Source organism: Janthinobacterium sp. BCJ23 (assembly GCF_059617945.1).
This window is the reverse complement of sequence record NZ_JCAQAW010000006.1, coordinates 1-57,671: the sequence shown is the minus strand read 5'-3', so window position 1 is coordinate 57,671 and position 57,671 is coordinate 1. Positions and strand designations below refer to the sequence as shown.

Annotated in this window: 25 protein-coding genes (1 of these 25 running past the window's edge); 8 read left to right on the top strand and 17 right to left on the bottom strand. The window is 60.6% G+C overall.

Annotated features, from left to right (window positions below; all coding sequences use genetic code 11):
* Positions 1-1,060: the 5' portion of an efflux RND transporter periplasmic adaptor subunit gene (locus tag AC54AG_RS19095; protein ID WP_496631294.1), read on the bottom strand. 98 nt of this gene lie to the left of the window's left edge; the window shows 1,060 of its 1,158 coding nt (coding positions 1-1,060); the start codon lies at positions 1,058-1,060; its stop codon lies beyond the left edge, outside the window.
* 133 nt (positions 1,061-1,193) lie between these two features.
* On the opposite strand from AC54AG_RS19095, the gene AC54AG_RS19090 reads away from it, so the two are divergent.
* Together AC54AG_RS19090 and AC54AG_RS19085 are read left to right on the top strand one after the other, a co-directional pair.
* The gene (locus AC54AG_RS19090; RefSeq protein ID WP_070306005.1) at positions 1,194-1,949 is read left to right on the top strand and encodes a response regulator; all 756 of its coding nucleotides are present in this window, start codon (positions 1,194-1,196) and stop codon (positions 1,947-1,949) included.
* Positions 1,949-3,034: an ATP-binding protein gene (locus tag AC54AG_RS19085; protein ID WP_496631293.1), complete on the top strand. Its 1,086-nt coding sequence runs from the start codon at positions 1,949-1,951 to the stop codon at positions 3,032-3,034. The genes AC54AG_RS19090 and AC54AG_RS19085 overlap by 1 nt, the downstream gene beginning before the upstream one ends.
* A gap of 4 nt (positions 3,035-3,038) precedes the next feature.
* On the opposite strand, the gene AC54AG_RS19080 is transcribed toward AC54AG_RS19085, so the two are convergent.
* Positions 3,039-3,929 (bottom strand): LysR family transcriptional regulator, encoded by an 891-nt coding sequence (locus AC54AG_RS19080; RefSeq protein WP_496631292.1) that lies wholly within the window; start codon positions 3,927-3,929, stop codon positions 3,039-3,041.
* A gap of 98 nt (positions 3,930-4,027) precedes the next feature.
* Between AC54AG_RS19080 and AC54AG_RS19075 the strand changes: the two genes are divergently transcribed.
* Both AC54AG_RS19075 and AC54AG_RS19070 read left to right on the top strand, forming a co-directional pair.
* A complete protein-coding gene (locus AC54AG_RS19075) occupies positions 4,028-5,029 on the top strand; it encodes an aldo/keto reductase (RefSeq protein ID WP_496631291.1) in 1,002 nt (333 codons plus the stop codon).
* Positions 5,030-5,149: 120 nt separating this feature from the next.
* On the top strand, positions 5,150-5,788 hold the full coding sequence (locus AC54AG_RS19070) for an NAD(P)H-dependent oxidoreductase (protein WP_496631290.1): 639 nt from the start codon (positions 5,150-5,152) through the stop codon (positions 5,786-5,788).
* Between the two features lie 55 nt (positions 5,789-5,843).
* Here AC54AG_RS19070 and AC54AG_RS19065 read toward each other — a convergent pair whose 3' ends face one another.
* A complete protein-coding gene (locus AC54AG_RS19065) occupies positions 5,844-7,154 on the bottom strand; it encodes an ATP-binding protein (RefSeq protein WP_496631289.1) in 1,311 nt (436 codons plus the stop codon).
* Positions 7,148-7,813: a response regulator transcription factor gene (locus AC54AG_RS19060; RefSeq protein WP_034754799.1), complete on the bottom strand. Its 666-nt coding sequence runs from the start codon at positions 7,811-7,813 to the stop codon at positions 7,148-7,150. The genes AC54AG_RS19065 and AC54AG_RS19060 overlap by 7 nt, the downstream gene beginning before the upstream one ends.
* Positions 7,814-7,999: 186 nt before the next feature.
* Here AC54AG_RS19060 and AC54AG_RS19055 point away from each other — a divergent pair, with 186 nt between their 5' ends.
* From AC54AG_RS19055 to AC54AG_RS19045, 3 genes are all read left to right on the top strand, one after another.
* The gene (locus tag AC54AG_RS19055) at positions 8,000-9,865 is read left to right on the top strand and encodes a LodA/GoxA family CTQ-dependent oxidase (RefSeq protein WP_496631288.1); all 1,866 of its coding nucleotides are present in this window, start codon (positions 8,000-8,002) and stop codon (positions 9,863-9,865) included.
* A complete protein-coding gene (locus tag AC54AG_RS19050) occupies positions 9,862-10,956 on the top strand; it encodes a tryptophan 7-halogenase (protein WP_496631287.1) in 1,095 nt (364 codons plus the stop codon). The genes AC54AG_RS19055 and AC54AG_RS19050 overlap by 4 nt, the downstream gene beginning before the upstream one ends.
* 220 nt (positions 10,957-11,176) lie before the next feature.
* Positions 11,177-12,376 carry a YbfB/YjiJ family MFS transporter gene (locus AC54AG_RS19045; RefSeq protein ID WP_319993090.1) on the top strand — a complete coding sequence of 400 codons (1,200 nt, stop codon included), beginning with the start codon at positions 11,177-11,179 and terminating at the stop codon, positions 12,374-12,376.
* Between the two features lie 23 nt (positions 12,377-12,399).
* Here the strand turns inward: AC54AG_RS19045 and AC54AG_RS19040 are convergent, their stop codons facing one another.
* A complete protein-coding gene (locus AC54AG_RS19040; protein ID WP_319993089.1) occupies positions 12,400-12,759 on the bottom strand; it encodes a cupin domain-containing protein in 360 nt (119 codons plus the stop codon).
* Between the two features lie 229 nt (positions 12,760-12,988).
* Between AC54AG_RS19040 and AC54AG_RS19035 the strand changes: the two genes are divergently transcribed.
* Positions 12,989-13,522, top strand: a complete 534-nt coding sequence (locus tag AC54AG_RS19035; RefSeq protein WP_331778757.1) for an ankyrin repeat domain-containing protein — start codon at positions 12,989-12,991, stop codon at positions 13,520-13,522.
* A 698-nt stretch (positions 13,523-14,220) separates the two neighbouring features.
* Here the strand turns inward: AC54AG_RS19035 and AC54AG_RS19030 are convergent.
* The 12 genes from AC54AG_RS19030 to AC54AG_RS18975 all read right to left on the bottom strand — a co-directional run.
* Complete coding sequence (locus AC54AG_RS19030) at positions 14,221-14,667, bottom strand: hypothetical protein (protein ID WP_331778756.1); 447 nt, start codon at positions 14,665-14,667, stop codon at positions 14,221-14,223.
* A 6-nt stretch (positions 14,668-14,673) separates the two neighbouring features.
* Positions 14,674-39,360, bottom strand: a complete 24,687-nt coding sequence (locus tag AC54AG_RS19025) for a filamentous hemagglutinin N-terminal domain-containing protein (protein ID WP_496631286.1) — start codon at positions 39,358-39,360, stop codon at positions 14,674-14,676.
* Positions 39,361-39,425: 65 nt separating this feature from the next.
* Positions 39,426-41,198, bottom strand: a complete 1,773-nt coding sequence (locus tag AC54AG_RS19020; protein WP_331778754.1) for a ShlB/FhaC/HecB family hemolysin secretion/activation protein — start codon at positions 41,196-41,198, stop codon at positions 39,426-39,428.
* Positions 41,199-41,496: 298 nt separating this feature from the next.
* Positions 41,497-42,288, bottom strand: coding sequence for a hypothetical protein (locus AC54AG_RS19015; RefSeq protein WP_070306025.1), 792 nt, complete (start codon positions 42,286-42,288; stop codon positions 41,497-41,499).
* Positions 42,289-42,772: 484 nt separating this feature from the next.
* Complete coding sequence (locus AC54AG_RS19010) at positions 42,773-43,564, bottom strand: hypothetical protein (protein WP_496631285.1); 792 nt, start codon at positions 43,562-43,564, stop codon at positions 42,773-42,775.
* A gap of 124 nt (positions 43,565-43,688) precedes the next feature.
* Positions 43,689-44,480 (bottom strand): S24/S26 family peptidase, encoded by a 792-nt coding sequence (locus AC54AG_RS19005; protein ID WP_139143530.1) that lies wholly within the window; start codon positions 44,478-44,480, stop codon positions 43,689-43,691.
* Positions 44,481-44,494: 14 nt separating this feature from the next.
* Positions 44,495-47,389 (bottom strand): T6SS effector BTH_I2691 family protein, encoded by a 2,895-nt coding sequence (locus tag AC54AG_RS19000; RefSeq protein WP_496631284.1) that lies wholly within the window; start codon positions 47,387-47,389, stop codon positions 44,495-44,497.
* 45 nt (positions 47,390-47,434) lie between these two features.
* Entirely contained in the window at positions 47,435-48,358 is a 924-nt protein-coding gene (locus AC54AG_RS18995; protein ID WP_496631283.1) for a DUF4123 domain-containing protein, read from the bottom strand.
* Entirely contained in the window at positions 48,345-51,149 is a 2,805-nt protein-coding gene (locus AC54AG_RS18990) for a type VI secretion system Vgr family protein (protein ID WP_496631282.1), read from the bottom strand. Before AC54AG_RS18990 ends, AC54AG_RS18995 begins: the two co-directional genes overlap by 14 nt.
* A 122-nt stretch (positions 51,150-51,271) precedes the next feature.
* A complete protein-coding gene (locus tag AC54AG_RS18985; RefSeq protein WP_139143531.1) occupies positions 51,272-52,627 on the bottom strand; it encodes a T6SS immunity protein Tli4 family protein in 1,356 nt (451 codons plus the stop codon).
* A 28-nt stretch (positions 52,628-52,655) separates the two neighbouring features.
* Complete coding sequence (locus AC54AG_RS18980; protein WP_496631281.1) at positions 52,656-55,709, bottom strand: phospholipase D-like domain-containing protein; 3,054 nt, start codon at positions 55,707-55,709, stop codon at positions 52,656-52,658.
* Between the two features lie 55 nt (positions 55,710-55,764).
* Positions 55,765-57,671, bottom strand: a 1,907-nt coding sequence (locus AC54AG_RS18975) for a DUF2345 domain-containing protein (protein ID WP_496631280.1), incomplete at its 5' end; no start/stop codon positions are given.

Here is a 57,671-nt window from a genome sequence, read left to right as displayed (position 1 = left end):
TGACGACGGTTTCTCCCGCTTTCAGGCCGCCGTTGACCACGTACTGGTGGTCGACGACGTCGCCCACGGCGATCGTCTTCAGGCTCGCTTTGTTCGTGCCATCGAGGACCCAGGCCTGCGCCTGGCCGCCGCTGCTGCGCAAGACGGCTTGCTGCGGCAGCAGCACGCCATTTGCCTGCACGGCGCGGGCGATGCGGGCGCGCACGAACATCCCCGGCAGCAGCTGGCGCTGCGGATTGTCGACCAGCACGCGGACGACGGCGTCGCCCGTGCCCGCATCGACGCTGATGCCCGAGAACAGAATGCGGCCCGTGACGGGATGCGGCTGGCCATCGGCGCCTAAAATGGTCACGGGCAGCTTGTCCGCTCCCCCGTTGCCCGAGGCTTGCAAGGCTGCCAGCGCGGCGGCCGGCTGGCGCACGTCGACGTACACCTTGTCGATCTGCTGAATGCGCGCCATCGGCGTCGCATCGGCCAGGCCCACGAGCGCGCCTTCCGTCACCAGTTCGGAGCCGATGCGCCCGGCAATCGGCGCCTCGATGCTGGCAAAAGCCAGGTCCAGGCGGCGGCGCGCCAGGGCGGCACGCGCCTGCGCCACGGTGGCCACGGCCTGCTCGCGCTGGGCCACGGCGTCGTCATACGCCTGGCGGCTGATGGCGTCCGCCTCGACCAGCGGTTTTAACCTGTCGGCCTGGCTGCTGGCGCGCTTCGCCGTGGCCACCGCATGCTGCAAGGAGGCGGCGGCCGAATCGACGTCCGCCTGGAATGGCGCCGGGTTCAGCTGGAACAGCTTCTGCCCCGCTTTCACTTCGGCGCCCTGCTCGAACTGGCGGCGCAGCACGATGCCGCCCACCTGCGGGCGGATATCGGCCGTGCGGAAGGCGGCCACCCTGCCCGGCAATTCATCGCTGAGGACGACGGGCGCCGCTTGCAGCTTGAGCACAGTGACGGCGGCGGGCGGCGCGGCGCCTTCTTCCGGCGCGGGTTTGGAACAGGCGGCAAGGCTGAGCAGTGCCGCGGCGATCAACATGTTTTTCTTGGTGAGGTGGCTCGGATGCATGGTCTTTCTCTATGGCAGATCCCAACCGGCGGTCCGGTCGACAGATAACAAGAGCATAGAAGGCCTACATGGATGTTCCGTCAAAGAAATGTGGAGATTCGATGGAGACAGCGAAGAATGCTAGACTAATTGCATGAACTATCATCACAGCGCCAGCCAGCCCTCCTTCCTTGCCACCACGCCGCCTTCCGCCCTCGTCCTGATCGCCGAAGATGAACCGCAAATCGCCCGCATCCTCGCCGGCTACCTCGAGCGCGACGGCTACCGCACGGCCTTCGCGCACGATGGCCAGGAAGCGCTGAACCAGCACCTGGCGCTGGCGCCGGACCTGCTGCTGCTCGACGTGCAAATGCCCAGGGTCGATGGCTGGGGCGTGCTGGCCGAAGTGCGCCGGCGCGGCGAAACGCCCGTCATCATGCTGACGGCCCGCGACCAGGATGCCGATAAACTGGCCGCCCTGCGCGTGGGCGCCGACGACTACATCATCAAGCCCTTCAATCCGGCCGAAGTGGTGGCGCGCGTGGCCGCCGTGCTGCGCCGCTCGCGCGTGCGCCATCACCCGGTGGGCGGCCAGCGCCTGCGCTGCGGCCCCATCGAAATCGACCAGGAAACGTATGTGGCCAGCGTGCTGCACGATGGCATGGCCCAGCCTCTCATGCTCAGCCTGACGTTGACGGAGTTCCGCCTGCTGGCGCACCTGGCGCGCACGCCGCGGCGCGTTTGCAGCCGCCTGGAATTGCTCGAGTCGTGCATGCCCGAGAGCAATTCAATGGAACGCACGGTGGACAGCCACGTCAGCAAGCTGCGCAAGAAGCTGGAAGAAGCGGGCGTGATGAACATGCCGGCCAGCCTGCGCGGCGTGGGCTACCGTCTCGAAAGCGAGCTCTGATGCGCTTCACAGGCTTGAACCGGCAGATCATCCTGTCGATGTCCGTGCTGATGGTGTGCAGCATCCTGATCATCTGGATCGGTTCCTGGACCTTCTTCGCCATCGCCTTCAAGATCGATCCCGGCATGCTGTCCGAGCCGGACGACTGGTCGCCCAGCACCGTCGAGTGGCTGTGGATCTTCGCCATCACCATCTTCGGCCTGGGCCTGGCCGCGTTTTTCGCCCTCAAGCTGGCCGCGCGCATTCTCAAACCGATCAATTCCGTGATGGACAGCGTGCGCCGCGTGGCCCATGGCGACCTGTCCGCGCGCGCGTTCGCCGGCGACCGCAGCCTGGGCGAGACAGCCATGCTGGTCGACAACTTCAACAGCATGGCCGAGCGCCTGCAGCGGGGAGCACAGGAAAGCGAAACGTGGAATGCGGCCATCGCGCACGAACTGCGCACGCCCGTGACCATCCTGCGCGGCACCTTGCAAGGCGTCGTCGATGGGGTCTTCAAGCCCGAGGAAGTGCCGTTTTCCAGCCTGCTGGCGCAAGTGGAAGACCTGGGCCGCCTGATCGAGGACTTGCGCACCCTGAGCCTGGCCGACAGCGGCCACATGCAACTGCGCATGGCGTGGACGGACCTGACCTTGGAAATCGAGGAAGTGGGCCGGTTGCTGGCGCAGGAAATGGAAGCGGCCGGTTTTACCTTGCAACTGCACCTGTCCGACCATCCCGTCTGCTGCGACGCGGCGCGCATCCGGCAAATCGTGCTGGCCCTGCTCGACAATGCGCGCCGCTATGCGCATCCGGGCCTGCTGCGCGTGCGCACCCGCGTGCAGGCCGGCCAGTATTACCTGAGCGTCGAGGATGCGGGCCCTGGCATTGCCGAGGAACTGGCGCCGCACGTGTTCGAAGCCTTCCGCCGCGGCGACAGCGCCAGGGTCGACCTGAACGCGGGCAGCGGCCTGGGCCTGGCCGTGGTCGAAGCCATCGCGCGCGCGCATGGCGGCAGCGCCGTCTGCACGCGTGGCAAGGCGGGCGGCAGTCTGTTCACCGTCAAGTGGCCGGTCGAACATGCCGCACCGTCGCCCGCCGGCTGATTGACTACGCCGTCGGCGCGCGCAGCATGTCGACAAAGGCGCGCAAGACGGCCGGCATCTGGCGCCGGCTCGGGTAATACAGGAAGTAACGGGGCGGCGGCGGCAGGCAACTCTCCAGCACGCACGCCAGGCGCCCCGCCGCGATATCGGCGCGCGCATCGGCCTCGTACACATAGGCCAGTCCCGCGCCATCGCGGGCCGCGCGCAGCATCAGTTCATCGTCATCGAACACCAGCGGGCCGCCGACGGCGATGCTGAAGCCCTCGCCTGCCTGCTCGAACTCCCACGCATACTGGCGCCCGCTGGGAAAGCGCCGGCCTATGCAGGCGTGGCTCAGCAGCGCGCGCGGCGTGCTTGGTGCGCCATGCACGGCCAGGTAGGCGGGCGACGCCACCACCACGAACGGCTGCGGCGCGCCGACAGGCACGGCGATCATGTCGGCCGCCACCTGCTCGCCGAAGCGGATGCCCGCGTCAAAACCATCGCGCACGATATCGATCATGCCGTCGTCGGTCACCACTTCCACCTGCACGCGCGGATTACGGGCGACAAAACTGGCCAGCATGGGCGCGAGCAGCAAGCGCGCGGCCGGACGGGGCACGTTCAGGCGCAGCTTGCCTGCCGGCACATCCTGCAAGGTGCTCAGGTCCAGCAAGGCATCATCGATTTCGCGCATGGCCGGCGCCAGCCGCGTCAGCAGCAGCTGCCCCGCCTCCGTCGGCGTGACGCTGCGCGTGGTGCGGTTCAGCAGGCGCACGCCCAGCCGCTCTTCCAGCGCGCGCAGCGCATGGCTGAGGGCGGAGGCGGATACGCCCCGTTCCAGGGCCGCCTTGCGGAAGCTGCGCAGGCGGGCGACAGCGGCAAAGGCCGTCAATTCGTTCAGGTCAGCCATCATTCATGAGTTTCATTCAGTAATACATGCAGGATAAGCTATCTTATCGCATGCTGTGCGCCCGCCCATACTCTGTGTTCCAACTATTAACGAGGAATGCAATGGACAATCACCGAACACTGGGCAACTCCGGCTTGCGCGTCGCCCCCATCGGCCTGGGCTGCATGGGCATGAGCTTTGCCTACGGCGGCGCGGACGAGGCCACCTCGCTGCGCGTGCTGCACCGCGCCGTGGAACTGGGCGTGACCCTGATCGACACGGCGGAAGTCTACGGCCCCTATGCCAACGAGGACTTGGTAGGCCGCGCCCTGAAGGAACTGCGCGGCAAGGTCAGCATCGCCACCAAGTTCGGCTTCAAGATCTTGCCCCACGGCCAGGGCGTGGAACGCATGGCGGGTGTCGACAGCCGCCCCGAGCACATCGTCCAGGCCGTGGAAGCGTCGCTGTCGAGGCTCGGCATCGAGTGCATCGACTTGCTGTACCAGCACCGCGTGGACCCCGCCGTGCCCATCGAAGACGTGGTGGGCGCCATGGCCGGTCTGGTGCAGGCAGGCAAGGTGCGCCACCTGGGCCTGTCGGAAGTGTCGGCCGCCACCCTGCGCCGCGCCCATGCCGTGCACCCGATCGCCGCCGTCCAGTCCGAATATTCGCTGTGGAGCCGCGACGTGGAAGCCGAGGTGCTGCCCGCCTGCCGGGAGCTGGGCATCGGCTTCGTACCCTACAGCCCGCTGGGCCGGGGTTTCCTGACGGGCCAGCTGAACTCCAGCGCCGCGCTGGCGCCAGACGACTACCGCCACAGCCTGCCACGCTTCCAGCCGTCCGCGATGGCGGCCAACGCCCACCACGTTGCCGAGCTGCAGCGCCTGGCCGCCGCACGCGGCGCCACGGCGGCGCAACTGGCGCTGGCCTGGCTGCTGGCGCAAGGTACTGACATCGTACCGATACCGGGCGCCCGCAGCCTGGTGCACCTGGAAGAGAATGTGGCCGCCGGCCAAATCACATTGAGCGAAAGCGAGCTGGCCGCCATCGGCGCCGCCATCGCGCCCGCCAGCGTGCAGGGTGCGCGCTACCCGGACGTGGAGCTTGCCATGGTTGGCCTGTAGACAACCATGCTGGAGTGCGCTAACTTGAGTACGGTAAGCAATTCTTTGCCCCTTTACACTTGAAATGCCCGAATCCGCTATCATTTCCAGTCTGAACTATTCATTATGAAAGGGATTTACATGTCCGATTTGCTCGAAACACTGCAATGGCGCTACGCCACCAAGAAAATGGACCCGACGAAAACGGTGCCGCAAGACAAGGTCGAGCGCATTCTGGAAGCCGTGCGCCTGACGGCCAGCTCCAGCGGACTGCATCCTTACGAAGTCTTCGTCGTGACGAATCCGGCCCTGCGCGAGAAGATCAAGCCGCATGCGTGGAACCAGTCGCAAGTGACGGACGCCTCGCATCTGCTGGTGTTTGCCGCCTGGGATAATTACACGGTCGAGCGCATCAACAAGATGTTTGACCTGGTCAACACCGTGCGCGGCTTCAAGAATGAAGGCTGGGAAGCGTACCGCCAGCAAATCCTGGCCACCTACCCGCAGCGTGATGCCGAGACCAACTACCAGCACGCGGCGCGCCAGGCCTACATCGGCGTGGGCACGGCCCTGATCGCCGCGGCGCAGGAAAAAGTCGATTCGACGCCGATGGAAGGTTTTGATCCGGCCAAGGTCGACGAGATCCTGGGCTTGCGCGAAAAAGACCTGCGTTCCGTCGTCATGCTGCCGCTCGGCTACCGCGCCGACGAAGGCGACTGGCTGGTGGACCTGAAAAAAGTGCGCCCTGCGCGCGAGCAATTCATCACCGAGCTGGCCTAAGCGCTTCGCCCGTAATTGAAAAGCGGATGCCTTCACCGGCATCCGCTTTTTTCATTCAGGCCGCCTGCGGAAAACGCACCGTCACCTGCAGTCCCCGTCCCGCCTCCCCTTCGGCCAGCGCGATATCGGCCTGGTGGTGCTCGGCGATGTGGCGCACGATGGACAGGCCCAGGCCGCAGCCCCAGGCGTCGTTGCCGTCGGGACGGAAGAAGCGGTCGAACAGGCGCGCATGGTGCTGTTGCGGCACGCCGGGGCCGTTGTCGGACACGCGCAGCAGCGGTCTGCCCTCTTCCAGCACCGCCTGCAAATCGACCCTGCCGCCCTGCTGCGTGTAGCGCAAGGCGTTGTCGATCAGGTTATTCAGCAACACTTGCAAGCCGTCGGGATCGGCTTGCACCAGTACTCTTGCCGGCGGGGCTTCCACCACGCCCAGATCGATGTCGCGGCTATCGGCCAGCGCGCTGTGGTCGGCCACGGCCGCTTCCAGCAATTGTCCCAGATCCACTGTGTGCAGCTGGCTGGCCGTCAGCGCCGTTTCATGCCGCGCCAGGCTGAGCAGTTGCCGCACGAGGTGCGTGCTGCGGTCCAGCCGTTCGTGCAGCCGCGCCAGCGCCACGCGGCGTTCGTCCTCGCTGCCGGCCCGCTCGGCCACCTGCAGCTGCAGTTTCAGCGCCGTCAGCGGCGAGCGCAATTCATGCGCGGCATCGGCAACAAAGGTGCGCTGCGCCGTCAGCGCCGCTTCGAACTGCCCCATCAAACTATTCAACGCCAGCGCCACGGGCCGCAGTTCGGGCGGCATGTCGTCGGCCGCCAGCGGCGTCAAGGTATCCGGTGAGCGACCCGCCACGGATTCGGCCAGCCGGTGCAGCGGCGCCAGCGCGCGCCCCACGACGACGACGATCAGCAGCGCCAGGATCAGCGCGAACACCAGCAGCGGTGCGCCGGCGCGCATGGTCATCTGCCAGGCCAACTGGTCGCGCACGGCCTGCGCCTGCGCCACCTGCACGTAGCGGCCGCGTCGCGTTTCGCCGTACAGGCGCCAGTCCTCGCCGTGCAGCACGACATCGGCAAAGCCGGCCAGCGCATAGCGCGGCAATGCCGGCTGGCCCTGCAGGACGGGCAAGGGCTGGCCGTCCTCGTCCCACGCCTGCAGCACGAACGCTTCTTCTGGATCCTGCGCGGCGGCCAGGCCCGCCTGCGGCTCGAACTCGTCGGGCAAGGCCACGGCCAGCTGGCGCAGCTGCAGGTCGGCCAGTTCATTGGTTTCTTCCAGCAGCGAGCGGAACAGCGAAACGCCGGCGCCGAGCACGCACAGCAAGGTGGCGGCCAGCAAGCCGAGCAGCAACTGGCGGCGGATGGTCAGCATGCCGCCACCCGCATCTTGTAGCCCACGCCGCGCACGGTCTGGATGCAGTCCGCGCCGAATTTCTTGCGCAGCTGGTACACGTACACGTCGACGGTATTGCTTTCCACTTCGCAATCCCATCCATACAGTTTTTCGCTCAGCTGGCGCTTCGACACCACCTTGCCCGGATGGTCGAGCAAGGCGCGCAGCACGGAAAACTCGCGCGGCGGCAATTTGATCAGTTCCCCCTCGAACGTGACATCGTGGCTGGCCAAATCGAGTATCAGCGCGCCATGCTCGATGACGGAGCGCGAACGGCTGACCCGGCGCCGCAGCAGCGCGCGGATGCGCGCCAGCAGCTCGTCGAGATCGAAGGGCTTGACCAGGTAATCGTCGGCGCCGCTGTCGAGCCCGTCGACGCGGGCCGGCGTGCCGTCGCGCGCCGTGATGATCAGCACGGGCAACTCAGCGCCCCGCGCACGCATGCTGCGCAGCACGTCCATGCCCTGCTTGCCGGGCAAGCCCAGGTCCAGCAGCATCAAATCGTAGGCGAAACCGGCCAGCGCCAGCTCCGCATCGTGGCCGTCGCGCACCCAGTCCACGGCATAGCACTCGCCGCGCAAGCCCTCAACCAAGCTTTCCCCGATCATCGGATCGTCTTCCACCAGCAACACGCGCACCTGGGCCTCTCGCAGTCTTGAAAATACCGCTATCTTAACGTGGCTGGAAAAAGCTGGCCTGGCCGCCGCCGCAGCATGTGTCCGGCGCCCGTCGCAGGAATTCACGATGCGGTGACTATGTGCGCATTTGGCACGTTTTTTATGCGGTATATTTTCCTTCCCTCCACGCATCTGGAAAGGCACGCCATGTCCAGTTCCACCCAAGATACCGTCATCGTCAAGGCCGCGATTTATCCGCCCATCGGCATTGCCCGCGTGGGCAACAGCCCCAGCGAATATTTTCTGGGACCGGAAGTGCCGGAACCGGCGGCGCGGCCGGCCGGCTACTACCGCGATGCGTCCGGGGCCATCAAGCGCCAGGCGGCAAGCTTTCGCCTCTACGGCCTGAATGCCGCCGGCGTGGCGGTGGCCGAATTGAACGCCGGCAATGCCGACATCTCATGGTCCGTCACCCTGGCCAACACCAAGGCGGCGTGGTACCAGTTCCAGATCGCGCTCGATATTCCGGAAGCGCATGTCACCCAGCCCTCGTTCCTGCGCAACATGGCCGTCACCGACCGCGCGCAATTGTCCATCACGCCGGGCGAGCGCAAGATCAGCGGCAAGGAACAGCCGGCCGTCGCCTTCGACAGCGGCAGCTTCCTGGGCACGCCCGTCTACCTGGGCGAATTGCGCACGGATGCCATGGGACGGCTGATCGTGCTGGGCGGCCATGGCAAGTCGGCCTCGTGGAATGGCGCGCGCGCCATCACCTTCGCCAACAACGAAGGCTGGCATGACGACACGTCCGACGGCCCCGTCTGCGCCACCGTCCACTACCAAGGCCAGGCCTTGCCCGTCGACATGGCCTGGGTGGTCGTCGCGCCGCCCGATTACGCGCCGCAGCAAAAGTCCGTGCGCACGATGTGGGACTTGATGCGCGACTTGTTTGTTTCCGAAGGCAAAATTACCGCACCTGCCGTTCCCTCGTTCCAGGACGATATCCGTCCCATTTTCGAGCGCCTGTCCAATCTGCAATGGGTCAATGCCGGCTTCGCGGCCGCCTTCGGCTGGGACGGCAGCACGCCGTTCAGCCGCGACGAATGGATGGCGCGCCTGGCCAGCCCGTCCGAAAACCGCAGGGAGTGGCGCAACGTCATCTATAACCAGTTCCGCCAGTTCGAGCGCGACGCCTGGGCGCCATCGCCGTGGCCGTGGCTGTATGGCGATGCGATGGCCATCCCGCCGGCAGACACGCCGCGCCAAAACTGTGCGCTGAGCAATCTGCAATTGCGCTTCCTCAAGCAATGGGCCGACGGCAAGTTCACGGACGACTACGCTCCCGGCAAGGTACCGCCGCAAAGCCTGGCCGAGGTGGACGTGGCCCAGCAACCGGACACCCTGCTGCGCGCGGCCATGGAATTCTGCCTGGCCGACGCCTTCCACCCCGGCTGCGAAATGACCTGGCCCATGCGCCAGGCCAGCATGTACAGCGCGCCGTTCCGCCTGGCGCACCGGCCGCCGGGCTGGGTCGAGCCCGATTACGGCGCCGTCCTGACGCCGGACAATATCGGCAGCCCCTGCTCGGCGCAGATCGCCGGCGGCGTGACGCGCTGGATGGCCGTGCCATGGCAGACGGACACGGCCAGCTGCCGCTCCGGCTACCAGTCCGATTACGATCCCTATGTGCCCACGTTCTGGCCCGCGCGCGTGCCGAACCAGGTGATGAGCAAACTGGCCTACGACACGGTAATGAACCGCGAAGTGCCCGTCGACGACCGCCTGGCCGCGTTCGCCCGGCGCGCCGCGTGGATACGTCCGCTGGGCAACATCAGCTATGAAGAGCAGATCAACAACATGATCGCCGACCTGGCGCAAGTGGGCGTGGTCGAGGTGCGCCCCGGCCCCACGGACGTGACCGGCTTCCCCTCATTCTTGCAGGTGGAAAACCTGCCACCGCCGATAGCCGGCAAGCACCAGCTGCGCGCGGCAGCGGCCATACCGGACGAGTTCGTCGACGTCGACCTGGAAGGCACGGAAAAAGCGCGCCATCTGCAGCGACACCGCTTGTGACCGTGCTGCAAGCCGACGTGCTCATCGTCGGCGCCGGTCCTGCCGGCGCCACGGCCGCCCTGAACCTGGCGGGGCGGCACCGGGTCTTGCTGGTCGACCGGCTGGCCGCCCCGCTGGCGCGCATCGGCGAATCGCTGCCGCCGGCCGCCGCGCGCCTGCTGCAGGACATGGGCTTGCTTGACGCCTTCCTGCGGCAGGGCCATGCGCCCTACCACGGCAACCGCGCCTGGTGGAACGGCGCCTGGACGGAACACCATTTCCTCAGCGATCCCGATGGCCACGGCTGGCACCTGGCGCGCGGCACCTTCGACCTGTGGCTGCGCGACGAAGCGCGCCGGCGCGGCGCCGCCCTGCTGGCCTCGGCCACAGTCGCGGGCATCGTGCCCGACGATGGCGGCTGGAAAGTACGGCTGCAAACGCGGCATGGCCCCTGCGACGTGGCCGCGCGCATCGTCATCGACGCCACGGGACGCAGCGCCCGACTGGCCCGCAAAGTCGGGGCGCGGCGCCAGCGCGGCGACCGGTTAGTTTCAGTATGGCAATACGGACATGACAGGACGCCATCGACGCGTGGCTTTGCTCACATCGAGGCTTGCGAATACGGCTGGTGGTACAGCGCGCCCCTGCCCTGCCAGCGCCGCGTGCTGGCCCTGCATACGGATGCGGACTTGCTCGCCAACAACGCCTTGCGCGACGCCGGCTGGCTGGAAGCGGCGGCGCGCAAGCTGCCCGCTACGGGGGAATTGCTGGCGCAGCAAGGCTATGCGGCCGATACGCTCGCCATGGCCACGCCCGCGCATACGGCCAGCCTGGACGCCGGTGCCGGCCCAGGCTGGTTCGCCGTCGGCGACGCGGCCCTGAGCTTCGACCCGCTGTCGTCGCAAGGCATCTTTAACGCCCTGTACACGGGCCTGGCCGCCGCCGAGGCAGCCGACCGTACGCTGCAGGGAGAGCTGCAAGCCTACCGGCACTACAATGGGGAACTGGCCGCCATCGGCGCGGCGTATGAACGCCACCTGGCGTACTGCTACGGCCAGGAAACGCGCTGGCCCACGGCACCGTTCTGGAGCCGGCGCGTCCCGGCGCTCTAGCTGGCGCGAAAGGCGAATCTCCACAAGCAATGATAGAAAAATCGCATTGCCTCCCGCCATGTCCAGGCACGTCCCTGCTTGACTTCCCAGGCACGATTCGCTAACTTGGCAGTAAAAAAGCGTGTCGTCAGCGCCCTATGCCACTGTCCCGCACAGACCTTGCCCGCCGGCCTGCCCCGGCGCCAACTCCACGCTTTTCATATAGACGGGTATCCTGGACATGCCGACACACGATCATTCCCCGTCCCATCCGCTGGCCACGGCGCTGGCCCTGTCGCTGGGCGCCGCCGTGGCCCTGGGCCTGTCGCGCTTTTCCTATGGCTTGCTGCTGCCGCCCATGCGCGACGACCTGGGCTGGTCCTACCTGCTGGCCGGGGCCATGAACACGTTTAATGCGCTCGGCTATTTTCTCGGCGCCCTGGCCACGCCGGCGCTGATGCGCCGCCTGGGCGTGTGGCGCTTGCTCATCATTGGTTCCGTGCTGGCCAGCATCTTCATGCTGATGTCGGGCCTCGTCAGCGATACGACCACCCTGTTCCTGCAGCGCGTGTGCGCGGGCGTGGCAAGCGCCTTCATTTTCATCGCTGGCGGCGTGCTGGCGGCGCGGCTCGGCTCCATGCACAGTCAGCACGCCGGCTTCTACATCGGCCTGTATTACGGCGGCACGGGTTTTGGCATCGCGCTGTCGGCCCTGCTGGTGCCGGCCGCATTGGCCGCCGCGCAAGACCACGGCGCCGCACATGCCTGGCAATGGCCATGGCTGGCCCTGGGCATCGCCTGCCTGGCCGCCACCGCCATCATGGCCGTGCCGGCGAAGGCGATCGGCGAAGCGCCGCGCGCCCTCGACACGCCGCGGCGCTTCGCCTGGCGCGACTTTGCCCCCAGTCTGGCCGGCTACTTCATGTTTGGCGTCGGCTACATCGGCTACATGACCTTCGTTATCGCCCTGCTCAAGCAGCAAGGCATGAGCGCCACCTTGATCACCGTGTTCTACACCTTGTTGGGGCTGGCGGTGGTGGCGTCGTCGCGCATCTGGGCGCGCATGCTCGACCGCTACAGGGGCGGCGAATCGCTGGCGATATTGAACGGCGTGCTGGGCGCAGTTACGATCCTGCCCGCGCTGACGAGCTTTGCGCCCGTCGTGTTCATTTCAGGCCTCGTCTTCGGCGCCGTGTTCCTGTCCGTGGTGGCGTCAACCACGGCCCTCGTGCGGCATAACCTGCCACCGCAATCCTGGACGGCCGGCATCAGTGCCTACACGACGGTATTCGCGCTGGGCCAGATCGTTGGCCCCATCGTCGTCGGCTGGATCGCCGACGGCCCCGCCGGACTGGAGCGGGGATTGATCGCCTCGGCCATCGCCCTCTTTATCGGCGCCGCATTGGCATCGCGGCAAAAGGCGCTGGCGGCGGGCGCGTGAGCGGCTGTCTTCAGCTGCCGCCTTTATTGCGGTTTGGCATACCTTGCGACACCGGTGACATCGAACAGGACACAACGCTGATCTCCAACCACCCAGGCATCATGTCCCGGTGGCATATAGAAGACGTCACCCGGTCCATATTCCATCTCGGCGCCATCATTCATCCGTACCACCATCCGCCCCTCGAGAACCATGCCGGTATGCGCTGCCTGGCACGAATCCGTTCCCGCAATCGGTTTGACATGCAGGCTCCAGCGCCAGCCAGGCTCAAATTCGCCGCGCCCCATGGTCTGTTCGCCTAGCGTAAAGACAGCCATCCGGCCGGCTCCGTCCTTGAATGGACGCACTTCGTCCGGTTTGTCGATGGACTTCTTTTCTAACATTGCACTCATGACTCGTCCCCCCTTTGGAATTTCTGGAAGTATTAAATTTCCGAATCGGAATAACTGAAATGATATAAAAATCACATCATTTTCCAATATAGTTTAATAATGGAAATTTACAAGCGGAGCACCTTGTTGCATTTACCTCAAGTGAGAAGCCGGACTCGTACAATTGACACTTCCCGGCCACTACTTCAATATCCATTTAAACCTTCGCAGAAAGAACACGATGAACACCGATGCACGAAAACTCCCCCCAACGATGGATGCCGAAACCCTGGAATTCATCCAGGGCCTGTTTGCCCTCGTGCGCGAAGGCGACACCCAGCAACTGGGCGCCATGCTTGCCCAAGGCGTGCCGGTCAACTTCCGCAACGAAAAAGGCGACAGCCTGATCATGCTGGCCAGCTACCATGGCCACCTGGAAACGTCGCGCCTGCTGCTCGAAGCGGGCGCCGACGCCAACGTCCCCAACGACCAGGGCCAGACACCGCTGGCCGGCGTGGCCTACAAAGGCTACCAGGACATCGCCGGGCTGCTGCTCAAGCACGGCGCGAATGTGGAGGGCGCCAGCCCGGACGGCAAGACACCATTGATGATGGCCGCCATGTTCAACCGCGTCGCCATCCTCGACCTGCTGCTGCAACACGGCGCCCGCATCGATGCCGTGGACAGCCGGGGCATGACCGCCGTCTCGCTGGCCAAAAGCATGAATGCGCAGGAGACTTTGGCTCGGCTGATCAGCTTGGGGCAGATGGCATAGCCGATGCAGATATCGCCAGTAGTTTGCGACAGCCACTAGGCAAAAAAACCTAATAGCCAGAGCTCAGCTGTTTCATTGACCCGGCATTAGCCTACGGTTCTGGACGGGAGATTATTCCCACTCGATGGTCAACGAGGTGGCTAAGCGATTGATTTTTCAGTGATTTCCAAACCATTCAGTTGCCGATACCCTCACCGGATTTATCTATGGTTGCCGCTTGGTTGCGGCCGGGATGAGCGAAACTAGTCCGCTCGCCCATACCCGTCACCAGATGCTTCTAGGCAATGACGCCTTCGTTTCGGCACATCAACAATCGCAGCGGTAAAATGCATTCAAAGATACGCCAAGGCAGCAGCGCCGCGCTATCAAGCTGTCATTAGCACAATATCAAGCCCGCTATAGCGACAGAGACGAGGCCATGGCACGCGCTTATCTGTCAACCGCTTTTACCATGTCCCACATCGCCGCCGCTTCTCACGTCTCGAGCAGGACAGTCAGTCGAGCCCGATCGGCATTTAATAAAGCGCAACTTGCTGCAGATCGCGACGGCTAGGGCTGAGATCGTGTACGAATAGCGGATCTGACCCCGGCCCTGCTTCTGGGCAAAAGGACTTGCCATTCAAGACGGTATCTGCCCCCGACCCACATTCATTACATTAAAAGAAAAAACACTATTCGCTGCGAAATTTAACGTCGATCTATACGTGTGGGAAGGCATCTTCGAAAAATTTTTTTTGCTCGTGAACTTCACTCAAATCATCTAGCGATCTACTCATTAACACACAACGCAATGTCCCAACTGCACTTAATATCTCACTTCGGCTATCAATCAATCCTGCATCAATAGCTACACATGCAAGCATTGACCGTAAGATATAAGGATGAACCATGTTGGCATTTTCTTCCATGTACTTCACTGCATCAGAAAGAGAAATATCATACAGAATTTCAAATGCATATGCTTGGTAAAAGACATCGCCAACATGAAGTTTCAGGATTTTCAATGCAACATCTTTAGCTCGTGACTTATCAATAGCTTTAATAACTCCCAAAGCCCCCATAGCATCATCGAAATCCTCCACAATTAATGCAGTCCGAGCAAGATCATTAATATCGAAAATCTCTTTATTTTTATCTTCATCCATAATTATCTACTTAATAGGAACCAACATTATTGTATTTAGATAGACTCGATTATCGTCAAGTATCTTCCATGTACTTTTAACTTTCAACGTCCCCTGCGGCCCTTCAAGAACACTTGGCAACCATAATCTATTTTCTGAATTCACTCCGTTCCCGGTATCAAGAAGGTGGTTAATTATTAAATTATTATTTCTATCATTGTCAATCAAACCTATTTTTTCAAGGCTGTTCCCCATATCGTTAGAGCGATCAAAATTTTTCTGCATTTTATTCAATGTATCTAAACGCGTAGCATTTTCAGGGTTTGCATCAAATATTTTTCTAGCGCCCTGTTTGTATTGATTCCATGCATTCAACTCTTCGCCGACGTCTGCCACTTTACCACGAGCGTAAATAGCAACTTTATCAGTAGGGACAATCGCATTTCCGTCAACCGCGACAGTGATATTTTTTCCATTTGGTGCTGTGATTTCCTCCATCTTCAAAGGACGAAATACAGCACTTTCCCCAGCAACGTCAACTATACGCGCTGTAGTACTCGCCTTTGCCGCCAAATCGGTAAAAACAGCAACGCCGCGAACAGCAGTACCAACTACCCCAAGTGCCGCCGTAAAAATTTCGACTTCTTTCGCGGTCTTACGCGCCACAGCTTCATTGTAAGCTTTGGTGCCCACATCCGGTATGGCATTAGCAATAGGGTCGCCATTGGTGCAGCTAACCGCCGGACATGGTACAGCCAGTGGAAAGTAAACCGCACCTTCGACGGTCATGGTTACGCGCTTTGTGCCCTCAGGAGCTGCGGGCAGGGATGAACCCGTTACATAGGTCCGGCCGGGCGTCAATATATAGGGGCTAGCGTTGCCACCAGTATTGGCAGTAATGTAGGTCATCAAGTCATTACTCGGCCGAGTCGGTGCTTTTTCAAGTAAAGTGACTTGATCCCCGGGAACAGATACCAAAGACATAGTATTGTCAGCCGCTAATGTCTCTTGTATCGTCTTTCCTGTCTTAATATCAACATTTTTAACGAAGGTTTCCCGTGTATCTTCGGCCACAATAATATTTCCGGCCTTGTCAAGTAGACCCGCGTAGCGCATGGCTGCCAATATTTCTTCTTCGGTATATTTTCCTTTACTTAACTCGGCTAAAGTCTTTGCCGCCTTGCGATCACCCGGATGCAACATACGGTTATTGACATCGGTATTAAATGCTGTCGCCGCACCAGCCCCTCCTCCGGCAGCAACGCCAATCGACGTGGCTGCCGCCGCACCCAAGGCCTGCTTGACGGGTTCAGGCAGATCCATACCGTCGATCATCTCACCAATCTTGGGCATGGCCGCAGCGCTGGCACCAGCACCAAGCGCACCACCCACGCCACCCGCAAGCGCACCAGCGGCCGTATGCGCGGCAACACGATACGCCCCGCCTTCCTCCCATTTTGCAGCCTCCGCCAGATCGCCCACATCCCTGGCATCTTTCATTTTCTTGTCTGCGTAATCCCCGATCTCCTTCGCGGCCATTGAACCGAACGCCGCTGTGATCGCCATCTGCGCCTGTGTTTCCTTCTCCAGCTTCTTGCCGTCCCACGCCTTGTTCAAGGCACCGCTGCTATCTTTCTCGCTGCTGACATCGCGGTTCAGTTCAGCAAGCATTTCCGTCGCCGTCTTGCCCGTCAGCGCTTGTTGCTTCTCTGCGTCCGTGATCAAGATAGTGCCGCCGCTGATGCCCGAACCCGTCGTGCTGCTCTGGCTGCCCGATACGCTACCGATACCGGCCGAGCCTCCCGGATTGGACTTCATCTTCGCTGCGTCCTTGCTTTCGGTCGTTTTGGCTGTGCTCTGATCGCCCATCTTGCCGCTAACGGATCCGCTCAAGCTGAACCCGCTAGCCGAATGCTCATCCTTGTTTTGCAGTTCGCTCGTCGTCAAGGTGCCCGTGATCAGCGAGTTCTTGCCATCTGTGACCGCTTTGCCGCTGCTGGCAATCACGCCAGCCTGCAGATCGGTGTTGCCAGTAACGTTGATCTGGAAGCCACCGTCGCCCGCCTTGATGCCGCTTTGTTCCGTAACGCTGGCAAAGTCACCTTTGGCCTTGCTCTTCGAGACACTGCCGCCGACACTGCTGGCGCCATAGCAGAACGGAGGAATACACAAGCTCATGTTGAAGCCCGCGCTGCTGCTCTTGCTGGCGTAGGTGCTTGTATCCTGCAAGCTGACAATGTTCAGGTTGCCGCCGATGGCGCCCTTGACCGTGTCTGCCGCCAAAATCGCGCCTTGCAAGGTCGTGTCGCCACCACTGATGATGGTCGCCGTCTTGCCTGCCGTCACATAGGTGTTGGTGTAGTAACTGTCCGTGCCATCGGCCTTGCCGCGTGCCTTGTTTGCGGCAATATCGAGGCTGAAACCGTTTTGCGTGCCGCCAAAGGTATAGCCGACGCCGATGCTGGAACCGCTGCTGCTGTTCTTGCTCGTTTGCGTCGCCGTGTTTTGCGCCGCAAGCAAGTTGATCTTGTCGTCGGCAAACAAAGTGAGATTGCCGCCAGCCCCGATCTTGCTGCCAGCCACTGTCAAATCACTGCCCGCCCCTGCCCCAGTCGCAACGATGCTGACATTACCGGCTGCATTGACCGCGCTGCCAACCACCGTGCTGCTACTCTGGTGCATCTCGCTTTCGCTCTTGCTGCTGCCCAGGCTGACGCTGATCTTGATGCCATTGCTGGTCAATCCCTTCGAAGCCAAGCCAGCCAGATCTGTGGCCTTCGATGCCAAAGTCACCGCAGCCAGGGCCTGCATGCGCGAGTCCTTCGTCTGTTCGGCTGCCTTCGCCAGACTGCCAATGCTTTTCACGGCGTCGACAATCGGCACGTTGACCGTGCCGCCAAGGGCCACCTTGCTGAAGGTCGTGTGCTGCTCGCTGGCATTGCTGTTGTACGCCTCCTTGATCAACACGTTCTTGCCCACGATGCTGATATCGCCAGGCAAGCCGCCATTCGCGCCCGCGCCGGTGGCCAGCACTTCGCTGGCCGTCTGCGTATACGTCTCGCCCGCGCGCAGCGACACATTGCCGCCCAGGCTGGCAATCTGGCTGCCCACTTGCGCCACGCCCGTGTTCTTGCCATCGCTGGTGGTCTTTACCGTACCAAAAGCTGGCTGGTTGATGCTGCCGATAAAGCCAGATTTCTTGCTAAAGCTGCTCGACGTCGTGTCTTTGTCATTCTCGGCACTGACGATGCTCAGGTTGCGCAAGGCGGTCAAGTCAATATTGCCATCGGCCACCACCGTACTGCCCTTGATGGCGACATCGCGTCCACCCACCATCGTCACACTGCCGCCACTGACGGCACTTCCCGCTTGGGTAACGGTGCGGCCATCGTCGGCCTGGCTGGTCAGCGACTTGCTCAGGCCAAAGGTGCCGCTCTTCTTGACTTGCTTGGAGTGAATCTCCTTGCCGTCCAGTCCGACGGACTCGATGCTGATATCGTTTTTCGCCATTAAATTGACGGCCTCGTGCGCAAGTACCGATGAACCCGCTACCTTCAGGTCATGCCCGGCGACGATATCGACTGTATTGCCCGTCAATGAAGTCCCCAGCGCCGTGCTGGTCTGTACGAGATCGCGCGTGGTCGTGGTTTTGCTGGAGAAAGTACCGCTTTTCTTGACCTTGCTTGCCACATCGAGGCTGTCGGTAGCTACACCACTGACCAGACTGATATCATTGCCCGCCACCAGACCCAGGGCTCCGCCCGCCTGCACATCCGCCGCACGCGCCAGTAAGTCGTTGCCCGCCTGCAAATTGACATTGCCGGCGCCCATGATCTGGCTGCCTACTTCGCCCGTCTTGCTCTGCTTGCTGTAATTGTCGGCGTTGCGCACTTCGTCGTGCGTGGAGACCACGGTGACGGTATTGAGGGTCAGGTTATTGCCAGCAATCAAGCTGGTCTGGCCGTTGGCGCCGGCATTGGCGATGACGCCAGCGGTGAGTGTCATATCCCTCCCCGCTTGAGCAATCAAGGTATTGCCTTCGCCCGTGCCGGTGACGTACAGGCCCGCCACCTTGTCGACGACCGTGCTGCTGTCACTGATGGTTTTTCTGTCCCGCAAACGTACGCTGGAATCGCTGGCAGTCGTTGTCACCAGATTGATGTCGCGGCCTGCGCTGGCCAGCAGCTGCGTTTCAGCGACGACGCCACTCGCGCGGATATTGATATCGTTTCCTGCTACCAATGCCAATTTGTCGCTTTGCACGTCGCTGACCATCTCCTTGGCAAAATCCGACCCCACGGCGTTCGTGGCTTTCGCGACGACCGAACCAACACTCAAGTCGCGCCCTGCCGAAATGCTCGTCGCTCCACCAGGCGCGGTATTGCTGACGATTGCGCCCGTGATGCTGACATCGCGGCCTGCAGAAACAATCATATTGCCGCTACCCGTTGCGCCGCCACTGACATAGAGGCCCGCCACGCGGTCGATAACGTGTCCGCCATCGAGCGTGCCAGTGGCAATATTGATGTCCCGTCCGGCGCTGGCCTGCAGCGTACTGTTCGCGGAAATAGTTCCGCTGATGTTGTTGAGGTCATTACGGGCGGCGATGGCAACGGCATCGCCATCGATGCGGCCACCGAGGTTGTTCACGTTCTCCGCATTGAGCAATACCACGTCGCGCCCGGCAATGGTGCCACTGTTGGTCAGGTCGCCGCTGATGTTGATATCGACATTTTTACCAGCCAACAAGGCACCGGTGCCATCGATGTCACCGGCGCGCAGGCGCACATACACTTGCGGCACCAGCGCCTTCTGCGTACTGCCATCGGCCAGCGTGACTTCACGCTCGACCAGCCAGACGATGTCGCTGGTCAATGCCGCCATCTGCTCCGGCGTCAATGCCACGCCGGGGCGCAAGCCATACTGCTGGGCATAGCTGACGCCAGCATCCATCAGGCCGCGGAATTGCTCCTCGTCGTTGCTATAGTCGCCTGTAAAACGGTGGCCCGTCAGGTCGGCGATCTGCTCGCGTACCAATTGCTGCTCGTAGAATCCATCACCCAGTCGCTTTTGCGTGACGGCGGGATCCAGTTGCGTTTTGCTGCTCATGTAGTCCGAACCCGTCCAGGTGCGGTACTCCGCAAAGCGAGGATCCGTTTCAACCAGATACTGGGCCGACGCTGAAGGGCTGATCTTGAACAGGCTGGCATTCGGCAGTTGCAAGGCTTTGGCTCCGGTCCTGACAACTTCCGCCTTGCCGTCCGGATTGGCCAGCGCCACTTGCCGGATCAGCGGCGAACGTGCCTGGCCCGCGCCAGGTCCTGCTGCGACCTTGCCAGCAGCGCCAGCCGCCGTACCGATGGCCGCTTGCTTGCCTGCCCCTACAGCCGCCTGCGTGGCGCCTGCCGCGCCATCGACACTGGACAGGGCATTACCCGCGACGGCGCCAGGCTGCGTCGCCAGACCGGCATTGCCAGTCCGATCACTGCCACTGAGTCCTTTAGCGCCAGCAACGCCGGCCGGGCCAGCTACCGCGCCCACAGCCAAGCCAGCCGTATCGACACCGCCCAAGCTTGGCGCCCCCGTCACTTTCACGTTGCTGCCAGCTACCGTCCCCACACTGCCAGCCTGACCCGCGCTGCCTGTGCGGTCGCTGCCGCCGGGTCCGCTGGCGCCCTGAACGCCTGCCGGTCCACCCTGGGCATCCACCCGCAGACTTCCGGTGCCGGCGATGGCGCCGGTATCGGCGTTGAGCATTGCATTCTGCCCTGCAACGGCACCAATCGTGCCTGCCTGGCCCGCATTGCCGGTGCGGTCGCTACCGCCAGGTCCGGAAACACCCTGGACACCCGCCGGTCCGCCTTGGGCATCCACCACCAGACTTCCGGTACCGGCAGTGGCGCCGTTGCCGGCATTGAGCATCGCATTCTGGCCCGCAACGGCACCGATCGTACCTGCCTGGCCCGCGTTGCCGGTCCGGTCGCTGCCATGCAAGCCTGCTGCGCCGTTTACACTGTTCGGGCCTCCCTGCGCCTGGAATGCCAATTGGCTCGGATCGCCTATGCCGCTGGCCGCCCCCTTGCCTGCCGCCGCGCCCCCCCCTGCCGCTGCCACGGCGGAAATGCTGCCGGCCTGGCCTGCCTGGCCAGCCCGGTCGCTGCCTTGCAAGCCGCCACTACCGCTGGCCACGCCCGCACTGGCCACATCGGTGCCGGTGCCGACGTTGGAGCGCAGGATAGAAGACATATGGATATCGGCGCTGCTGCCGTTGGCTGCGGACACCGTCTGGCCCGCCACCGAAGCGACCCCGCCCGTGCCGCCGATATTGCCCAGTTGGCTATCGCCTGGCCCACTGGCCGCGCCGGCGCTTGCCGCACCCTGGCCTGTACTGGCTGCCACGCCGGCAACGGAACCTGCCGTGTTACCTACCGTATTGAGCCAGACGCTGACATTGGCGGCGCCAGCACCGCTGCTTGCGCCGGCAGAGGAGACATTCGCGCGTGCCCCGACGCCGTTGGAGGGCGCGCCGCCCGAGGACGGCGTGTCCGGTCCGTTGATCGTTCTCGTATTGCCATAAGAGTATGAATGGTGATATACCTCCCAATTCGGAACATTCGCGGGCCTTGCCATGTCAAGATACTCGTACTCAGTCACCAAACCAGTTTCGATAATCAAGGTCTGATTACCCGTAGAGATATTTTCTTCGATGGCACCCTTGACTTTCAGCACCTGGCCCGCCACAAAGCGGCTGTTTTCATTGCGGATCTTATAGGCGTCCACCGTCAGATTGCCACCCGCGCTGATGACAGCAGGATCCGTTTCTGTCACCGTACTGGTACTGGTAGTACGCGTGATGGTGTATTTACGGAATTCGTAATTGCGGGCGGGGCCAGAGGGGCTCACCAGCCGCCGGTTACCATTGGTGTCCAGGACAGTCTTAATACCCGGTGCATTGGCAGAATAACGCGTGCCATCTTGTGTTACATACTCAGTGATATATTCCGTCTGACCCGTGGGAGAAAACTCCACCGCAAAGTGATTGTTCAACAAGGTAATTTCACCTGCCCTCAGCGCCAAATTGCCCATGGCCTGGATGGTGGCGCTGGCATTGGTCAGGCTGGCTACGGCGCCTGCGGCGTAGCGGTTACCATCAAGGCTGCCGCCGATCGCCATGTCGCCTGAGCTGAAGATCAGCGCATGCTCCCGGTTGTTGATGGTGGTGGCGCCGATATCGAGGCTGCCGCGCGACGCTATCGTTGCCGCCACGCCGCCCTCGACATCGTTGTTCAGCGTGCCCGCCCCGATACTGAGCGCAGTGCCGTAGATGCGCCCGCTGCCGAAATTGTTGAGCGTGCCCGCATCAATCTGCGTATTCACGCCATCGATCACGCCCCGGTTAGTCAGGGTCGCTCCTATATTTACCTTGGTGGTGCCAGCATTGATGTCGCCGCTGCTGGTGTTGTCGAGACCGTAGGCATTGAGGGCCAGCATCTGGCCGGCCTGCACCTTGCCCGCGTTGACAAGGCTGCCCCCCACGCTGAGACTGGCGTTACGGTTGGCGATCACCTGCGCGCCGGCCTCGATAATGTAATTGCCGCTCAGATCCAGGTTCAGATCGCCCCTGGACATCACGTTGCCACTACCGCTCAAGCCCGCCGCCTTTACCGCCGTCAATTCGCCGCCGATGATGGTGCCGCCGCCATTGTTGATGGCCAAGCTGCGGCTGCCTCCCTCGTCCTTGACGCTGACGGTATTGTTGGCGCTGATCAACCCGAATGTATTGTTCAAGCTGCCGTTGCTGCTGATGTTCAGATTATTATCTGCACGCAAACCGCCCTGGCTGTTATTGATCGTGCCGGCCGACAGGCTGACGTCACGGCCTTCGATTCCGTTCCCGGCCCCCTGCGTTGCCTGGTTGACGATGGCGCCAGCCCCCAACGTAACGGCGGCGCCACCACGGATCAGTCCGGACGTGTTGTCAATCGTACCGGCACCCGCCTGCAAGCCCAGGTTGCCGACCACTTGCACCTGGCCGCCCTGATTCGCCAGTCCGGCAATGGCCAGCTCCAGGCCGCCGTTGGAGACAATTTTTCCGCCCAGGTTATTGATGTAGCCGCTGCTGCCACTTACCTGCCCAGCAGCGCCCAGAAAGCCAGCCGCGTTATTCCAGGCGCCAGTCGCCAGCGCCAGCGTGCCGCCGCTGCTGATGCCGCCATTGCTGCCGGCATGGCTAGCCGCATACGCCGCGGCATCGCTGTTGTCGAGCGTCTGGCCATGGGTGTTGACGACGATCGCATTGCCTGCTTGCAGCAAACCGCCACGATTGCTCAGCTCCCCCGTTTGCAGATTCAGCACTTGCGTGGCGGCGATGGTTCCCTGGACATTATTCAAGGCTTGTCCCGCCGTATCGATGCTGACGTTGCGGCCCACGATGCTGCCCGCGGCGGCATAGCCAGAAGCCTGCGTATTGCCAAGGCTTGTGCTCTGCAAAACAATGTCCGCACCGGCCTGAATTTGCCCGCTGTCGTTGCGCAGCTGGCCCGTGGTCGCGCGCAGATTGCCCGTGACGCTGGCCAGTTTACCGCCCGTATTGTCGATACTGGCAGCCTGGATGCCGAGATTGCCATTGGCGGCCACCAGGCCGTCCTTATTGTCGAGCGCCTGGTTCAGCGTCAGCGCAAGGCTTCCGCCCATCGTCAGGCTGCCGCCGCGGTTCGACATACTGCCGGCCTGAAGCGTCGCGTCGCCTCCCGCTGCGATCTTGCCGCCGTTGTCATTATTTAATGAAGTACCGGCGCTCAGGTCCAAGGTGGCGCTGCCCGCCGCCTGCACCGTGCCGCCCTGATTGTTGATGACCTGCGCGCTGACGGTGGTATTGCCATTGCTGGCGATCAGGCCACCTTGATTGTCCAGAACTTGCGCGATGCGGATATTGCTGGCGCCCTGCCCCAGCTGTACCAACTCCCCCTGGCGGTTATCGAGGCTACCGCTGTCGATAGTCAACTGCCCCGCCTGCGTACTGGCCTTGCGAAGATCGATGCTGGTAGCGGTGATCTTCAGACTGCCATTGGCGGTGATCTGGCCGCCCTGACCGTTCAAGGCGCCGGCATTGATGGCCAGCTGGCCCAGGCCAGCGTGCTCGATCCGCCCACCGGCATTACCGAGCGTGGCGGCCCCCAGGGTGAGATTGGTGCTATTGACGGCAATCCGGCCATCGGTATTGTCAAGTGCGCCATTTGGCGCGCGCATGACGATGCTCGTATCGCCGCTGCCGCTCTGCACGATGCTACCCTTGTTATTGTTGAGGTTCGCCATCTGCACCACCAGTTGGCCAGCCACGATATCGCCACGGCTGTTATCCCACGTCTGGCCATTGCCCGCTTGCGCGTTCACATTCAGCGTACCTGCCGTGCCGACGTTCGCGCCGGCCGTGCTGACATTGCCCTGCGTCGCCGTCAGCGCGATGTTCGCCGCGCTGTTCACGCTGCCGGCAAGATCGACACCGCTACCCGTCATGCTCATATTGCCTGCGGCCAAGTTCTGCCCTGCCGCGCGTAATTGCTGCGTCGTCGTTACCAGCAGATTCCCGGTGCCTGCCAGCTTGCCATCCGCCTGCATGCCTGCCGCGAGCAGGCCTCCCGCCCCGCTGTCGAGGCTGGCGGCCGTAATGGTGGTATTGGCAAGCGCGGCAATCGTGCCGCTGTTGCGCACCACTCCGCTGACATTCAGCATCTGCGACGCGCCGTACATGCTGCCGGTATTGCTGACGTTGTCCGCATGCGTGACCAATTGTCCGCCGGCAAGGACGCTACCACCGTCATTGTCCAGGCCTTTCACTTGCAGCCGGGCATCGCCGGTAACTGCCTGCAAGGTACCTCGGGTATTGCTAACATCGCCTGCGGTCAAGACCAGCCCGGTAGCGCCAACCAATGTGCCGCCGCTGTTGTCGAGTCCCGCAGTGGCGGTTACATCCAACACGCCGCCAGAAAGCACGCGCCCGCTCTGATTGCGCAAGTCTGCCGTTTGCAACACCAGGCCGCCATTGCTTTCAATCCGGCCGCCGGCGTTGTCAAGACTGGCGCTAGCCGTAAGCGATGTGTTGCCTTTGCCCAGCTGCAACAGTTCGCCCTGGCGATTATCCAGCGTGGAGGTGATAAAACTCAGTTGCTGCGCCACAGTACTGGCGTTGCGATGGTCGACATAGGTGGCGCGCACGTCGAGCGCGCCGTTACCCGTAATCTGGCCGCGTTGCCCATACAGGTTAGCCACGCTGATGCCCAGGGTGCCGCTACCCGCGTGCTCGATCTTGCCATCCACGTTGGTCAAGGTTCCTGCCGTCAACTGGAGATTGCGGCTGTTGACCGCGATACGCCCGGCCGTATTGTCCAGCTGGCCCGCTCCAGCCAGGTTGATGGCGCTATCGCCACTTCCTGTCTGGATGATGCTGCCGCCGGTATTATTGAGGTTAGCCACCTTGACATCAAGCTGCCCGGCGCTTAACTGGCCACCTTGATTGAGCAGCGCCTGGCTATTCTGCGCGCTGGCCGTAATACTCAGCAAACCAGCCGTAGCGAGCACCGCCTTGGCGGTCGTGATGTTGCCGCTGCCAGCATTCAAGGTAATATTGCTGCCACTGGTCTGGCTACCTGCCAGGTCCAGCGATGCCCCACTGAGCGCAACAGTACCGGCCGCGATATTCTTGCCGCCTGCCTGCAGGACGCCATTGCTGCGAACAGTCAAGTCGCCCGCCTGTCCAAGCGCGCCGCTCGTCGTCAAGCCAGCCGCCAGCAAGCCGTTGCCGGACAAGCTGCCCGCCGTCACGCTGGTATTGCCCAGCGCGGCGATGGATCCGGTATTGGTCAGGCTGCCGCCTACGTCCAGAGACTGCTTGACGCCGGCATACAGCAGACCGCTGTTCAGCATGTCGCCAGTGACTGCCGTAGTCAGGTCGGTAGCGGCACTGAGTTCGCCAGCGGCGTTGATCAGACTCGCAGCCTTCACATCCAGGGCACCATGCACGGCTTGCACCACTCCGTGCGTATTATCCAGGGCCAAGGCATGCACCTGCACATTTTCCTTGCCAACAATCGTGCCTTCCTTGTTGTTCAACGCGCCCTGCGACGATACCGTGACATCGCCTTGCGCGGTAATATTACCCTTGGCATTGTCCAGACTACCCGTGTTAACTTGCAGCACACCGTTTGCTGCGATGGAACCGCTGCGATTGTCCAGCTCCTGCGCCACCTGCGCCGTGAGCGCCGTTGTCGACTGCAATTTGCCGCCCTGATTGCTCATCGCATCGGCCGCGATACGCAATTGCTGGGCCGAGGTGGTCGCCATGCTATGGTTGAACGTGCCGGCAACGATGTCAACCAGGCCATTGCCCGTAATCGTGCCACCGGCACCGTTGAAGGCTGGCGTCGTGATCGCCAATTTCCCCGTGCCCGCGTGCTCGATCTTGCCAGCGGCATTCGTGAGTGCGTTCGCTGCGAAGGTCAGATTGCTGCTATTGACGGCAATGCGGCCGCCAGTATTGTCCAGATTCCCCGTTTGAATGACGGTATCGCCCACACCGGTCTGTAACACAGTGCCTTTTGCGTTGTCCAGATTGCCTACGTGCAGGTCGAGCTGGCCCGCCTGCAAGCTGCCTTCCGTGTTGTGCAAAGTGGCGTTGGTCGTGATGTTCAATGTACCCGTTGTCGCGACGATCGCCTTGCTGGTCATGACATCACCCTGCGTTGCCGTCAGGCCGATGTTGCTGGCGCTGGTCTGGCTGCCGCTGATATCGAGCGTGGCGCCGCTCAGCTTGACACTGCCTGCGGCTAAATTTTGACCATGCGCACCCAACGCTTGCGTCGTGTTCACCGTCAGGTCACCAGCCATGCCCAGGCTGCCATCGGCCCGCATGCCGGCGCCAAGCAGGCTCGTTGCGCCGCTGTCGAGGGTTTTCGCCGTCAGGCTGTTGTTGCCTTGTGCCGCGATGACGCCCGTGTTGACGACGGCGCCGCTGGCATTCAGGGTCTGGTTGCCGGCCGCATACAGGCTGCCGGTGTTGTCTAGGCTAGCCAAGGTGGCATTCAGGTTGGCGCCGGCAAACACGTTGCCGGCCGTATTGTTGAATTTGCCGGCATTCAGCGTGGCATCCCCGGCCACTGCCTGCAACTGGCCCCTGGTATTGTCGATATCGCCGCCGGTCAATCCCAGATTGCGGCCTGCTGCCACCGTGCCTTCCGCGTTGTCCAGGCTGCCCAAGTTCAATGTGGAGTCCTGCGCCGCCACGATGCGGCCTGTGCTGTTCAGCAAAGTGTTTACCTTCACCAGCGCATCGCCGTTACCTTCGATCTTGCCGCCCGTATTGTCCAGCTGGCCGGTAGCCGCCACCGTCATCAGGCCGGTACCCGTCTGCGCCAGGCTGCCGCTGCGATTGTCCAGGCTGCCGGCGTTGATGGTCAGCTGATTGGCCACCGTTGTTGCATTGCGGTGGTCGAAGGTGGCTGCCGTAATGTCCAGCTTGCCATTGCCCGTGATCTTGCCGAACTGGTTGTTGAACTGGCCCGCGTTGATGGCCAAGATGCCGGTGCCCGCGTGTTCCAGCTTGCCATTGACGTTCGTCAAGACTGTCGCATTCAGGGCCAGGTTCGCGCTGTTGGCGGCGATGCGGCCCGCCGTGTTGTCGAGTTTTCCCGTGGTGATGACGGTGTCGCCGGTGCCCGTCTGCACGATCTCGCCGCTGGCGTTGTTCAGGTTGGCGAAGTTCAGCTGCAACTGGCCGCCCACCAGCTGGCCTTGGCTGTTCACCAGTGACTGGGCGTTATTCGCATTGGCCGTGATGCCCAGCACATTGCTGGCCGAGATGACGGCTTTGTTCGTCAGCACATCGCCGCTGCGCGCGGTAATGGCGATGTTGCTTGCCCCCGTCTGGCTGCCAGACAGGTCCACACTGGCACCCATCAGTGTGGCTGTACCTGCTGCCAGATTCTGGCCACTGGCCTGCAACACACCATCGGCATTGATGGTCAGATCGCCCGCCGTGCCCAGGCTGCCGTCCGCTTTTACGCCGGCGCCCAGCAGGCCGCTGCTGGTCACTTTGCCCGCAGTAATATGGGTGTTGCCAACGGAGGCGATGGAACCTGTGTTGTTCAGTAAGCCGCCGACCGTCAGTTGCTGGTTGCGGCCCGCGTACAGCAGGCCCGCGTTGTTCAGGTCTCCGCTCACTTTCGCCGTCAGGTCCGTGCCGGCGCTAACCGTGCCCTGCTGGTTCAGCAAGCTGGCCGCATCAATACGCAACATGTCCGCTTGCAACACGCCGCGCATGTTATCGATGTTCACGCCGCCCACATGCAAGTCAGCAGTCGCGGCAATTACGCCATCAGTATTGTTCAGCACCCCCTTGCTGATGATTTCAGCCGCCGCGGCGGAGGTGATGCGGCCCTTGCTGTTGTCCAGTACGCCCGCTTGCAGATTCAAGATGCCCGTACCCGCATGCTCAATCTTGCCGTCCTTGTTCGTGACGCTGACGGCATCGATGTTCAAGTTTGCGCTGTTGACGGCAATGCGGCCCGCTGTATTGTCCAGATTGCCGGTGACGATGCTCGTGTCGCCCGTGCCCGTCTGCAATACCGTACCCTTGGCGTTGTCGAGATTGCCTAAATGTAGATCCAGCTGGCCCGCCTGCACCGTGCCTTCCGTGTTGTGCAAGGTGGAGTTCGTCGTGATGTTGAGCGCGCCTGGCGTCGTGACCACCGCCTTGTTCGTGCTGACGTCACCCGTTGTTGCCGTCAGACCGATGTTCGCCGCGCTGGTCTGGCTGCCGCCGATATCGAGCGTGCCGCCAATCAGTTTGGCATTGCCTGCCGCCAGGTTTTGGCCATGCGCAGCCAGCGTTTGTGTAGTGCTGATCGTCAGGTCGCCAGCCGTGCCCAGCTTGCCATCAGCCTGCATGCCAGCACCGAGCAAGCTACTTGCGCTGCTGTCGAGCGTCTTTGCCGTGATGCTGGTGTTGCCCTGCGCCGCGATGACACCCGTGTTCACAATGGCGCCGCTGGCGGTCAAGGTCTGGTTGCCGGCCGCATACAGACTGCCCGTGTTGCTCAAGGTATCGAGTGCGGTGTTCAGGTTACCGCCGGCAAACACGTTGCCTGCGGTGTTGTTCAGGTTCGCCACATTTAAGGTGGCATTGCCGATCACGGCTTGCAATTGGCCTTTGGTATTGTCGATGTCGCCACCGGACAGTTGCAGATGACGTCCTGCCGCCACCGTGCCTTCCGTGTTGTCCAGGCGATTTACATTCAACGTGGCATCCTGCACCGCCACGATGCGGCCGGTGCTGTTCAGCAAGGTGGCTGCCTTCACCAGCGCATCACCATTGCCCTCGATCTTGCCATCCGTGTTGTCCAGCTGGCCGGTGGCGCTCACCGTCATCAGTCCGGCGCCCGTCTGTGCCAGGCTGCCGGCGCGGTTGTCCAGGCTGCTGGCGTTGATGGTCAGCTGATTGGCCACCGTCGTCGCATTGCGGTGATCCAGGGTGGTAGCTATCATATCCAGCTTGCCATTGCCCGTGATCTTGCCGAACTGGTTGTTAAACTGGCCCGCGTTGATGGCCAGCACACCGGCACCAGCGTGCTCCAGCTTGCCATTAACGTTCGTCAATATCGTGGCGTTCAGGGCAAGATTATTGCTGTTGACGGCGATGCGGCCGGCCGTGTTGTCCAGCTTGCCCGTGGTGATGACGGTGTCACCGACACCCGTCTGCACGATCTCGCCACTGGCGTTGTTCAGGTTGGCGACATTCAGCTGCAGCTGTCCTGCCACCAGCTGACCCTGGGTATTCACCAGCGACTGGGCGTTATTTGCATTCGCCGTGATGGCCAGCACGTTGCTGGCCGAGATGACGACTTTGTTCGTCAGCACATCGCCGCTGCCCGCGGTAATGGCGATGTTGCTTGCCCCCGTCTGGCTGCCAGACAGGTCCACACTGGCACCCGTCAACGTGGCTGTGCCCGCCGCCAGATTCTGGCCACTGGCCTGCAACACACCATCGGCATTGATGATCAGATCGCCAGCCGTCCCCAGGCTGCCGTCCGCTTTCACGCCGGCGCCCAGCAGGCCGCTGCTGGTCACTTTGCCAGCGGTAATCGTCGTGTTATTGACGGACGCGATGGAACCTGTGTTGTTCAGTAAGCCGCCCACTGTCAGCTGCTGGTTGCGGCCTGCGTACAGCAGGCCCGCGTTGTTCAGGTCTCTGCTCACTTTCGCCGTCAAGTCCGTGCCGGCGCTAACCGTGCCCTGCTGGTTCAGCAAGCTGGCCGTATCCAGACGCAAGGTGTCCGCCTGCAACACGCCGCGCGTATTGTCGACATGCACACCACCGACATGCAAGTCGGCAGTCGCGGCAATCACGCCATCGGTATTATTCAGTGTACTTTTGCTGACGATATCGGCCGCCGTGGCGGACGTGATGCGGCCCTTGCTGTTGTCCAGCGCATCTACTTGCAAATTCAAGATGCCCGTGCCCGCATGCTCGATCTTGCCATCCTGGTTCGTGGCCGTGACGGCATCGATGTTCAGGTCCTTGCTGTTGACGGCGATGCGTCCGGCCGTGTTGTCCAGACTGCCGGTCTGGATGACCGTATTACCCGTGCCCGTCTGCAAGACGACGCCTTTGGCGTTATCCAGGTTTGCCACGTGCAGGTCGAGCTGGCCTGCCTGCAATGTCCCTTCCGTATTATGCAAGGTGGCGTTGGTCGCCACACTCAACGTACCCGAGGTCGTCACAACCGCCTTGTTCGTACTGACGTCACCTTGGGTAGCCGTCAGGCCGATGTTTGCACCGCTGGCCTGGCTGCCGCTGATATCGAGCGTAGCGCCGGTCAGATTGGCATTGCCTGCGGCGAGAATCTGGCCATGGGCGGCGAGGTTCTGCTTAGTGCTGATCGTCAAGTCGCCAGACGTACCCAGCTTGCCATCGGCCTGGATGCCCGCACCGATCAAGCTGCTTGCGCTGCTATCGATACTATTGGCCTTGATGCTATTGTTGCCTTGCGCCGCAATCACGCCCGTGTTCACGATGACGCCGCTGGCATTCAAGGTCTGGTTGCCGGCCGCATACAGGCTGCCCGTATTGCTCAAGGTATCGAGCGTGCTGCTCAGGTTAGCGCCAGCAAACACGCTACCTGCCGCATTGTTCAGGTTCGCCATATTCAAAGTGGCATTGCCCGCCACGGCTTGCAACTGGCCCTTGCTATTGTCGATGTCGCCACCACTCAATGCCAAGTGACGCCCTGCCGCTACGGTCCCTTCCGTGTTGTCCAAGGTACCGACGTTCAACTCGGCATCCTGCGCCGCCACGATGCGTCCCGTGTTGTTCAGCAAGGAGTTAGCTTTTATCAGCGCATCGCCGTTGCCTTCGATCTTGCCGCCCGTGTTGTCGAGCTGGCCCGTAGTGCTCACCGTCATCGGTCCGGTACCCGTCTGGGCCAGGCTGCCGCTGCGATTGTCCAGGCTGGCTGCGTTGATGGTCAGCTGATTTGCCACCGTCGTCGCATTGCGGTGATCCAGCGTCGCAGCAGTGATGTCGAGCTTGCCATTGCCCGTGATCTTGCCGAACTGGTTGTTGAACTGGCCCGCGTTGATAGCCAGCACGCCGACTCCGGCGTGCTCCAGCTTGCCATTGACGTTCGTCAACACCGTCGCATTCAGGGCCAGGTTAGCGCTGTTGACGGCGATGCGGCCCGCCGTGTTGTCGAGTTTGCCCGTGGTGATGACGGTGTCGCCCGTGCCCGTCTGCACGATCTCGCCGCTGGCGTTGTTTAGGTTGGACACGTTCAGTTGCAACTGACCGGCTACCAGCTGACCCTGGGTATTCACCAGCGACTGGGCGTTATTTGCATTGGCCGTGATGGCCAGCACGTTGCTGGCCGAGATGACGGCTTTGTTCGTCAGCACATCGCCGCTGTGCGCGGTGATGGCGATGTTGCTTGCCCCCGTCTGGCTGCCAGACAGGTCCACATTGGCGCCCGTCAGCGTGGCTGTGCCCGCCGCCAGATTCTGGCCACTGGCCTGCAAGACACCATCGGCATTGATGGTCAGATCGCCCGCCGTCCCCAGGCTGCCGTCCGCTTTCACGCCGGCGCCCAGCAGACCGCTGCTGGTCACTTTGCCAGCGGTAATATGGGTGTTGCCAACGGAGGCGATGGAACCTGTGTTGTTCAGCAAGCCACCGACCGTCAGTTGCTGGTTGCGGCCCGCGTACAGCAGGCCCGCGTTGTTCAGGTCTCTGCTCACTTTCGCCGTCAGGTCCGTGCCGGCGCTAACCGTGCCCTGCTGGTTCAGCAAGCTGGCCGTATCCAGACGCAAGGTGTCCGCCTGCAATATGCCGCGCGTGTTGTCGATATGCACGCCGCCAACTTGCAGGTCTTTTGTGGCCGCCATCACGCCATCGGTATTGTTCAGCGCCCCCTTGCTGGCAATATCCGCCGAGGCAGCGGACGTGATGCGGCCCTTGCGGTTGTCCAGCACGCCTGCTTGCAGATTCAAGATGCCCGTACCCGCATGCTCGATCTTGCCATCCTGGTTCGTGACGGTGACGGCATCGATGTTCAAGTTCTTGCTGTTGACGGCGATGCGTCCGGCCGTGTTGTCCAGATTGCCGGTAACGATGGTCGTGTCGCCCGTGCCCGTTTGCAGCACGGTGCCTTTGGCGTTGTCCAGGGTTGCCACGTGCAGGTCGAGCTGGCCTGCCTGCAATGTCCCTTCCGTATTATGCAAGGTGGCGTTGCTCGCCACACTCAACGTACCCGAGGTCGTCACGACCGCCTTGTTCGTACTGACGTCACCTTGGGTGGCCGTCAGGCCGATGTTGGCACCGCTGGCCTGGCTGCCGCTGATATCGAGTGCGGCGCCGGTAAGATTGGCATTGCCTGCCGCCAGAACCTGGCCATGCGCGGCCAGCGCTTGCGCGGTATTAATCGTCAATTCACCCGACGTGCCCAGCTTGCCATCGGCCTGGATGCCGGCGCCGATCAAACTGCTTGCGCTGCCGTCAAGGCTATTGGCCGTGACGCTGTTATTGCCCTGCGCTGCAATCACGCCAGTATTCGTAACAGCACCTTTCGCGGTAAGCGATTGGTTCCCGGCCGCATACAGACTGCCGGTGTTGTTCAGGGTATCGAGCGTGGTGTTCAGATTCGCGCCAGCAAAGACGCTGCCTGCCGCATTGTTCAGGTGCGCCACATTCAAGGTGGCGTTGCCCGCCACAGCTTGCAGCTGGCCCTTGGTATTGTCGATATCGCCACCGGAAAGGTTCAGGTGACGGCCCGCCGCCACCGTCCCTTCCGTGTTGTCCAAGCTACCGACGTTCAACTCGGCATCCTGCGCCGCCACAATGCGGCCCGTGTTGTTCAGCAAGGTTGCGGCTTTGACCAGTGCATCGCCATTGCCTTCGATCTTGCCGCCCGTGTTGTCGAGCTGGCCAGTGATGCTCACCGTCATCAGTCCGCTACCCGTCTGGGCCAGGCTACCGGCACGGTTGTCAAGGCTGCCGGCGTTGATGGTCAGCTGATTCGCCACCGTCATCGCATTGCGATGATCGAGAGTGGTTGCCGTGATATCGACCTTGCCATTGCCCGTGATCTTGCCGGACTGGTTGTTGAACTGGCCCGCGTTGATGGCCAGCACACCGGCACCAGCATGTTCCAGCTTGCCATTGATGTTCGTCAAGACCGTCGCGTTCAGGGCAAGATTATTGCTGTTGGCGGCGATGCGGCCTGCCGTGTTATCCAGCTTGCCCGTGGTGATAACGGTGTCGCCCGTGCCCGTCTGCACGATCTCGCCGCTGGCGTTGTTCAGCTTGGCTACGTTCAGCTGCAGCTGTCCTGCCACCAGCTGACCCTGGGTATTCACCAGTGACTGGCCGTTGTTTGCATTGGCCGTGATGGCCAGCACGTTGCTGGCCGAGATGACGGCTTTATTCGTCAGCACATCGCCGCTGCGCGCGGTGATGGCGATGTTGCTTGCCCCCGTCTGGCTGCCCGACAGGTCCACATTGGCCCCCGTCAGCGTGGCTGTGCCCGCCGCCAGATTCTGGCCACTGGCCTGCAATACGCCATCGGCATTGATGGTCAGATCGCCCGCCGTGCCCAGACTGCCGTCGGCCTTCACACCGGCGCCCAGCAGACCGCTGCTGGTCACTTTGCCAGCGGTAATCGTCGTGTTATTGACGGAAGCGATGGAACCTGTGTTGTTGAGCAAGCCGCCCACCGTCAGCTGCTGGTTGCGGCCCGCATACAGCAGGCCAGCATTGTTCAACGTATCACTGATGCGCGCCGTCAGGTCCGTGCCGGCGCTGAGCGTGCCCTGCTGGTTCAGCAAAGTTGCCGCATCAATGCGCAACATGTCCGCCTGCAACACGCCGCGCGTGTTGTCCAGCGCAGTACTACCCACCTGCAGGCCAGTAGTCGCGGCGATCACGCCATCGGTATTATTCAGCCCATCTTTGCTGACGACAGAAGCAGCTGCCGCCGAGGTGATACGGCCCTTGCTGTTGTCCACCACGCCAGCCTGCACCGACAAAATGCCCGTACCCGCATGTTCGATCTTGCCATCGCGGTTCGTCAGCATGGCCGCATCGATGTTCAAGTCTTTGCTGTTGACGGCGATGCGCCCAGCCGTATTGTCCAGATTGCCGGTGACAATGTTCGTGTCACCCGTGCCCGTCTGCAAGATGGTACCTTTTGCGTTGTCCAGATTGGCCACATGCAAGTCGAGCTGGCCTGCCTGCAAGGTACCGTCCGTGTTGTGCAACGCGGCGCTGCTCGTCACATTCAATGTGCCTGGCGTCGTCACCACCGCCTTGTTTGTGCCGACGTCACCCTGGGTTGCCGTCAGGCCGATGTTGGCCGCGCTGGTCTGGCTACCGCCGATATCGATGCTGGCACCTGTCAGATTGGCGCTGCCCGCCGCCAGGTTTTGGCCATGCGCGGCCAACGTTTGTGTTGTGCTGATCGTCAGGTCACCAATTGTGCCCAGCTTGCCATCAGCTTGCATGCCGGCACCGATCAGGCTGCTCGCGCTGCTGTCGAGCATCTTTGCCGTGATGCTGTTGTTGCCCTGTGCGGCGATCACGCCCGTGTTGACGATGGCGCCACTGGCGGTCAAGGTCTGGTTGCCGGCAGCATACAAGCTGCCCGTGTTGGTCAGGCTAGCCAGTGTCGCGTTCAGGTTTGCTCCGGCAAACACACTGCCCGCCGCATTGTTCAGATTCGCCACATTCAAGATGGCGTTGCCCGCCACGGCCTGCAGCTGACCCTTGGTATTATCGATATCGCCACCGGAAAGGTTCAGGTGACGGCCCGCCGCCACCGTACCTTCCGTGTTGTCCAGGTTGCCAAACTGTAGTTCGGCATCCTGCGCCGCCACGACGCGGCCCGTGTTGTTCAGCAAGGAGTTAGCTTTTATCAGCGCATTGCCATTGCCTTCGATCTTGCCGCCCGTGTTGTCCAGCTGGCCGGTAGCGCTCACCGTCATCAGTCCGGTACCCGTCTGGGCCAGGCTGCCGCTGCGGTTGTCCAGGCTGGCTGCGTTGATGGTCAGCTGATTTGCCACCGTCGTCGCATTGCGATGATCCAGCGTCGCAGCAGTGATGTCGAGCTTGCCATTGCCCGTGATCTTGCCGAACTGGTTGTTGAACTGGCCCGCGTTGATAGCCAGGATGCCGGCACCAGCATGTTCCAGCTTGCCATTGATGTTCGTTAACACCGTGGCGTTCAGGGCAAGATTATTGCTGTTGACGGCGATACGGCCGGCCGTGTTGTCCAGCTTGCCCGTGGTGATGACGGTATCGCTGCTACCCGTCTGCACGATTTCGCCGCTGGCATTGTTCAGGTTGGCGACATTCAGCTGCAGCTGTCCTGCCACCAGCTGACCCTGGGTATTCACCAGCGACTGGGCGTTATTTGCATTGGCCGTGATGGCCAGCACATTGCTCGCCGAGATGACGGCTTTATTCGTCAGCACATCGCCGCTGCGCGCGGTAATGGCGATGTTGCTTGCCCCCGTCTGGCTGCCAGACAGGTCCACACTGGCACCCATCAGTGTGGCTGTACCTGCTGCCAGATTCTGGCCACTGGCCTGCAACACACCATCGGCATTGATGGTCAGATCGCCCGCCGTGCCCAAGCTGCCGTCCGCTTTCACGCCGGCGCCCAGCAGACCGCTGCTAGTCACTTTGCCAGCGGTAATCGTCGCGTTGTTGACGGAAGCGATAGAACCAGTGTTGTTGAGCAAGCCGCCCACCGTCAGCTGCTGGTTGCGGCCCGCATACAGCAGGCCAGCATTGTTCAACGTATCACTGATGCGCGCCGTCAGGTCCGTGCCGGCGCTGAGCGTGCCCTGCTGGTTCAGCAAAGTTGCCGCATCAATGCGCAACATGTCCGCCTGCAACACGCCGCGCGTGTTGTCGATATGCACGCCGCCAACTTGCAGGTCTTTTGTGGCCGCCATCACGCCATCGGTATTGTTCAGCGCCCCCTTGCTGGCAATATCCGCCGAGGCAGCGGATGTAATGCGGCCCTTGCTGTTGTCCAGCACGCCGGCCTGCACTTGCAGGCCGCCATTGCTGGCGATGTTGCCACGCGTATTGTCCAGGGTCTGCGCCACGTCCACGCGCATCTGTCCCGGTCCCGTCTGCTGCAGGGTGCCGTCGCTATTGTCCAGCTGGCCGGCCTGCACTGTTACGTTCTGCCCGGAGGTGATGGCATGGCGGTGATCGATCGTTTCCGCCTGGATATCAACTAAACCATTGCCCGTCACCTTGCCGCGTTCGTCATCGAAGCGCGCCGCCTCAATACTCAGGCGGCCCGTGCCCGCATGTTCGATGCTGCCGTCACGGTTAAGCACCGTGTCGGCATGCAGTCCCAGCTTGGCGCTGTTGACGGCGATGCGTCCGCCCGTGTTGTCCAGGGTGCTGCCTTGCAGGGTGGTGTCGCCGTTGCCCGTCTGAATCAGGGTGCCGCTGCGGTTGTCGAGCGATCCCGTTTGGATATCCAACTGGCCCGCGCTCAAGGTGCCGCGCACGTTCGACAGAGCTTGTCCGCTGCCGGCCGCCGTCACGGACAGCAGGCCGGTGGTCGTCACCAGCGCGTTATCGGTGACGACATTGCCTGCAGTAGCGTTCAAGGTAATCGCCGCGCCGCCCGTCTGGCTGCCGCTCAGGTCGATGGCGGCAGCATGCAGGCTGGTCTTGCCGGCGGCCAGATTCTGGCCATGGGCCGCGATCGCTTGCGTGGCCGTCAGCTGCAACTGGCCGCCGCCGGCCAAGTTGCCGTCGGCGCGGACCCCGGCGCCCAGCAAGCTGCCGGTAGTGCTGTCGATGCGGCTGGCGTCGATGCGGTTGTCGCCCTGCGCAGCGATCACGCCGCTGTTGCTGACGGCGCCACTCACCTGCAGCGTCTGATTGCCAGCCGCATACACATTGCCGCTGTTGAGTACTTCGCCGGCCTGGGTATTCAGGTTGCCACCGGCAAACACGCTGCCGGCCGTATTGTTCAGTTTTGCGACCGTCAAGGCCGCATCGCCCGCCAGCGCCTGTATCTGGCCGCGCGTATTGTCGACGTCGCCACTATCGAGGCGCAGCTTGCCGCCCGCCGCCAGGGTCGCCTCCGTATTGTCCAGCGCGCCTGTCGACAGTGCCAGGTCGCCGCTGGCCACGATGCGGCCCTTCTGGTTTTGCACGCCGGCCGCCTGTACCGTCATCGTGCCATTGCTTTCCAGTGCACCGCCGCGGTTGTCCAGCCCGCCACGCACCTGCACGCCGGTCACGCCCTGGCCGCTCTGCGCCAGGCTGCCGCCCCGGTTGTCCAGGGTGCCGGCGTTGATGCTGAGCTGCCCCGCCACCGTGCGCGCATCGCGGTGGTCAACCTGCTCTCCCGTCAGCGCCATGGCGCCGTTACTGATGATGCTGCCGCGCTGCAAGTTGATTTGGCCCGCGCCGATCTCCAGCGCACCCGTGCCCGCATGCTGGATCGTTCCGTCCTGGTTGCTCAGGCTGCTTGCCTGCAGGCGCAAGGCCTGGCTATTCGTGGCGATGACGCCGCGCGTGTTGTCCAGGCTCCCCGGCAATTGAAGTGAAAGATCGCCCGTGCCCAGTTGCGTGATCTGGCCGCCCACGTTCGACAAGTCGTGCGCATTCAGCCCCAACTGCTGGCCCGTCAGCTGCGCTGCATCGCTGCGCACGGTGCGTGCCGCGTCCAGCTGCAGGCGTTCGCGGGCACTGACCTGGGCGCGGCTGGCGTCGAGGTCGCCGGCGCTGGCGCCCAGGCTGACGTTCGCGCCCGAAACCTGCGCCCCAGCAAGGTCCAGCTGGCGCGCCGCCAGGCTGCTGTCGCCGCCCGCCACGGCCGTGCCGTGCACGGCAATGGTGTCGCCAGCGGAAACGTTCAGCTTGCCGCTGACGGTCAATGTATTGTCCAGATTCAAGCCGGCCGCCAGCACCGAGCCAGCCGTGGCATCGATGCGCGATCCGGCGCCCGTGGCTTGCACGCCGACATTGTTCTGCGCGCCGATCACGCCGCTGTTCGCAATATTGCCCTGCGCCTGCACCTGGCTGTCGCCGCCCGCATACACGGTACCGCTGTTGGCCACGTCGCCCGTGACGGCGATGCTGGTCTGGCTGCCGCTGCCGGCGGACTGGATGTTGCCGCTGTTGCTCAGCCAGCCGTTCGATTGCAGCACTAGGTTGCCCGCCGTCGCCGCCAGCACGCCCGCGTTGCGTACGCCCAGGCCCGCTTCCGTGCCGATCAAGGTAATCTTGCCCGCATACATGCCGCCCAGCTGCGCCACGTCCAGCGCGTAGGCTGGTGCAGGACCTACGCCAGACGCTGCGCCCGCCACGCCATGCGCCGCATCGATCTGATTCGTTCCTGTCACCACTTTCAGTTCCTGCGCCCAGATACCGCCATTGATTTGCGCGGCGCGCGCCAGGATGGCCGTATAGTCGCTCAGCGACGTATCGAGGCCGCGACCATTGATCGTGACCACGCCGCGCTGCACCATGTAGCCGTCCAGGCTGCCATCGTTGAGGATCGGCGTACCTGTCGTCAGCACGACCCGGCTGGCATTGATAAAACCGCCGCCATCGATGGCCACGCCGGCCGGGTTGGCGATGACGACCTCTGCCCGCTGGCCCGCCACTTCCACATAGCCGCGCAACTGGCTCGGGTTGGCCGAGTTGACCTCGTTGAGGATGACGCGCGCACTGCCGCCCGCCAGCCATGGATTGCCCTGCACCCAGCCGCCCGTCTGCGTCTGCACATTGCCGCGGCTGTTGTTGAGGATGGCGCCATTTGCCGTCACGTCGAACTGGCTGTAGGTATTGCGCGACACCCCTGCTGCGCTCGGCGTCTGGATATTGACCTGGGTCACGCCATTGGCGCTTTGCACCACCGTTGGACGCTGGCGGCCCGGCGCGTTCGGGTCGGCCACAATCTGCCCCATGGCCGGACCGGCTACAAAGGCCACCATGCCCAGCGCGCCAAATATCGCCAAGGCCAGCGGCCGCAAGCGTCCGTTGATCCCTCCACCGCCATCGCCCTCAAATACGCCGCTATCCAGGCCGCCTTCGCCCTTGGCCGCCTTGCCTTGCGACGAAGCATTTTCGGCGACGACCATCAGTTGGCCACGGCGTTTATTGAAGATGATGCGGTACAGGTTCTTGTTCATGAAATGTCCTAATGACAATTAAATGATGCGATAAAGGGAGATGACAACTGATCGATGGCGGCGTCTTAGTAACTGGCGTTCAGGCTGAAGCCGGCCGTATGGCTGGCCGTGCGGAACAGCTCGGGTTTGCGCACGGGCCAGCCGACAAAGGCGTCGTACTGCACGCCCAGCCACTGGCCGCGCAAACCGACGAAGCCGCCCGTCAGGCGCCGCGCAATCAGCCATTCGGCGGATGGCCCCGACACTTCGCCGTGGTCCAGCCCGGCATACGCTTCCTGGCCGCTGCTGCCCAGCGGCACGCCGAGCTCATTGCGCAGCAGCCAGCCGCGCTCGGCGGACAAGCTGCTTTCGCCGTCGTAGCCACGTACCGTGTAGCGCCCGCCGATGGCAAAGCGATCTTGCGGCACCAGCGGCGTGCGGTTGTGCTGCATGCGCCAGCTGCCCGCGTAGCGCAGCGGCTGGCCAGCCAGCTTGAACGGCGCCGACAGGGCCGCGTCGGCCAGGACGAGTTTGAAACGCGACGTGCCCTCGCCAAATGCTTCCTCGGGCGCCGCCATCGCATGCATCGCGCCCGTGCCGCGCCGGTATTGCAGGTTCAAGTCCAAGGTGGCCTGTCCCATGAATTCGCGATGACCGATACCCAGTTCCCAGCCCGCCATGCGGCGGCGCTGCACTTCCACTTCCGTGTCGTCGATGAAATTCTGCGCGGCGCGTTGCCAGCCACGCAAGGACACCGTCGTCTTGCGCGACGCATCGCGGTACACCAGGCGCGAGAGTTTCACTTCCTTGTTCTGGCTGGCGCCGCTGTAGTTGTAGTCTTGACTGATGCCGGCCACGGACTGGTGGTAATGGCTGTCGCTGGCCGTGAAGGCCAACAGCCAGTAGGCGTAGGGAATCGAATAGTGGGCCACCATGCCGCCCGTGCCGCGCGGGCCGTTGCGGTCGCCGTCGACGTTCTGGTTCAGGCTCAGGTAAAACAGGTCGTTCAGGGTCAGCCAGTGGTCGTACGACAGGGTCACGCTGCCCTGCAGCTTGCCTGTCGAGCGCGAACCGCCATCATCGAGGCCCAGCGCCAGCCGAAACGGCAAGCCCTGCTTCCACTGGATCTGCAGGTCGCTCTCGCCCGGCTTGGCGTTGCCGCCCTCGGCCGGCATGATCTGGATATCGGCCTCGGCCGTCGGCACGCGCTTGAAGTTCTCCAGCGCCTGCTCCGTATCGCGCACGTTGAGCAAGTCGCCGGGCCGCGCCGGCACGGCATTCCACCAGGTGGCCCGGGGATTCGTGCCGGGCGCAAAACCGATCTGGCGGATACGCCCCGGTATCACGCTCAAGGCCAAACTACCCTTGCTCAAGTCCTGCGGCTCGGCCAGCACGCGCGTGGTGACGTAGCCGCGCGCGATGATGGCGTTCTGCATGCGGCCCATCAGTACATTGATGGCCTGCGTGCCCAGGCAACGGCCCAGCGGAGAATCCGGCGCGCCCAGGTCGTCGCGGTTGGTGGCGTTCAATGCCCACTGGAACTGCGCCGCATCCTCGCCGCGCAACACAAGATGGTCAATCGTAAAACACGGCGATTCGCCCGTCGGCAAGCGGTTTGCTGACACCGCGGCAGGCGCCTCGAGCAGGCGCACGTCGGGATTGCGTTCCTGCTGCTGGCGCAGGACGCGCTCGCGCTCTTGCTGGCGTATCAATTCTTGGCTGGCATCGTCGCGCTGGCTGCTGCCAGGCGTGGTGGGAAGGGGCGGCGCGATTTCGGGACGGGTCTGCGCGGACACGGCGGCACACAGGGTGCCGCTAAACAAAAATACACCGCACCATGGCGTCAAGCGCAGGTGCATATGTTGCCTTAAATAATTATTTACGTAAGGAAATTATAAATTAATTATTTCTACCGGGCAACTTTATTTATTTCTTGAGAACTTTACCTCTTTGGTAACTACTTTTCATCTATCCAATTACCACTAGTAATCAAAGATATCGTCTTGAGCACCCCACGATCATGCTGAAGCCTGCGACAAGATCTCCGTCACTTGTCGCTGCCTGTACGCTGGAACAGCACCTAGCGTGCCTGCAGCAGCCTGGACGATCACTGCCAAGCTAGATATTTTCTGAACGGGAAATTTATTTTTGAAATTATCAAGCAGACTGAATTTTGTATTTCGACCTATGCTTCTTCAATGCCAATTCACAACTATACCCAATAAAACCATAGCTGTGATCCTTGAATAAAGTAACGCCTTCGCGCATATCAAAGTCATTTGGCCTTGGAAAACCATGGACAGCGAAAATTTCTGTCGCATAGACCGCATAGTCACGCATGGTTCTAAAGCTCCAATACTCAAAAGGAAAACAAAAAATTAGCGGCATCAGAAATATGATGCCAAACATCGTAATTAAATGCTCTTTTTTTTCTAACGATACATCGATAGAAAAAAGAAGCATAAGTGAAAGAATTATCCAAACAGCGAATGTCATGTTCCTTGCAAATTTCATGCAACTCCAGAAAAAAGCACGCTCTCCGCAATAAGCATTCAATGGCATCATAAAAAAGCTATCGTCGATGCGCAGCAAACTGTGTACGTACAGCACATCCTCTTTCTGTGTCACCACCAATTTTACGATATCGCCATCCTTGATCTTGTCAGCGTCTCTAAAAACGCCACACACTACTTTTCCATTGACCATTCCGGCAAAATTGTACATATCTTCGCCATCGTAAAAACTCAGCATGGCGGCATTTGTCAAGGCTCCTGGCATGCCGTTGATCACGGCTGCAACGCCACCAGCCAGATTTTTTTCCACAAAGCTGCTTTCGATTTCATCAAGTAAATTCACATTTGTTGCAGCCATATGGAATTCCGTGAGCTTTCCCTCCACTGTAAAAAAATCCCCTTCGGAAGATGTATTTTCAATATTCTCTTCGGCCATGATTCGCTTCCTAACAATTATGCTTGAACCGCCTTTAATGCCTTATGCAGCTCCATCAATTTTTTCACCAGAATCAAACAGCTATTCGCTAGCTCCCACTTCTTTTCCTCAAGTCGCATATTTATCAGGCAGATGGAATCTTGTGCTTCAACCTGTGTTTTTTCAGAGCCAGCTCACAATTCGTTGCAAAAAATACATTTCCATTATTTTCGAAAAAAGTAATCCCTTTGCGAGCATCAAATACATCTGACTTTGGGAAACCATAAGCGAGGAAAATTTTCTCAGCGCATACAGAATAATCACGTATGCTCTTATATGTCCAGCATTAGAAAGGAAAACAAAACAGCGGAGGCATCAACAATATCGCGCCAAATGCTGTAATTAAATTTTCTTTTTTCCATTGATACCAATAATATATTTCCAATAACCCATCAATTCCGCGCAGGGAGTAACTGAGATCGAACTTCAAAATTAAAAAAAATTATCAGGAAGATTGAATATTATATTTCAACCGGTGTTTCTTCAAAGCCAACTCACAACTATATCCAATAAAGCCATGGCTTTGATTTTTAAATAAAGTAGCACCCATTCGCATATCAAAGTCACTAGGTCTTGGAAAACCATGGGCAGCGAAAATTTCTGTCGCACATATCGAATAATCACGCATGGTTCTGAAGCTCCAATATTCGAAAGGAAACCAAAAAACTAAAGGAGCCAGGAATATAATTCCACATGCCACAATTAAATATTCTTTTTTTTCAACTGATATATCAACATATGAAAAAAAGGCAGCAAAAGCCATAATCCACATAAACAGTATCATATTCCGCGCAAACTTCATGCAACTCCAGAAAAAAGCTCGCTTTCCGCAATAGGTATTCAATGGCATCAGCAACAAACTATCGTCAATACGGAGCAAACTGTGCACGTACAGCACGTCATTTCTCTGTGTCACCACCAATTTTACGATATCGCCATCCTTGATTTTATCAGCGTCTCTAAAAACACCACACACTAATTTTCCGCTGACCATTCCGGCAAAATTGTACATATCTTCGCCATCGTAAAAACTCAGCATGGCGGCATTTGCCAATGCCCCTGGCATGCCGTTGATGAGGGCGGCAACGCCACCTGCCAAATTTTTTTCCACAAAGCTGCTTTCGATTTCATCAAGTAAATTCACATTTGTTGCAGCCATATGGAATTCCGTGAGCTTTCCTTCCACTGTAAAAAAATCCCCTTCGGAAGATGTTTTTTCAATATTCTCTTCGGCCATGATGCGCTTCCTAACAGTTCTGCTTGAGCCACCTTTAATGCTTTATGTAACTCCATCGTTTTTTTCACCAGAATCAAACAACTATTCGCTAGCCCCCTCTTCTTTTCATAAAGTTACATATTTATCAAGCAGGTGGAATCTTGTGCTTCAACCTGTGTTTTTTCAGAGCAAGCTCACAATTCGTCGCAAAAAATCCATTTCCATTATTTTCGAAAAAAGTAATCCCTCTGCGAGCATCAAATACATCTGGCTTTGGGAAACCATAAGCGAGGAAAATTTTCTCAGCGTAGACTGAATAACCACGCATACTCTTATATGTCCAGTATTCGAAAGGAAAACAAAACAACGGAGGTATCAACAATATTGCGCCAAATGCTGTAATTAAATTTTCTTTCTTTTCCATTGATACATCGATCAATAAAAAAAATCCAGAAAATAAAACAACCCAAACAAATAACGTCATGTTTCTTGCAAATCTCATGCAATTCCATAAAAAAGCGCGTTCTCCGCAATAAGCATTCAGAGGCATCAATAAGAGGCTATCCTCTATACGAAGAAGGCTGTGTACGTGCAGGACATCACCCCTTCTTGCCACGACCAATTTGACGACATCGCCATCCCTGATCTTGTCCGCATCATCAAAAACACCACAGACTACTTCGCCATTGACCAGCCCGGCAAAAGTATGCATATCTTCGCCATCGTAAAAACTTAGCATGGCTGACGTTGCCAATGTTCCAGGCATGCCATTGATGGCCGCTGCGACGCCACCTGCAAGGTTTTTCTCCTCAATATTTTTTTCTATTTTCCTGAGTAAGTTTATAGTTGTTGCAGCAGTCTGAAAATCTGTGATTTTTCCTTCCAGTGTAAAGAAAACCTCATTTGAAAACATGTCTTCATTTTTCTCTTCTGTCACACTAACCTCAAAATTTATGATTGTATTGCCTTCAAAGCTTTCTGCAACTCCATTAGCTCCTGTTCAACAGTAGCAAATGGTTTCTCAGAAAACCATCCTCTTTCCTTTCTAAAGCTACACGCTTGAAACCAATTTTCCAATTCATCGTCCATGATCCATACTCGATATCCGACTTCGACAACAGTTATCCCTAAACCAATCAGATTAAACCGAGCCAACCTTATCAATAAAATAGTTCTGCCACCTACCAGGCTTTGTGCCAATCCACCAAAATAATTTATTGTCTTCAAAGAAAAACTGAAATTTTTCGCCAATTGGGATCCTGCCAATCGCGCCAATAAAGGAGCGCCGTAGGATAATGCAGCGGCCAAGCCCAAACCCATGTTTATTGCACCAAAAACAGCTCGGCTAGTGTAAATTCCCACCAAAACCCCATTAGATCGTTCCTTCTTTATTTCATCATAAGCCGAAAGAATATCCAAACAAACTACAATGAAACCCGAAATAGCCCCCAGTACCCCCGCAGCCATTTTGAATCCGCCGCGAATAATATCTGCCGCCTTATTTATCCCGTTAATTTTACTATAAGGTAAAATTTCCCGTATAGATTTTGTCACAGCATAGATCAGGTCAAACGTTATACTACTCAGTGAAAATATTGAGGCTGCCACCTCAGCCTTTAGTCTGGGAGAATCCTGAAAATGAGGCAATTTTGTTGCCAGGGAAAGGCTTTCAATTGACATTAAAAGGACACCCATGCGGGCATGGCGAAAGTTATTGGTCTCGGGCCTTTTACCCACATCTAATTCGTCCAGTGCAATCTTGACCTTGTTTTTTACCTTTGCCTGTTCATCTTCTATCAGTTTTTCTATGCTCCCTTCCACTTTTGCCGCATCTGCCTGAGCAATTCTGGTGGCCTCTTTTCGCGCTAGACGCTCAGCTTTATTTTCTATGCTTTGCTCTAATTTATTTTTTTTACTTTCCGTTTTCAGCGTTTCAGCGTATTTCTTGGATTTTTCTCTTAATTCATCAATATTTTTTTGCTTTAGAGGAACCATCAATTCTTCGAAAGTTATCTTTTCAGCAAGATCGGCTAACTTAGAGTACAGCAATACACCGACGACGCCGGAAATTGCCTTGTCCAGCTTCCCGCTTTTAGTGGACAGTGCCTGAGTCCACTCCGATATTTTTGCAAATGCCATCCCCTCCGCAGTTCGATGATATTTTGATAAATTTACTATCGGCTTTTTTGTACTGGCCGATGGGTCCTTGTTGTGAATTTTCAGGACCCCGCTATCGCGCAACCATTCATCCCATGCGGAATCAATTTTTTTAAAGGAATCAATCAGGCCTTTGCAGGCCTTTAACCACGGCGCCGCCTGTACTTTTGAAATATCTCCGGCAGCCTCGACCTGGTCTTTAGCTTCCTTGAAAGCTTTTTCCGCTGCATCGTATAAAGATTTATGATTGTAAAAATTTGAACGCATGTACAAATTTTTTCTTTCAATTGAATTTACATCCATCCAACTTTTAAGAACAGGCGCATTTTCCGTACTCGCGAACATGCCAAACACACACCGGGAATATTCAAAATTAAAGCAAAAACCGCTGCTGATATTTTCTTCATCATAACTATCAAATGCGTCAACCAGTTCCGTGGATATCACCCACCTGGCATGATCGGCGGTTCTCTTCTTCGATTTTGCCTCAGCTTCTCGCGACAGTTTATCCAGGGTTTTCCGAAGCAAATCAATTTCCGAGACAGAGATGAGCGATTCATATTTTTTCTCGAATTTTTCGCGCGCATCCTGTTCACTGCCCGCAAGAATCTGCTCGCGCCTTTTCTCTCTCGCTTCAGAAGTTTTTCTTATTCTCTCTTCGATTATTTCAGCTTCTTTTACCCGATTTAATTTCCTGAGCAATTCAGCGTTATTTTTATTGATGTCCGGAAGTGCCCTCAAATCCATGTCATCAAGATTTTTCTTTCTGATTTCTACGCCATATTTGACGACACAGTCCTTGATATCATCAATACCGACCATGACGTCCATCTTCCGCCGGTTGCTGACTTTTTCCTTGTCAACCTGCCCAAGAAAATCCTCAAGCGGTTGTAGGGCGGCATTACGAAAATCGTTCAATTCCTGCGTGATGCCGATCGGGTCAAACACAGCAAAGGCTGCCGCCTTGGTCGCCACCATTTTCTCTTCCAGCTTCCCGATCCGCCCGCCCGGCGTCGCTAGCGGAAGATTTGCCATGCCTTCATAAGCATCGCAACTTGCCATGTAGAGCTGCTGCATGAGGGTTTTCCCCAAGGGGCTCTTGCAGGCATTCTGATATTGCCGGGCGAGTACGGCCTCGGGCACGTATTTGCCCAGCTCTTCTGGCTTCAGGCTGTGCGGCTGTTCGGTACTGCCTGCCGCCCATTCCTTCGGCAGGAATACCTGCATCTGTCCAGTTCCAACCCTGGCGTCGGCATTGGCCGCATAGGCGTCCAGCCGATCTGTCGTCATGGCAGTCGGCGTAAACAGCAGATAAATTTTTTCGACAAACTCGATCTTGTCGATCGCGATCAGGCTGGCATTGATGCCGCAGGTGGTGCGGTCGCAGGAGAAAGTCATGGCCGCCGAGGGCGGTGTATCGACGGGGAATTTCGACAGAAAGGCGTCGTCGTCGGCAAAATAGCCCTCCCAATACAGCAATCCCGACCGCTTGATCAGCACGTACAGGAAGCCGGAGCGCAGCAGGCGCGGCGCATAGCTGGCGTTTTCCAGTTTGATGTGCTTGACCTTGTCGCCCAGCTTGCCTGGCAGCGCGGGCACGCTGCCGGCCGCCCCCTCGCCCACCACTGCCGCATAGCGCAAGGGCAAGATGAACAAGCCGTTTTTATCGCAGAATTTACAGTCTTTCATCGCTCTTCCTGTTAGGTGTGCGGCACGCGGCCATCCTGCTGGGCATCAGTCCAGGGAATGCAGACGGGCTTTCAATACTATGTCCAGCGGCAAGCCTTGCGTCGCTGCCATCCGCATCAGTTCCCCGAGGGCGGGGTGCAAGGTGAAGGCCTGGCCGTATTCAACGGCGCGCCAAGCATAGGCGATCTGATCGTCAGCCTGCTCCAGGCCCGCACTTGCGCTGTGGACAAGATGGTGGTCGATTTGCGCATCGATGCCAGGCCCGATTGCCGTTTGCCTTGCGCGCAGGATGCGCACCACCAGGTTGATCTGCTCGATGCGCTCCATCGCCTGCATGGTCGGCTCATCGATACGCAGGGGAATGTCTTGTAGCGCCGACACCGGCTGCGCATGGCCATGCTGGATCAGCTGCCCATCGCGGTCGAGCTGGCACCATTTTTCAACAGGACCGAGCAGATCGGAAAAACTGCTGCCCCCCCCTGGGCCTGCCACGCTAGACGGGGGCAACACTCTTGCCAGATGCGGCATGACGCGCGGGTCAAAATAGCGCAGGTAGACAGCGTCGCCGGACGGATAGCGCACATTCAGGCGCGCCAGCATGGCGCTGCGCAAGCGCTCCAGGGTCGCCTGGCCAAACAGCCAGGCACAGATCCGGGGTACCGCGCCCGCTTCGGCTTGCTGCTCCAGCGCCAGCTTCAGGCTCTGTTCGACCAGCGCGTAGTGCTCGGGCCGGCGGTTTGACAGTTCGAGCAGCATCGGCGCGCGTTGCAAGTCATCCTCGAAGATCGGGTCATCGAGCAGCACGCTGGCCGCGGGCGGCGACAGGGCTTCGATCGCCTCGCGCAGGGGATTGTCGATGAACTGGTCGATCAGGACGACGGTCCTGTCATAGTCGCGGGCCACGTTGTACAGCACTTCATCGGCGCGCACCGCCGATACGGTTGGCGACGGTGAATTATCGTTTGACACCGGCCGCTCCCGCCATCGTGGCATCGAGAAGTTTCAGCGCACAGCCTTTCAATTGTCCCATTGGCAAGGCCAGGGGTACAGGGCTGGCACTGGCCGGCCCCGTGAACTCCTTCATGCCGGCCTTGAATTCCATCTTGCCGGGTCCATGGATTTCGATATTGCCACCCTCGAGCTTGATATAGGCGCCCTGCACTGTCATCAGCACATGCTGCTTGCCGCTGATATTGACGCTTTTGCTGACACTGGCCACGGTCACGGCCTTGTCTGCGGTTAATTTTGTTTCATCGGACTGGCTCTGGCTGCTGACCTTGCCGCTGGCGGCGTGCAGGCGGATGCCGGTTTCCTGGTTGGGTTTATCGGCTTTGCTGGCCTTGCCATAGGTGAACAGGCTGATGCCGGAACTGATCGCATGAAAATGGTTGCCTTGCGCGCCGAAATTGATGTCCTGCCCTGCCGCGATGCTGCTCGTATTGCCGGCGGCGAAAAGCGCATTGAGCGGCGTGGTGGCGGCGATGCCGGCCGGACTGGACAATTGCAACTGGGGCGCCCCGTAGGCCGTTGCCTGGCCGTCGCCTGTGCCCGTCGTGCCCTTGAGCATGTCGATGCTGTTCGCCAATTGTTTCAGTGCAGGCAAGGTATCGGGCGCCGTTTCGGCCTGGCCTTGCCCACCGCCGAACACAGCCTTGTGCTTTTGCGCCGTCTCGGCAAGCGAAGTCAGCAAGGCCAGGCTCTGTTCGATCTGGGCCGTGGCTTCCTTCGTATCCATCTGCGTGCCGCTGGCGTTGGTACGCCCGTCGGTCGACAGCAGCAGCCCCTGCCCCGCACGCAGCGCGGCGCTGTGCTCGGTTTTCAGTTCGGCGCCGAAGCCGGCGGCGGCCAGCCGCTGGTTGTCCGTCTGATGGCGCAAGTGCCCGAGATTCAGCTCGGCAGTACCCTGGTGCGCGCCGGCATGGCGCTGCAGGGCCACGCGCGGCTGACCCGGACTGTCGTCGAACACGAGCTGGCTGTACGCCGCGCCGCCCTGCTGGCTGGCCTGCATGGCCTGGCTCTTGATGCCGGACAACGCGGCCGGGTGAGCATGCGCGCCCGCCTCACCGGGAAACCAGGCCGGTGCATTGCCGGTGGCGGGCCCGGCGCCATGGGACACGCGATTATTCTGGGCATCGGCCGTGCCCTGGCCGTTGTAGACGGCACCGATCACGAGCGGCCGGTCGATATTGCCTTCCAGGAAATCAATCAATACTTCCTGGCCGATGCGCGGCAAGGCATGGCCACCCCAGTTGGCGCCCGCCACCGGCGCCATGGTGGAGGCCACGCGCACCCAGGTGCCGGCACTGTCGTCGCCAGGCGCACCAGTATGCTTGCCGCCTTGCGGATGGTCGAGGCGGCTGTGACTCGTGACGCCGCGCTGCCAGTGAAATTGCACCTTGATGCGGTGGTCGCGGTCGGTGTGAATCGCGGCGCCAGCCGGGCCCACCACGACGGCCGTCTGCTGGCCATGCACGGTCGGGCGCGGATGCAGCAGCCGGCCATGCTGGTCCTTGCCGCTGGCGCGATAAGGAATGTTGCTGCGGATGGCATCGATGCGGTTGCGGTACAGGGGCCGCTCGGCAATGGCGCCCAGCAGCGCGGGCATGCGGTGCAGGCTGCCCGCTTGCTCCTTGCGGATGGCCGCATCGAGCAAGCCCGTCTTGAGCGTTTGCACAACAGACGATTGCAGATCCGCGCTCAGGTTGTTGTGCATCAGGTGCACCGTGCGCACGACCAGGAAGTTGCGTGCGTCGTCGCTACCCTGGTCGAACACCGGCTGTCCCTGCAAGCTGAACGTGGTGCCCGGCGACAAGGTACGCACGGTACCGGCCGCCACATGGACTTCCTTGCCCGCTTCAAGCGCCTGCAACTGGTTGCGCGCGATACGCTGGCCCTGCTCACGCGAGGCGTAGGCATAGGCCCCGGGCGCGTCGCGGCTGAGCAGCTCCACCTGCTGCGCCGCACCCGTCGCGCTGGCGACACGCTGGTCGAGCGAGCGGTAATCCCAGCTGCCGATGGCGATGGCATTGGTCTGCTGGCGCAATTCGGTGCGCCAGCGGTCGATGCTGTCGACCTTCATCACGGCACCCGGCTGCGTGAAATCGATGCTGCTCTGGGCATTCGGCTTGAACGCGCCGTTATGGTCCGCGATCACCAGGCAGTGGCTGCCCAGGCTGGGGCTGCCCGGATCGCCGCTATGCTCATAGTAATAAAACAGGCCTTCCTCGTGCATCAGGCGCTGCGCGTAGGCCCAGTCGCTTTCCTGGTATTGGGTGCTCAGGCTGCGTTTCGGGTATGCCGCTCGGTCGAGAATATCGAAACGCCAGGCCGGCGCCAGCTTGCCTTGCGCCTGATAAGCGGCAAACAGCGCGTCGAGGATGTCGAATACCGTCATGTCCTGGAACACGCGGCTGTCGCGGCCGTGGGCAAGAAACGTGCTCCACGGTTCCAATGTCAACTGATAGCGCGCCATGCCGCCGTTCGCGCCAACCAGCTCGACGGCGGTGATGTGGCCGTGGAACGGGCGCAGCGCGTCGGCGCTGGTCGCGGTCAGCAATTGCAGCAGGGCCGGCTGGCCGATCAAGGTACGCAAGGAAATGGCGGCGTCCGTCGACAGGGCCGCGATCTGGAACACGAAGCCCGTGCTCAAGCCCTCCTCGCCGCGCACGCATTCGGCCAGCAGGCGGTCAGCGCCGAGGGGCGTGGTCAGCTGTAACAATCTGCTGGCTTGCGTGAAACTGGCGGGCAAGGACATGGACATCCGGAACTCCATCACGCGGCTTACCGCATAAAATTAGTAAATAAGCACTTTTATCAAAGCCATTACACCCTAGAAATTTCGTTATAGCAAGAGTGTTTCGATTGAAATCCGGACTGCGGCAATCATTGCGAGCCGTTAAGGCCGCGCAGTTCCGGCATGGCCGGTTCCGTGGGCCGCAAATGTGTACTCTTCAACAAGGTTTCCAGGCGCGTGTAGCTGGTCTTGAACGGCGGCGGATTCTGCTTCAGTTCCGGCGCCTGCTCCATGCTGCGGCTGTTAAGTTCGATCAGGATGTAGGGCAGCACTGCCGTACCCAGCCATCCCGCGTAACCGGTAAATACCGTATAGGTTTCAAACGGCATGCTGCCGGGCCGGCTCACTTTCAGCGCCACGCCGCCCTGCTGCGCCGTCAGTGCGCCGATGCGGGCGCTACGGGGCGCGATGCGTTCGACAATGAAAGGCTGGGCTTCCTGCTCGCCGCGGCTGCCGTACTTGCCGATGCCGCCGGTGGCGGCCGCCTGGACCAGCGGCACTTTCAAGGCGCGCGGATCGACATTGCCGGTGCTGATCGTATACAACACGCCGGGCGCGTCGGGCCAGCGCAAGGACTGCTTGATGGCGCTGACCGTCTTACCATCGTCAGCGATAAAGCCATGCGGAATGCACAGGCCCAAGTCTTTCGGCACTTCATTGGCGGCGCGCGGGCGGAAGCTTTTCAGGAAGCGGATGAACTGCTGGCCATGCGCTGCCTCGCTATCCTTGTCGCGTATTTCTTGCGTGGATTCAAACACGTAGACATAATCGCCGCGCTTCAGGTGGCTGCGATAGATGGAGTAGCGCATGGGGTTGACCGTTCCCGACCCTTCGCTGCTGCGGTAGCCTTCACTGCCGGGCAGGCCGGAATCAAATGCCTGGTAGTTGCTCTGCAGTTCCTTGATCTGCGCCTGCCTGCCGATGACCGACTTCTGCGCCAGATAACTCGCCTGGCGGGTCCTGGCGTTGGCAGGCTGGCCTTTCAATTGGGCCAGTTCCGCCTCATCGTCCTTGAGCAGCGCCTGCAGCCTGTCGATCCTCGCTTGCGGCATGGCTTCCCGCAAGGCGGCCAGGTCTTCCTTGCCTAGCGGCCCCAGCACGCCGATGCGGACATTTCCAACCTGTATCTCATCACCTTGGTGAAATACTTCCTCGCTGAAAGACCGGTAAAAGATACCCGTGTCGGAAGCGTCCTTGTAGCGGGTCGGCCATTGCACCGGCGCATGCACGTCGAACACCAGCCGCCCCAGGCATTCGCGCGCCGTGCCGGCCGGCGTCACGTAACCGGATGCGGTCGCTTGCATCAGTTCCTGCGCCGTCGGCTTGCGCGACGGCGCCGCCGGATCGGCCTGCTCAGCGCCCATGCCGTCGCCATGCGCGCCTGCAAACAGCAGGAGAGCGGCGAGATGGCGTACGGCACTACGCGGAAAACGAACTATCATCATGGGTAGCAATCAAAAAATACACTATTCTTCAGGCCGCGCTTTCGCTCTGGCCGGTTGGCGGGCGTTTGCCTGATTCAACGTGGGCGTAGGTTTCTTGCGGCAATGGATGGTCGACATCGTGCAGCCGTTTCTTCTCCTGATGGGCCAGCAGGGTCAGATTCATGCCAGATATATTGTTTTCGCCTGCCGTCCAGGTGACCGGCAAGGCCACGATAAAACCCTGCACGCCCACGGGAGCCGATTCGGGCGCGCGCGTTTGCGCCTCCCAGGAATGCGATTTGTCGCGCAAGATATCGGCATCGCGCCAGAAGCGCTCGTGGAACGGCATGTGGTGTTCCAGACTGCGCGTCCTGGCATTCCAGGTGGGCCAGATCGAGCTGGGCTTGCCGCTTGGCCGCGCCAGGAAAGCGAAGGCCTTGGCATACGCTTCCGCATTGGCAAGCGCCACTTTTTGAATCGCCTCCCAAGTGTCCGGGGCCGCCGGACGCAACAGGTGCTTGATCAGGTCCTTGGCCGGGGTGGCGCCATCGGTCAGGCCGAACAGTTTTTTCCACAGGCGCACCCGCAAGTCATGCACGTTGACGCTGACCTTGTCGCTATCGACACCATCGAGCTCGACATCGGTCTGGTTGTCATCCCTGACGACGACCGCCAGTTCCGAATCGCGCCCGCCCAGCTGGCTGCGGTCGTTGATATTGGCGCTGCCCAGGATCGCCACCCGGTCGTCGGCGATCAGCAATTTGGAGTGCACATAAATCTGCTCCGTCACGTGACGCTTGTCCAAGGTTTCCCATGAACGCAGGTTGAGCAAGGTCAGGTAGCTGGTCCACTTGTCGCCGGCCAGTTCGGCCAGCCGGTCCGGCGCGTAGCCGGCAACGGTTTTCCTGGCCTCTTCCGCTCCGAGTTTTTTGCTCTTGCGCAGATCCCGCACGAGGATGGCGCGCCGGATCCGGTTAACCAGACTATCCTTGCCAAACACCAGCGACTGCATCGTCAAATGCAGCTGCGTCATGATATTGAGGGTGTCGAGCGTGCCTTCCGGATGTACCGGCAGCACCATGTAGACATGGAAGGGCAAGCCATCGTTGATGGCGCGCTCGATGCGCTGCGACAATGCCAGGCCGATCGGGTTGAGGATGCCCGGCTCTTCCTTGCCCATCATGCGCGTCGAGGTGATATCGGCATAGTTGCTCATCACATTGAACAGATCGGCCATGAAATCGCTGCCACCACCGGTAATGTCGGCCCTGACATCGTCGATCTGCGACCAGATCAGCTTGTCGATCATCTCCGCCGGCGGCACGCCGTACACGCCGAGCTGCCGCGCGTACTTTTCATAGGCCGGCGACTTGCTGATATCGAGCAGCGCCGCCATGGGACCGGACAGCGGCCTGGTCTTGCTCGCATCGTCGCCATATTCCGATTGGAAAAACTGGCCCTCGATATAGATGAATTTCTGCGCCCCATTAATCGCCGTCAACATCGCCTTGAGGCAATTGTTCTGCGGCCACTCCGGACTGGCCGAACGTTTACTACCGCGCGCATGCGCGGCCCGCTCGTCATTGAGCAGCTTCATCGGCGCGCTGCGCAACACTTGCACCCAGGCGTCGCCCGGCTGCGCATGCGTATTCGGCGGCGGCGCGGCGGCGATGCGCTGCAATATCAATCTGGGCGTGCCGGACATGCCCAGTGCCTGGAACATCTTGATCAGCGCAGGCGGCATGCTGGCCTGGTACGATTTTTCATAGCGCTGGGCAATGCCATTCCAGCGCTCGATGAAATTGCGGCTCAAGTCGCTTACCGACGGCCCGACAATGGCCGCATGCACGTCGTGCCATGGCATGCGCGGCTGCGTGGCGGCGAAGGTCTTGGCCCCGGTCGGCATGATCTTGCGCAGTTTTTTCAGGTTTTCATAGCGCGTGGGACGCGCGTCGGCCAAGGTCGACAGATAAGTGAGGACGCCGATCACGAAGGTCTCGAGCAGCTTGACCGTGCCGCTGCGCAATTCGGGCGGCAGCTTGTTCAGCGAGCCGGCGTTCAGCCACGACATCAGCGCCGTGCCGCCGTCGATCACATGCGCGCTGCCCGTGGTGCGCACGCCATCGACCTTGTCGCGCAAACCTTTGTCGAGCTGGCCGTAAGCCCAGCGCGATATATCCTGTGCGACATCGATCGGTATGTCCTGCAGCTTGCCGATAAAGTCGGGCATCAGGTCGATCGCCTGCCATTTTGCGGACATATTCTTCGATATCCGCGCGATGCCGTTCTTGGCGTCCTGCACCACGTCAAGCACGACGGCGACCGGCGTGGCCATGGCCGAGGTGGCGAACGTGGCCGCGCCACCGACTTTTCCGCCGATGCAGCCGGCCAGCAGTTCGGCGCGCGTCAGGTAGGCCGTTTGCGCTTCGTTATTCATCTGGTCGATGGCCGGGATGCAAGTGTTGTACACCTCGTTGCCCTTGCGCGTGCCATGGCTGAGGGCAAACTTGCCATTGTCGCGGCGGCCATAGGCAAGGTCGATGCCGCCGACAAACGCGCGCTCATCGTCGATCACCACCAGTTTCTGGTGATGGGAAAAGCCGATGCCCAGCATGCCTTCCATGTCGCTCTGGGCGATCGCCGGCAAGGCGAACGCCTTGGCGGGGCCGTCGACGCCGGCATTGAGCTGGAAGATCGCCAGCACGGTTTCGAAGTCGCCCGTGTCGACGCCGACCTTGGGCGAAAGCCACGGCATCACGTACACTTTCGGCGCGGCGGGGCTGGCGATGGCCGTTTCCAGGCATTCGAACAAGGTCTTCGTCGCCGTCAGTTCGACATCGAAATTGACTTGCCAACCGGTGATGAAAATCGATTTTTTTGCCCCTTCGATGGCCTTGGCCACGGCCGTGAAATACTCTTCGCCGGTGACATAGAACTCGACGCGGTTACCCTTTTGCTGTTCGGAAAAGATGCTGCCCCACTTATGCTTGGGGAAATTCGGCAGTTCCTCGCCATCGTGCACGAAACAGCCGGGCGCCGACGTGGCCGGCGCGCTCGGCGTACCGTCCTCGGCCGTCAGTTGGGAGATATTTTTATTTGTCATGACACATGTCGCAGTCTGTTGCCGACGTGGCGTAGTGGGAAAGAAAGCGTCGCCATCAGACTTTCACCTTCGGCAGGATGTTTTTCAGGGTCAGCGAAGCCAGCGCTTCTTTCGCATAGCGCGCCTGCGGTGCCGCCGCCGCCTCGAAGATGGTGCCGTAGCGTCCGGCGCTGAAGTCCGCCGCCTGCATCGCATGGAACAGCTTGTCCTTGTCGCTCCAGTCGGGCGATTCGGTTTCCACGTTCAGCCGCACGCTGTGGCCCGGATACACGATCCATGTATGGTCCGGATTGCTCGCATAGACAGCGGCAAGTTTTTCTTCCTCTGCATCGCTGAGCTTGATATTCCCCGATGCATCGGTCTTACCCTGCGCCACCAGCTTGTCGTCGTCGATGAAATCCATGCCGTCGGGTTGCGCGCCATGGGTGATCTTCCACGGTGTGTGCGCCAGCGCATGGCCTTTCAGCCCCGGCGTATCGGCCAGGCGCAGCAAGAATTTCAAGGGCCGCAGCGCCAGCTCGGAGCGCGGCAGGCGCGGCAGCGGATAACCGAGTCCTGCCGGCCCCAGAAAACTCTTCTTGCCCGCAAAAACGGTGATCTTGCCCGGGCACTGGATCGTGATGTTGCCGCCCTCGATCGTGATGTTGGCGCCGCCCGCCGTCGACAGGCGGATGCTTTTCGCCGCCGCCCAGTCGACGTGCGCGTTGGCGCTGGCGACATTGATTTCTTCGCGCGCCTGCACCTTGATCTCGTCGGACTGGGCCTGCACCTCGATGGGCTGGCTGGCCGCCACCAGTTGGACGCCCAGCTCGCCCTCGCCCGGTTTGACGACGCCGCCCAGCATGCCGATCGCCTGGCCCGTGTGCAGTCGCCATTGGCCGCCGCTGGCGAACTGCGTATCGAGCCCGCTCATCAGTGTTGCCGTTTCGCCATTCGACAATTGCATATCCTGGCCGGCCACCACGCCCAGGCCCGCCTTGGCCGCCACCGCGATGATGGCGTCGCTGCTGTGCGGCAGCTTGTCGTCGGCCGGCGCCGTGGGTTTGCCGGCCGCGTCGGTCCTGGCGGCGTCCACGCTGTCGCGGCTCAGCATGCCGGAGGCACTGGTCAAGAATGCCGGCAACGGCGCGGCCTTGGCATCGAGCACACTGCTGCCGGGCGCCGTCGCCCCCAGGTGCGCCGCATAGGCCACCCCCTGGTGCGTGACGGCCGCCTCGCTGAAGGTCTCGCCCAGCTTGGCCGCCTGCTTGAGCAGCGCCATGCCGGGCGCATTGTCGCCGGCCGGATCGCGCGCCCGCGCGTCGTGGTTGACGAGGTAGCTGGAAATCAGGAGCCCGGCGCCCGCCCGCACCGCGCCATACGCATCGGTGCGCAACTCGGCGCCCGCGCCGCGCAGGCTGCCCCGGTAATTGTCGGCCGCGTGGATCAGGTGGCCAAGAGTGAGTTCGCTGGCCGCATGGCTGCTTTTCAGCTGCACCCGGCCCTGGCTGTCGGTGTCGTCGAACAGCAGCTGGTTGTAGCCCGCCGCTCCTCCCGCCTTGCCGAACTCCTTGCTGCGGATACCCCATTGCGCGCTGGCATTGCGGTGCGCCGCGCTGGCGCCAGCGGCGCCATGCCACAAGGGACTGTTGCCGCCCGCCACATTGCCCTGGCCCGCTACCGCGTGATCGTGGGCCGGCTGGAACACGCCAGCGTCGCCAGGCTCGCCGCCAACACCGCCCGGGGTCGGCTTGGTACCGCCCTCGCCCTGGCCGTTGTACAGGGCGCCGACGATGACGGGCCGGTCGATATCGTTTTCCAGAAATTGCACCAGCACTTCCTGGCCGATGCGCGGCAGGAACTGGCTACCCATGCCGCCGCCGGCCGCGCGCTGCGCCACACGCACCCAGCAGGTGGCATGTGTTTCCTGTTGCCAGTGAAAGCGGATGCGCACCCGGCCCAGCCTGTCGCAATAGATTTCAT

Excerpts from the sequence above, each read along its gene's own strand:
- AC54AG_RS18985 (WP_139143531.1), bottom strand. The coding sequence starts at position 52,627 with ATGATGATAGTTCGTTTTCCGCGTAGTGCCGTACGCCATCTCGCCGCT.
- AC54AG_RS19020 (WP_331778754.1), bottom strand. The coding sequence starts at position 41,198 with ATGCACCTGCGCTTGACGCCATGGTGCGGTGTATTTTTGTTTAGCGGC.
- AC54AG_RS19025 (WP_496631286.1), bottom strand. The coding sequence starts at position 39,360 with ATGAACAAGAACCTGTACCGCATCATCTTCAATAAACGCCGTGGCCAA.
- AC54AG_RS19075 (WP_496631291.1), top strand. The coding sequence starts at position 4,028 with ATGGACAATCACCGAACACTGGGCAACTCCGGCTTGCGCGTCGCCCCC.
- AC54AG_RS19000 (WP_496631284.1), bottom strand. The coding sequence starts at position 47,389 with ATGAAAGACTGTAAATTCTGCGATAAAAACGGCTTGTTCATCTTGCCC.
- AC54AG_RS19080 (WP_496631292.1), bottom strand. The coding sequence starts at position 3,929 with ATGATGGCTGACCTGAACGAATTGACGGCCTTTGCCGCTGTCGCCCGC.
- AC54AG_RS19030 (WP_331778756.1), bottom strand. The coding sequence starts at position 14,667 with ATGGATGAAGATAAAAATAAAGAGATTTTCGATATTAATGATCTTGCT.
- AC54AG_RS19010 (WP_496631285.1), bottom strand. The coding sequence starts at position 43,564 with ATGGCCGAAGAGAATATTGAAAAAACATCTTCCGAAGGGGATTTTTTT.
- AC54AG_RS19035 (WP_331778757.1), top strand. The coding sequence starts at position 12,989 with ATGAACACCGATGCACGAAAACTCCCCCCAACGATGGATGCCGAAACC.
- AC54AG_RS19045 (WP_319993090.1), top strand. The coding sequence starts at position 11,177 with ATGCCGACACACGATCATTCCCCGTCCCATCCGCTGGCCACGGCGCTG.
- AC54AG_RS18980 (WP_496631281.1), bottom strand. The coding sequence starts at position 55,709 with ATGACAAATAAAAATATCTCCCAACTGACGGCCGAGGACGGTACGCCG.
- AC54AG_RS19065 (WP_496631289.1), bottom strand. The coding sequence starts at position 7,154 with ATGCTGACCATCCGCCGCCAGTTGCTGCTCGGCTTGCTGGCCGCCACC.
- AC54AG_RS19070 (WP_496631290.1), top strand. The coding sequence starts at position 5,150 with ATGTCCGATTTGCTCGAAACACTGCAATGGCGCTACGCCACCAAGAAA.
- AC54AG_RS19055 (WP_496631288.1), top strand. The coding sequence starts at position 8,000 with ATGTCCAGTTCCACCCAAGATACCGTCATCGTCAAGGCCGCGATTTAT.
- AC54AG_RS19040 (WP_319993089.1), bottom strand. The coding sequence starts at position 12,759 with ATGTTAGAAAAGAAGTCCATCGACAAACCGGACGAAGTGCGTCCATTC.
- AC54AG_RS19090 (WP_070306005.1), top strand. The coding sequence starts at position 1,194 with ATGAACTATCATCACAGCGCCAGCCAGCCCTCCTTCCTTGCCACCACG.
- AC54AG_RS18990 (WP_496631282.1), bottom strand. The coding sequence starts at position 51,149 with ATGTCCATGTCCTTGCCCGCCAGTTTCACGCAAGCCAGCAGATTGTTA.
- AC54AG_RS19015 (WP_070306025.1), bottom strand. The coding sequence starts at position 42,288 with ATGGCCGAAGAGAATATTGAAAATACATCTTCCGAAGGGGATTTTTTT.
- AC54AG_RS19085 (WP_496631293.1), top strand. The coding sequence starts at position 1,949 with ATGCGCTTCACAGGCTTGAACCGGCAGATCATCCTGTCGATGTCCGTG.